Annotated in this window: 50 protein-coding genes (2 of these 50 only partly in view); 19 read left to right on the top strand and 31 right to left on the bottom strand. The window is 32.8% G+C overall.

Features of this window, described 5'->3' with window-relative positions; all coding sequences use genetic code 11:
- A protein-coding gene (locus DFQ10_RS09680) for an aminotransferase class V-fold PLP-dependent enzyme (RefSeq protein ID WP_115817210.1) crosses the window boundary here: on the bottom strand, positions 1-310 show its start. The gene continues 905 nt to the left of window position 1, outside the view; the window shows 310 of its 1,215 coding nt (coding positions 1-310); it begins with the start codon at positions 308-310; its stop codon lies off the left edge, out of view.
- 123 nt (positions 311-433) lie between these two features.
- On the opposite strand from DFQ10_RS09680, the gene DFQ10_RS09675 reads away from it, so the two are divergent.
- From DFQ10_RS09675 to DFQ10_RS09660, 4 genes are read left to right on the top strand one after another with little or no spacing between them, the layout of a single operon-like run.
- On the top strand, positions 434-766 hold the full coding sequence (locus tag DFQ10_RS09675; protein WP_115817209.1) for a PadR family transcriptional regulator: 333 nt from the start codon (positions 434-436) through the stop codon (positions 764-766).
- 2 nt (positions 767-768) lie between these two features.
- Positions 769-1,197, top strand: a complete 429-nt coding sequence (locus tag DFQ10_RS09670; protein WP_115817208.1) for a hypothetical protein — start codon at positions 769-771, stop codon at positions 1,195-1,197.
- A gap of 11 nt (positions 1,198-1,208) precedes the next feature.
- Positions 1,209-1,388 (top strand): hypothetical protein, encoded by a 180-nt coding sequence (locus tag DFQ10_RS09665; protein WP_115817207.1) that lies wholly within the window; start codon positions 1,209-1,211, stop codon positions 1,386-1,388.
- Positions 1,376-3,031: a serine hydrolase domain-containing protein gene (locus DFQ10_RS09660; protein WP_115817206.1), complete on the top strand. Its 1,656-nt coding sequence runs from the start codon at positions 1,376-1,378 to the stop codon at positions 3,029-3,031. The genes DFQ10_RS09665 and DFQ10_RS09660 overlap by 13 nt, the downstream gene beginning before the upstream one ends.
- 40 nt (positions 3,032-3,071) lie before the next feature.
- Here the strand turns inward: DFQ10_RS09660 and sufD are convergent, their stop codons facing one another.
- The 6 genes from sufD to DFQ10_RS09630 form a co-directional block, all read right to left on the bottom strand.
- A complete protein-coding gene (gene sufD / locus DFQ10_RS09655) occupies positions 3,072-4,385 on the bottom strand; it encodes a Fe-S cluster assembly protein SufD (protein ID WP_115817205.1) in 1,314 nt (437 codons plus the stop codon).
- 152 nt (positions 4,386-4,537) lie between these two features.
- Positions 4,538-5,290, bottom strand: coding sequence for a Fe-S cluster assembly ATPase SufC (sufC, locus tag DFQ10_RS09650; protein WP_115817204.1), 753 nt, complete (start codon positions 5,288-5,290; stop codon positions 4,538-4,540).
- A 4-nt stretch (positions 5,291-5,294) separates the two neighbouring features.
- Positions 5,295-5,705 carry a hypothetical protein gene (locus DFQ10_RS09645; RefSeq protein WP_115817203.1) on the bottom strand — a complete coding sequence of 137 codons (411 nt, stop codon included), beginning with the start codon at positions 5,703-5,705 and terminating at the stop codon, positions 5,295-5,297.
- A gap of 22 nt (positions 5,706-5,727) precedes the next feature.
- Complete coding sequence (sufB, locus tag DFQ10_RS09640) at positions 5,728-7,176, bottom strand: Fe-S cluster assembly protein SufB (RefSeq protein ID WP_115817202.1); 1,449 nt, start codon at positions 7,174-7,176, stop codon at positions 5,728-5,730.
- A 15-nt stretch (positions 7,177-7,191) separates the two neighbouring features.
- A complete protein-coding gene (locus DFQ10_RS09635) occupies positions 7,192-7,521 on the bottom strand; it encodes a HesB/IscA family protein (protein WP_115817201.1) in 330 nt (109 codons plus the stop codon).
- 151 nt (positions 7,522-7,672) lie between these two features.
- Complete coding sequence (locus DFQ10_RS09630) at positions 7,673-7,897, bottom strand: hypothetical protein (protein WP_115817200.1); 225 nt, start codon at positions 7,895-7,897, stop codon at positions 7,673-7,675.
- Positions 7,898-8,208: 311 nt separating this feature from the next.
- On the opposite strand from DFQ10_RS09630, the gene thiL reads away from it, so the two are divergent.
- Positions 8,209-9,261 (top strand): thiamine-phosphate kinase, encoded by a 1,053-nt coding sequence (gene thiL / locus DFQ10_RS09625; RefSeq protein ID WP_115817199.1) that lies wholly within the window; start codon positions 8,209-8,211, stop codon positions 9,259-9,261.
- A 295-nt stretch (positions 9,262-9,556) separates the two neighbouring features.
- On the opposite strand, the gene DFQ10_RS09615 is transcribed toward thiL, so the two are convergent.
- Together DFQ10_RS09615 and DFQ10_RS09610 are read right to left on the bottom strand one after the other, a co-directional pair.
- Positions 9,557-9,799: a hypothetical protein gene (locus DFQ10_RS09615; RefSeq protein WP_115817233.1), complete on the bottom strand. Its 243-nt coding sequence runs from the start codon at positions 9,797-9,799 to the stop codon at positions 9,557-9,559.
- A 78-nt stretch (positions 9,800-9,877) separates the two neighbouring features.
- On the bottom strand, positions 9,878-10,654 hold the full coding sequence (locus tag DFQ10_RS09610) for an alpha/beta fold hydrolase (protein WP_115817197.1): 777 nt from the start codon (positions 10,652-10,654) through the stop codon (positions 9,878-9,880).
- 94 nt (positions 10,655-10,748) lie between these two features.
- On the opposite strand from DFQ10_RS09610, the gene DFQ10_RS09605 reads away from it, so the two are divergent.
- From DFQ10_RS09605 to DFQ10_RS09595, 3 genes are read left to right on the top strand one after another with little or no spacing between them, the layout of a single operon-like run.
- Positions 10,749-12,302: a serine hydrolase gene (locus DFQ10_RS09605; RefSeq protein WP_115817196.1), complete on the top strand. Its 1,554-nt coding sequence runs from the start codon at positions 10,749-10,751 to the stop codon at positions 12,300-12,302.
- Positions 12,303-13,610, top strand: coding sequence for a branched-chain amino acid transport system II carrier protein (gene brnQ, locus DFQ10_RS09600; RefSeq protein WP_115817195.1), 1,308 nt, complete (start codon positions 12,303-12,305; stop codon positions 13,608-13,610).
- The gene (locus DFQ10_RS09595) at positions 13,607-14,311 is read left to right on the top strand and encodes a DNA adenine methylase (RefSeq protein WP_115817194.1); all 705 of its coding nucleotides are present in this window, start codon (positions 13,607-13,609) and stop codon (positions 14,309-14,311) included. Before brnQ ends, DFQ10_RS09595 begins: the two co-directional genes overlap by 4 nt.
- 22 nt (positions 14,312-14,333) lie before the next feature.
- Here DFQ10_RS09595 and DFQ10_RS09590 read toward each other — a convergent pair whose 3' ends face one another.
- Positions 14,334-15,257 (bottom strand): EamA family transporter, encoded by a 924-nt coding sequence (locus DFQ10_RS09590; RefSeq protein ID WP_115817193.1) that lies wholly within the window; start codon positions 15,255-15,257, stop codon positions 14,334-14,336.
- A gap of 89 nt (positions 15,258-15,346) precedes the next feature.
- Positions 15,347-16,639, bottom strand: a complete 1,293-nt coding sequence (locus DFQ10_RS09585) for an aminopeptidase P family protein (protein ID WP_115817192.1) — start codon at positions 16,637-16,639, stop codon at positions 15,347-15,349.
- 211 nt (positions 16,640-16,850) lie between these two features.
- Between DFQ10_RS09585 and DFQ10_RS09580 the strand changes: the two genes are divergently transcribed.
- From DFQ10_RS09580 to DFQ10_RS09555, 6 genes are all read left to right on the top strand, one after another.
- Positions 16,851-19,694 (top strand): WD40/YVTN/BNR-like repeat-containing protein, encoded by a 2,844-nt coding sequence (locus DFQ10_RS09580; protein WP_115817191.1) that lies wholly within the window; start codon positions 16,851-16,853, stop codon positions 19,692-19,694.
- A 7-nt stretch (positions 19,695-19,701) separates the two neighbouring features.
- The gene (locus DFQ10_RS09575; RefSeq protein WP_115817190.1) at positions 19,702-20,574 is read left to right on the top strand and encodes a hypothetical protein; all 873 of its coding nucleotides are present in this window, start codon (positions 19,702-19,704) and stop codon (positions 20,572-20,574) included.
- 93 nt (positions 20,575-20,667) lie between these two features.
- Positions 20,668-21,339: a succinate dehydrogenase cytochrome b subunit gene (locus DFQ10_RS09570; protein WP_115817189.1), complete on the top strand. Its 672-nt coding sequence runs from the start codon at positions 20,668-20,670 to the stop codon at positions 21,337-21,339.
- A 12-nt stretch (positions 21,340-21,351) separates the two neighbouring features.
- Complete coding sequence (locus tag DFQ10_RS09565) at positions 21,352-23,364, top strand: fumarate reductase/succinate dehydrogenase flavoprotein subunit (protein WP_115817188.1); 2,013 nt, start codon at positions 21,352-21,354, stop codon at positions 23,362-23,364.
- A 10-nt stretch (positions 23,365-23,374) separates the two neighbouring features.
- Complete coding sequence (locus DFQ10_RS09560; RefSeq protein ID WP_115817187.1) at positions 23,375-24,121, top strand: succinate dehydrogenase/fumarate reductase iron-sulfur subunit; 747 nt, start codon at positions 23,375-23,377, stop codon at positions 24,119-24,121.
- A gap of 108 nt (positions 24,122-24,229) precedes the next feature.
- Positions 24,230-26,002 (top strand): MutS-related protein, encoded by a 1,773-nt coding sequence (locus DFQ10_RS09555; protein ID WP_115817186.1) that lies wholly within the window; start codon positions 24,230-24,232, stop codon positions 26,000-26,002.
- Here DFQ10_RS09555 and DFQ10_RS09550 read toward each other — a convergent pair.
- The 3 genes from DFQ10_RS09550 to rplU form a co-directional block, all read right to left on the bottom strand.
- Entirely contained in the window at positions 25,999-26,736 is a 738-nt protein-coding gene (locus DFQ10_RS09550) for a GldM family protein (protein ID WP_115817185.1), read from the bottom strand. The genes DFQ10_RS09555 and DFQ10_RS09550 overlap by 4 nt on opposite strands.
- 489 nt (positions 26,737-27,225) lie before the next feature.
- Positions 27,226-27,486 carry a 50S ribosomal protein L27 gene (rpmA, locus tag DFQ10_RS09545; protein ID WP_074936881.1) on the bottom strand — a complete coding sequence of 87 codons (261 nt, stop codon included), beginning with the start codon at positions 27,484-27,486 and terminating at the stop codon, positions 27,226-27,228.
- Positions 27,487-27,528: 42 nt separating this feature from the next.
- Entirely contained in the window at positions 27,529-28,182 is a 654-nt protein-coding gene (gene rplU / locus DFQ10_RS09540; protein ID WP_115817184.1) for a 50S ribosomal protein L21, read from the bottom strand.
- Positions 28,183-28,479: 297 nt separating this feature from the next.
- Between rplU and DFQ10_RS09535 the strand changes: the two genes are divergently transcribed.
- Both DFQ10_RS09535 and DFQ10_RS09530 read left to right on the top strand, forming a co-directional pair.
- The gene (locus DFQ10_RS09535; protein WP_115817183.1) at positions 28,480-29,799 is read left to right on the top strand and encodes a M16 family metallopeptidase; all 1,320 of its coding nucleotides are present in this window, start codon (positions 28,480-28,482) and stop codon (positions 29,797-29,799) included.
- A 19-nt stretch (positions 29,800-29,818) separates the two neighbouring features.
- The gene (locus DFQ10_RS09530; RefSeq protein ID WP_245940670.1) at positions 29,819-31,897 is read left to right on the top strand and encodes a M16 family metallopeptidase; all 2,079 of its coding nucleotides are present in this window, start codon (positions 29,819-29,821) and stop codon (positions 31,895-31,897) included.
- Positions 31,898-31,948: 51 nt separating this feature from the next.
- On the opposite strand, the gene DFQ10_RS09525 is transcribed toward DFQ10_RS09530, so the two are convergent.
- On the bottom strand, positions 31,949-32,827 hold the full coding sequence (locus tag DFQ10_RS09525) for a DMT family transporter (protein ID WP_115817181.1): 879 nt from the start codon (positions 32,825-32,827) through the stop codon (positions 31,949-31,951).
- 96 nt (positions 32,828-32,923) lie between these two features.
- Here DFQ10_RS09525 and DFQ10_RS09520 point away from each other — a divergent pair, with 96 nt between their 5' ends.
- On the top strand, positions 32,924-33,451 hold the full coding sequence (locus DFQ10_RS09520) for a cation transporter (protein ID WP_115817180.1): 528 nt from the start codon (positions 32,924-32,926) through the stop codon (positions 33,449-33,451).
- A gap of 55 nt (positions 33,452-33,506) precedes the next feature.
- Here the strand turns inward: DFQ10_RS09520 and DFQ10_RS09515 are convergent, their stop codons facing one another.
- The 3 genes from DFQ10_RS09515 to DFQ10_RS09505 all read right to left on the bottom strand — a co-directional run bounded on the left by DFQ10_RS09515 (position 33,507) and on the right by DFQ10_RS09505 (position 38,215).
- Positions 33,507-33,869, bottom strand: a complete 363-nt coding sequence (locus DFQ10_RS09515) for a hypothetical protein (protein WP_115817179.1) — start codon at positions 33,867-33,869, stop codon at positions 33,507-33,509.
- Positions 33,870-33,949: 80 nt separating this feature from the next.
- Positions 33,950-35,305, bottom strand: a complete 1,356-nt coding sequence (locus DFQ10_RS09510) for a DUF5689 domain-containing protein (RefSeq protein ID WP_181897616.1) — start codon at positions 35,303-35,305, stop codon at positions 33,950-33,952.
- An 84-nt stretch (positions 35,306-35,389) separates the two neighbouring features.
- Positions 35,390-38,215, bottom strand: a complete 2,826-nt coding sequence (locus DFQ10_RS09505; protein WP_115817177.1) for a carboxypeptidase regulatory-like domain-containing protein — start codon at positions 38,213-38,215, stop codon at positions 35,390-35,392.
- Positions 38,216-38,352: 137 nt separating this feature from the next.
- Here DFQ10_RS09505 and DFQ10_RS09500 point away from each other — a divergent pair, with 137 nt between their 5' ends.
- Entirely contained in the window at positions 38,353-39,408 is a 1,056-nt protein-coding gene (locus DFQ10_RS09500; RefSeq protein ID WP_115817176.1) for an endonuclease/exonuclease/phosphatase family protein, read from the top strand.
- 91 nt (positions 39,409-39,499) lie between these two features.
- Here DFQ10_RS09500 and DFQ10_RS09495 read toward each other — a convergent pair whose 3' ends face one another.
- A complete protein-coding gene (locus tag DFQ10_RS09495; protein WP_181897618.1) occupies positions 39,500-39,940 on the bottom strand; it encodes a hypothetical protein in 441 nt (146 codons plus the stop codon).
- Between the two features lie 50 nt (positions 39,941-39,990).
- Positions 39,991-42,342: a penicillin-binding protein 1C gene (gene pbpC / locus DFQ10_RS09490; protein WP_115817175.1), complete on the bottom strand. Its 2,352-nt coding sequence runs from the start codon at positions 42,340-42,342 to the stop codon at positions 39,991-39,993.
- A 78-nt stretch (positions 42,343-42,420) separates the two neighbouring features.
- Between pbpC and DFQ10_RS09485 the strand changes: the two genes are divergently transcribed.
- The gene (locus DFQ10_RS09485; RefSeq protein ID WP_147299202.1) at positions 42,421-44,724 is read left to right on the top strand and encodes a T9SS type B sorting domain-containing protein; all 2,304 of its coding nucleotides are present in this window, start codon (positions 42,421-42,423) and stop codon (positions 44,722-44,724) included.
- A gap of 6 nt (positions 44,725-44,730) precedes the next feature.
- On the opposite strand, the gene DFQ10_RS09480 is transcribed toward DFQ10_RS09485, so the two are convergent.
- From DFQ10_RS09480 to DFQ10_RS09430, 11 genes are all read right to left on the bottom strand, one after another.
- Positions 44,731-45,042, bottom strand: a complete 312-nt coding sequence (locus DFQ10_RS09480) for an antibiotic biosynthesis monooxygenase family protein (RefSeq protein WP_115817173.1) — start codon at positions 45,040-45,042, stop codon at positions 44,731-44,733.
- Positions 45,043-45,146: 104 nt separating this feature from the next.
- Complete coding sequence (locus DFQ10_RS09475; protein ID WP_115817172.1) at positions 45,147-45,998, bottom strand: SH3 domain-containing protein; 852 nt, start codon at positions 45,996-45,998, stop codon at positions 45,147-45,149.
- 185 nt (positions 45,999-46,183) lie between these two features.
- A complete protein-coding gene (locus tag DFQ10_RS09470) occupies positions 46,184-51,760 on the bottom strand; it encodes an alpha-2-macroglobulin family protein (RefSeq protein ID WP_115817171.1) in 5,577 nt (1,858 codons plus the stop codon).
- A 237-nt stretch (positions 51,761-51,997) separates the two neighbouring features.
- Positions 51,998-52,303, bottom strand: a complete 306-nt coding sequence (locus DFQ10_RS09465; protein WP_115817170.1) for a GIY-YIG nuclease family protein — start codon at positions 52,301-52,303, stop codon at positions 51,998-52,000.
- Between the two features lie 103 nt (positions 52,304-52,406).
- On the bottom strand, positions 52,407-53,168 hold the full coding sequence (locus DFQ10_RS09460) for a DUF6090 family protein (RefSeq protein WP_115817169.1): 762 nt from the start codon (positions 53,166-53,168) through the stop codon (positions 52,407-52,409).
- Between the two features lie 40 nt (positions 53,169-53,208).
- A complete protein-coding gene (locus DFQ10_RS09455; protein ID WP_115817168.1) occupies positions 53,209-53,955 on the bottom strand; it encodes a hypothetical protein in 747 nt (248 codons plus the stop codon).
- 70 nt (positions 53,956-54,025) lie between these two features.
- Positions 54,026-54,736 carry a DUF6090 family protein gene (locus DFQ10_RS09450; RefSeq protein ID WP_115817167.1) on the bottom strand — a complete coding sequence of 237 codons (711 nt, stop codon included), beginning with the start codon at positions 54,734-54,736 and terminating at the stop codon, positions 54,026-54,028.
- A 60-nt stretch (positions 54,737-54,796) separates the two neighbouring features.
- Positions 54,797-55,579 (bottom strand): DUF6090 family protein, encoded by a 783-nt coding sequence (locus tag DFQ10_RS09445; protein WP_115817166.1) that lies wholly within the window; start codon positions 55,577-55,579, stop codon positions 54,797-54,799.
- Entirely contained in the window at positions 55,576-56,331 is a 756-nt protein-coding gene (locus DFQ10_RS09440; protein ID WP_115817165.1) for a hypothetical protein, read from the bottom strand. The genes DFQ10_RS09445 and DFQ10_RS09440 overlap by 4 nt, the downstream gene beginning before the upstream one ends.
- 134 nt (positions 56,332-56,465) lie before the next feature.
- On the bottom strand, positions 56,466-57,254 hold the full coding sequence (locus DFQ10_RS09435) for a DUF6090 family protein (RefSeq protein WP_220352450.1): 789 nt from the start codon (positions 57,252-57,254) through the stop codon (positions 56,466-56,468).
- Positions 57,247-57,671: the 3' portion of a DUF6090 family protein gene (locus tag DFQ10_RS09430; RefSeq protein WP_115817163.1), read on the bottom strand. The gene runs 292 nt beyond the window's last position; the window shows 425 of its 717 coding nt (coding positions 293-717); its start codon lies off the right edge, out of view — the gene reads right to left on this strand; its stop codon occupies positions 57,247-57,249. Before DFQ10_RS09430 ends, DFQ10_RS09435 begins: the two co-directional genes overlap by 8 nt.

Genomic DNA, 57,671 nt, shown 5'->3' with positions numbered 1-57,671 from the left:
ATCCGTTAGCAACTAAGTTAATGCTATGTGTTGTACCAGATGTGAAAATTATTTCATGACTCTGTTTGGCATTAAAATGTTTCTGAATTTTAATACGTGCTTGCTCATAAGCATCCGTTGCTTCTTGGCTTAAACTATGCACGCCTCTGTGGATATTTGCATTGTAATTACTGTAATAATCTACAATAACATCAATGACTTGCTGAGGTGTTTGTGAAGTTGCAGCATTATCGAAATATATGAGTGGTTTCCCATTAACCGTTCTGTTGAGAATGGGGAAGTCTTTTCTTATTTTTTGTACGTCTAACATGGGCTTAATTCCTAGTTACAAAGATACAACGCATTGTTCTTAAAGAAAAACTTATAATTAGTCATTAAAATATTTAACACACATTTTATTAGGATACATTTATATAAAATGTATATTTGTGATATGTATAGTAAAGAATTAACAAAAGGAACATTGCAACCTATCATTTTAAAGCTTATAAATGAAAAGGGTAGAATGTATGGTTACGAGATTACACAAGAAGTGAAAACGATGACTTCAGGGAAGATAGATATTTCGGAAGGTGCATTATATCCCATTTTACATAAGCTTGAAGCGAAAAAGGTTTTAGAAACTGAAAAGGTTTTTATTGGTAAGCGTGTTCGGAAATATTATAAAGTCACTAAAGAAGGGAAGAAAATGGTTGAAACGGTTACTGAAGAAATCAATGATTTTATTGAGACCCTAAATTTAATTTTTAATCCAAAACCGATATAATCATGGAATTATCAGAAAAGCATATCACTTTTATTGAAAATAATTTAACCTTATATGGTGTTAAAAATAAAGATTTAAGAGAGGATTTAGTGGATCATATCTGTACGTATATAGAGCATCAAAATTCTGAGGATTTTAATGCATTATATCAACAAGCATTACAGAAATTTGGTGGTTATTCTAGTTTTCAGAATTTACAATTAGAAACCAATTATCAAAAGTTCGCCAAGCAAATCATTACATTCAATAAGTTGAAATTCTCTGCTGGCTTCATGGTTATTTTATTGTTGGTTGTTAGTTTGGTTTTTCAAATGATGCAATGGCCTTATGCTAATGCTTGGTTACTTGGCGCTATTGTCATTGCAGTATTAGTCATACTACCAGTTCATTTTTACGCGAGCTATAAAAAATCTATTCACAAATTTTCTTAAATCATTTTATCATGAAGAAATCATTTTACATCCTCGGATTTATTACTTTTTTTATTCTCGGTATTGGTGCTATGTTCGAGTTTTTAACTTGGCCATACAGAGGAATCATTGTTTTTATTGGCTTTCTCTTTCTTAATTTCGGACTTATTCCAACTTATTTCTATCAAAAATATAAGCAATGTTTAATTTAAGAAGCACGTGCTTATTGATTGGTGTATTTGTTTTTTTAAGTTCAAAAGCACAAACAAATACAAATCTAAAAATTGATGAATTGTTAGCAACATATGTTTCTAATGATGCGCCAGGATTGAGTGTAAAGGTGATTAATCAAGGGCAATCTATTTATTCTAAAGGTTTTGGACTTTCCAGTTTAGATTATAAAATTAAGAATTCTGATTCTACCGTTTTTAGTTTAGCATCCATTGCAAAACAATTTACAGCTTCGGCTATTTGGGCTTTGGCAAATGATGGTAAAATCAGTTTAGAGGATGATATTAGAATGTATTTGCCAGAATTTCCAGAGTACGAAGAAACCATTAGAATAAAACATTTACTGAACCACACGAGCGGTATTCGTAATTATATGACATTAATGTACTTGGCAGGTTTTGATTATGATACTCATTATTACGATAATAATACGGTTTTAGATTTAGCCATTAAACAGAAAAATTTAAACCATTTAGTTGGCGAAAAAGTGAGCTATTCTAATACCAATTATAATTTATTGGCTATTATTATTGAGCGTATTTCAGGGCAAAACCTGAATGAGTATTTGAAACAAAAAATTTTGAATCCTTTAAAAATGAATTCAACTTTTGTAAGAGTTGAACATGGAAAACCCATTAGTAATAAAGCGGTTGGTTATCAAAAACATCGAGATGGTTACAGGTTTTATACAAATGACCAATTGAGTTATGGAGCAGGAAGCATGGGATCTTCAGTAAATGATATGGCTATTTGGATGCAAATGCTGAATGACCAGATTTTAGAATTTAAACCTTTAGCGGAATTTTTAAAAACGACTGAAACACTAATTTCAGGCAAGAAAGCGAAATACGCACGTGGATTAATGTTAGATAATTATAAAGGTTATGAAACTATAAATCACAGCGGATTTGGTTTTGGTGGACGTTCACAATTAATTACAGTTCCAGAAAAGCAAATAGGCATCATAGTTCTAACAAATTCACAAGGGATAGATGCACCAAGAATAGCGTATCAAATTTTAGATATTTTGATGGAATATGACGAAAGGATTAAAAATGAAGAGGAAGAGGAAATGGTATTCAAAGCACAAAATTTTAAAGAATTTATTGGCGAATACAAAGAAGTCAATAGTGATATGACTATGAAAATATTTGTGGAAAATGACACGCTGAAATCAGTTGGCTCTATGGGAAGAACTGCTGCAGCTCTTGTGCAATATGACGAAAATAAATTTCATAGAACGCAAAGCCAGAATGTGAAATTCGATTTCACAACATCAGCAACTCACGATATGATTATTTCATTTGGTGGAACACCATTTTATTTTGAACAGGCTAACTTTATAGACGCTGAATCTGTTGAAGTCTCAGATTTTGTAGGTAATTTTTATTCTGAAGAATTGGATGTTGTTTATCGTTTTTTTGAAGAAGACGCAATGCTTAAATTAACTTATGCAGAAAAGGAAAACGTAAATTTACATCCTGTTCAGTTAAATCAATTTGGAAATAATGATAGAACGCTTTATCATTTTATAAAAGGTAAAAATGACTCCATTACAGGTATGCTTTTATCTTGTGATGGCACTGTAAAAGAGATTGTATTTAAAAAAGAAAAGGATCGCTAAATAGCAATCCTTTTTTTACATTATATTTTTTTGGTAAAACTTATAAGTCAAACCCAATATTTACACCTAATTTCTTGGCGATAATCTTAGTAATTCTGTTTTTAAGTTCAGGTATTTTAACGGAATCCATAACGTTGTTACTAAAAGCAAACATTAGCAATGCTCTTGCTTCTTTTTCCGGAATTCCTCTAGAACGTAAATAAAACATAGCACTTTCATCTAACTGACCAATTGTACAACCGTGAGAACATTTTACGTCATCTGCAAAAATCTCAAGTTGAGGTTTAGTGTTGATGGTAGCCTTGTCGCTCATTAAAATATTGTTGTTGGCTTGGAATGCATTTGTTTTCTGCGCTAACTTTTCAACAACAACTTTACCATTAAAAACACCAGTTGAGCTATCGTTAAAAATACCTTTGTAATCTTGGTGGCTTTCACAATTTGGCTCAATATGATGCACTAAAGTATTATGGTCTACATGTTGCTTATCTCCAATAATGGTAATTCCTTTCATGGTAGAATCAATACGTTCGCCATTTTGGTAGAAGTTAAGATTGTTTCTTATTAATTTACCACCAAAAGAAAACGTGTGCACTTTAGCTAAGCTTTCTTGTTTTTGATTTATGTAAGTGTTGTCAATTAATGACGCACTTTGTTTATCATTCTGAATTTTATAATAATCTACGATGGCACGTTTGTTAGTAAATATTTCAGTCACCGAATTGGTTAAAACAGGATTGTCTGTTAAACTCTGATGACGTTCAATAATCTGAACATGTGCATTTTCATTAACTACAATTAAGTTACGAGGTTGTAACATTACTGCAGCTTCGTTTCCTGTAGAAAAATGTATAATTTGAATAGGCTTTTCAACCACTTTATTCTTTGGAATATTAATGTATGCACCTTCATGAGAAAATGCAGTATTCAATGAAGATAAACCATCTTTTGCAGCAATTTTATTGAAATAATTATCAATAATTACCTTGTATTTAGGTTTGGTTAAAGCGGCAGACATTAAGCATACATCTAAACCATCATGTGTAGTTTGTGATAAATGTGAAGCATACTTACCGTCGATAAAAATGATTTTATACGCATCAATTTCGTGTATAAAATATTTCTTTACATCTTTAAATTCAATGTCATTTTCAATCGTAGGAAAAACGCTATAATCGTGTTTTAAAATTGAATTCAACGATGTGTATTTCCAATCTTCTAATCGCTTAGTAGGAAATCCTTCAGCTTCAAAAGTCTTTATGGCTTCAGTTCGAATATCATGTACTGAAGAATTCACATCTACTGTGTCTTCAAATGCCATAAACGACGATACTAATTTTTCTTTTAAACTCATGTTTTTAAGTCTTCAGTAATAAGTCTTTAGTCTTCAGCTTACTCAATGGTAAACTATATCTGTAGAATTAATACTTTATTTAATGTTTTTGCTATATGCGGTAACATCTTAGCAAGCAAATGCTTACTAAAAAACGGACCACTGCTTATTAATTAAGCGTCAACCTCTTCTTTAATCCAATCGTAGCCTTTAGCTTCTAGCTCGTGTGCTAATTCTTTTCCTCCTGATTTTACAATTTTTCCATTGTATAAAACATGAACAAAATCTGGTACAATGTGGTCTAATAAACGTTGGTAGTGTGTAATAACAATAACAGCGTTGTCTTTAGATTTTAACTTGTTTACACCATTAGCAACAATACGAAGTGCATCAATATCTAAACCAGAATCAGTTTCATCTAAGATGGCTAATTTTGGCTCTAACATTGCCATTTGAAAGATTTCGTTACGTTTCTTTTCTCCACCAGAAAATCCTTCGTTTAGAGAACGCGATAAGAACTTACGGTCAATTTCTAAAAGCTCAGATTTTTCACGAATCATCTTCAACATATCCTTAGCTGGCATGTCTTCTAAACCTTTTGCTTTACGTGTTTCGTTAATCGCTGTTTTCATAAAATTAGTAACACTAACTCCAGGAATTTCTACAGGATATTGAAACGATAAAAACACACCTTTGTGTGCACGTTCTTCAGCAGCTAATTCATCGATGTCTTCGCCTTCTAATAATATATTTCCTTCCGTAACTTCGTATTCTTCTTTACCAGCAATTACTGAAGCTAACGTACTTTTTCCTGAGCCATTTGGACCCATTATTGCGTGAACTTCTCCTGCTTTTACTTCGAGATTAATACCTTTTAATATGGCTTTGTCTTCTATACTTGCGTGCAAGTTGTTGATCTTTAACATAGTCTTATTTTGCTAATTTTATAACGTCTTTTGATTCTGGGTTTGGTGCTTCCACCTTTAATATTTCTTTTATTTCAACTCTAAAAGGCCAACCTTCTTCGCCTTCTGGTTTTTCAAACTTTCTAACACGTACAGTTACTGGAACCATATCGGTTGCTTCCTTTTTAAAAGCCTTTACTTGTTGTTCTAAAAGCTGCAGGTTGTCGTCTATTACTACACCATAAATTTCTTTAGGTGTTTGTAAAACGGCAGCATCTCCATAATACACAAATTCGCCTTTTAAAGTCACAAGTCCGTCATTTTGATCGTATGACTTTGCTCTATTCTCTTCTAAATTAACATCGCTAGTTTTTGTTTCGTTTTTACATGAAAACATAACTAATGCAATAATAACGATAAGGTTGATTTTTTTCATTTTGAAAAATTTTGCAATTATTTTATCCTACAGAACCTTCTAAACTAATTTCTAATAATTTTTGAGCTTCTACAGCAAATTCCATTGGTAACTTATTTAGTACATCTTTACTAAATCCGTTTACAATTAAAGCAATGGCTTTTTCTGTATCAATACCTCTTTGGTTACAATAGAAAATTTGATCTTCACCAATTTTACTAGTTGTAGCCTCGTGCTCTATCATGGCACTTTTATTTTTTGCTTCTATATAAGGAAAGGTGTGTGCACCACATTCATTTCCCATTAGTAAACTGTCACATTGCGAAAAGTTACGAGCGTTATCTGCACGAGAACCAATTTGTACTAAGCCACGATAGGAGTTTTGTGATTTACCAGCTGAAATTCCTTTAGATATGATTGTTGATTTTGTATTCTTACCTAAGTGAATCATTTTAGTACCAGTATCTGCTTGCTGATAATTATTAGTTACTGCAATAGAATAAAATTCTCCTACTGAATTATCACCTTTTAAGATACAAGACGGATATTTCCATGTTACCGCAGAACCGGTTTCAACTTGTGTCCATGATATTTTTGCATTTTTCTCACAAAGTCCTCTTTTCGTTACAAAATTGTAAACACCACCTTTTCCTTCTGCATTTCCTGGATACCAGTTTTGTACTGTAGAGTATTTTATTTCAGCATCATCCATAGCAATTAATTCTACAACGGCTGCGTGTAATTGGTTTTCATCTCTACTTGGTGCTGTACAGCCTTCTAAATAAGAGACGTAACTGCCTTCATCTGCAATAAGTAACGTTCTTTCAAATTGTCCTGTTCCTCCTTGGTTAATTCTAAAGTAAGTTGACAATTCCATAGGGCATTTAACGCCTTTTGGAATGTAACAGAACGATCCATCACTAAATACTGCCGAATTTAAAGCGGCATAAAAGTTGTCTTTTGTTGGCACGATGGTACCAATATATTTTCTCACAAGTTCTGGATGCTCTTTAATAGCCTCAGAAATACTCATGAATATAATTCCTTTTTCGGACAATGTTTTCTTAAAAGTTGTAGCAACAGAAACTGAATCTACTACGATATCCATAGCAACATTGTTCATTTTTTTCTGTTCATCAACTGAGATGCCTAATTTTTTATACATGGCTAAAAGATCAGGATCTACATCGTCTAATGTTTTATTAGGATCAACAGCTACTGGTGCAGAGTAATAGGCAATGGCTTGAAAATCTGGTTTTTTATAATGAACATTAGCCCATTCTGGCTCAGTCATTTCTTTCCAAACTTTAAAGGCATCTAATCGCCATTCTGTCATCCATTCTGGCTCTTCTTTCTTTTTTGAAATAGCACGAACGATATCTTCATTTAATCCAATAGGAAATGTTTCAGATTCAATATCAGTAAAAAAACCATATTCGTATTCTTTGGTTTTTAACTCTTCCCTTAAGTCGTCTTCTGTATATTTTGACATGTTTTTGTTTAAATTTTAAAGTGAAAATGATTCACCACAACCGCAAGTTCGGTTGGCATTAGGATTATTAAAAACGAAACCAGTTCCGTTTAATCCACCAGAATATTCTAAAGTTGTACCAATGAGATAGAGAAAACTCTTTTTATCTACGATGATTTTAATATTGTTGTCTTCAAATACTTTATCATCATCAGCCTGTTCTTTATCAAATTTTAAATCATAAGATAAACCAGAACAGCCACCACTTTTTACACCTACTCTAACGTAGTCTGTACTTGGGTTGTAGCCATCGTCAGTCATAAGTTCCATGACTTTCTTTTTTGCGTGATCAGAGACTTTAATCATATTTATTTAACTAGATTAATTCTAAATAGATTGCAAATATACAATATAACGAATGTTTAACCATAGCTACTAACATTATATTAGCATATGATTTCATAAGATTTGACTATAGAAGTTTCTGTCGACCGAAAGCGTAATTAAATAAGTGCTTCTATTTAGGGAAATGTCTTGTTAGGCGATATAATTGCTGTAAGGTATCAGCAATTTGGCTATTGACAACTGTATGGTTCTCAAAATTTCCATGAGAATCTGTAACTACAACGGCTTCGCAATGTCTACAAATAAGTTCAGATGTATGATCCATATAGGTTTTGGATCGTTCAAAATTGTGACCAAATATGGCACAAGGTAGGGCTTTAGGGTTAGTAGGTTTCATTTTGTAATAGTCTTAGGGTATGGCAATTTAAAAAATGAATCCTAAAACATGTTGAAATACGAGATTTTTCGATGAAATACATCCATTTTGTAGGGTATTTGAGAATCTGCTAGTAAAGTAATTCGTTTAAAGTAAGAGAAATAGTATATCTTAAATTGAAAAATGAGAGCTAAAATGGACTTTGTTTTGAGGTCATTAATTGTTTAATTTAGTCATTGTCTATTTTAACTAAAGTTCGTTGACTAAAATATTAGTATATAAATAATGCTATTCATACTAAATATTCGGAAAAAGCATAATATTTTTGCACCATGATTGAAGATAAAAACCCACAGCGTACTCCTTTGAGTGAATTAGGAGAGTTTAAACTTATTGAGCATTTAACGGATCATTTTAAAGTGTCTCAGAAATCGACAATAAAAGGCATTGGTGACGATGCTGCTGTGCTTAATTTTGGAAAAAAACAAATTGTTGTTTCTACGGATTTATTAATAGAAGGTGTTCATTTTGATTTAAGCTATGCGCCTTTAAAGCACTTAGGTTATAAAGCCATTGTTGTTAATCTTTCAGATATATATGCCATGAATGCTGTGGCAACACAGGTTACTGTCTCTATTGCAGTGTCTAATCGTTTTCCATTAGAGGCTCTTGAAGAATTATATGCGGGAATTACATTAGCGGCAAAATTTTATAATGTTGATGTGGTAGGAGGTGATACAACGTCTTCTACTTCTGGTTTAATTATTTCCGTTACAGCTATTGGAGAAGTTGAAAAAGGAAAGGTAGTATTAAGGTCTGGAGCTAAACCAAATGATTTAATTGTAGTAACAGGTGATGTTGGTGGAGCTTATATGGGATTACAAGTTTTGGAGCGCGAAAAAGAAGTCTTTAAGGTAAATCCAAATAATCAGCCAGATTTATCAATGTACACTTATATCATTGAACGTCAATTAAAGCCTGAAGCTCGTAAAGATGTTGTAGAGTTGTTAAAGGAATTGGATGTAAAACCAACGAGTATGATAGATGTTAGTGATGGCATTTCATCAGAAATTATTCATTTATGTAAGCAGAGTAAAGTAGGTGCAGATGTCTATGAAACTAAAATACCATTAGATCCTCAGGTTATTTCTACTTGTGAGGAGTTCAATATAGATAGTACAACGGTTGCATTAAATGGTGGAGAGGACTATGAGTTATTGATGACGATTTCTCAAGAGGATTTTCCTAAAATAAAAGGCAATCCAAATTTAACGGTTATTGGTTATATAACAGAAGAAGATATAGGTATGCATTTGGTGACGAGAGCGGATGAAAAAATTGCAATTATTGCTAAAGGCTGGAATGCTCTTACAAATCAAGAATAAAAAATCTTTGGCTTTTTTCTAAACGTTTTGTGTGTACACGATGCAAAACAGTATTAATTTCTTTAAACTTTGGCGTTAATGGGATAAATTTTCCATTACCGTCAATAGTCATTTCTGATTTGCAATTTTTACACTTGTATTCTTTTACATGGTAAGTCACTTCTTTGGAGACCTTGTAGTCATGTCCAAATAATGAGCAATAAACGTTTTTCATTAACCAGTTTTCTTAGTGAGGGATTATAGTCTTTCAAGGATTGAAATATAAGAAAAAAAGTTACTGAAAAGTTATTAACATTTAACAAATCGACGAACTGAGTGTTTTTCGCTTTAAACGCATCATTCTGTTGTTGTAAATACGTTCTAAGGCCGAGTTTATTTCTTGGTATTTAGGCGTTAGTTCTGTGAGTTGTCCATTGCTGTTGGTTGTCAATTGTTTTTTGCAACAATTGCAAGTGTACTCTTTTACGTGCTTGGTTACTTTTTTGGTCACTTTATAATTATGACCGAACAAATCACAATATAATTTTTTTGGTTTCATAATAGAGTTGTTTACAATTTCTTTTCTAATTTGAGGGGTAAACTTATAAAAAAAAGGCAAACAAAACGTTTAAAGGGATTATTTTTCGATAAAGTGTTTTAAATTGTAAGTTAAATCTGATTTATCTTCGATGTGACTCATGTGACCTTCAGAAAAATTTACATAATCAATTTCAGTATTTTTTATTTGGTTGATAAGAGACGCACCATCAATTAAACCATCTTTCTCGCCAATAATAATAAGCTTTTTAGCCTTTAAATTGTTGAAAACTTTAAAACGATTTGGTCTAAGTTTCATGCCTTCTGAAGCGGCAATGTAACCTTGAAGCGGTGTTTTAAGCGCAATTTGTAGAGCCTCATTAAATTCATTTTGAAACTTATGTTTACTTTCTGGAGCAAATAGATTTGTAAAAGATAAGCGAACCAAATTGTTGAAATTTGTTTTAGCCATTTCATTGGCTCGTGTTCGTAGTTGTTTCTTTTGTTCGTCATCAGCTTCAAACGTAGAATTCATTAAACACAAACCTTCAAACAGGTCAGGGCGTTTTTCAGCTAAAGCCAAAGCCACGTAGCCTCCCATGGAGTGACCAATAAAATGCGCTTTTTTAATTTTTAAATCTTCTAATGTAGCCAGTACGGCTTCTGCCATATCATCCATGGTGTGCACATAGCCAATGCAATCGGTCTGACCATGACCCAGTAAATCGATACTTATAACTTGATGTGATTTGGAAAATTCTGGAATTATATTTTTCCACATTTCTATGGTTTCAAGAAATCCATGAAGTAAAACTATCGCTTCTCCTTTACCTTCAGTAGTATAATGAATGTTGCTATTTTTGTAGTCTAATATCATAACCGCAAAGATAATTTAAGGAATTGTTTTCAGTCTTAAATCCATATAACATTTTACTATCTTTGAAAACACTCAAAACTAATTTCAGTATTCAATGTTTATAAAACGATTATTTACAGCACTCTTTTTTGTTTCGGCTTTTATTTTAAATGCTCAAATTGAAGAACAACAACTCGATAATCTCATAAATGAAACCCTAACCACTTTTGATGTGCCTGGCATTTCTGTTGGTATTTTTAAAGACGGTAAGGTGGTTTACTCTAAAGGGCATGGAGTACGTTCGTTAACCAATAAAAAAGTGATGACTGACGAAACGTTAGTTGGAGTTGCATCCAATAGTAAAGGATTTACGTGTTTTGCTTTGGCGATGATGGTTGATGCTGGTAAATTGAATTGGGATGATAAGGTGCGTAAGCATATTCCAGAATTTCAATTGCATGATGCTTGGGTGACTCAAGAATTTACAGTGAGAGATTTAGTAACACATCGCAGTGGTTTAGGATTAGGTGCAGGAGACCTAATGTTTTTTCCTGAAGGCAGTGATTTTGATGTAAGCGATGTTATAAATAATGTGAAATATTTAGAACCTGAAAGTTCATTTAGAAGTGAATTTAAGTACAATAATAATATGTTTATTATCGCAGGTGAAGTTTTAAAACGTGTAAGTGGTTTGTCTTGGGAAGAGTTTATTGAAACCAAGATTATGAAGTCCGTAGGGATGACGAGCAGTAAGGCTTCTTATAATCGTGTAACTGATAAATCGAATATTATTGATGCGCATACTATGGCAGAGGGTAAAGTGATTCAAATTCCGCACGACTGGAGTGAAACCGCTAATCCTGCTGGTGGAATTGTGAGTAATGTTACAGATATGTTGACTTGGGCTCAATTTTTAATGAATGATGCTGTTACTGAGAATGGTGAGCGTCTATTAAGCGCTAAACAATTTCATGAACTTTGGCAATTACAAACTCCTTTAAATGTATATCCTAATGATTCGTATAATTCTAACTTTAAAGGTTATGGATTAGGTTGGTTTGTCGCTGATGTTAAGGGAGGACATAAGCAGGTTTATCATACAGGAGGCTTATTAGGTACGGTTACACAATTTACTATGATTCCAGATTTGGATTTAGGTATTGTAGTACTAACAAACCAAATGAATGGTTCTGCTTTTAATACCATTACTAATACTATTAAGGATGCTTACTTGGGCTATGAAAATAGAAATTGGTTAGAAAAATATGGTCAACGCAATACGGATTACATTAAATATAATGATAGTATAAAAGCTGCGGTTTATAATAAAATTGAAAAGGCTAAAAAGCTAAAAACATTGCCAAAACCAGAACATATCATTGGTACATATACAGATGATTGGTTTGGGGATGTTATTATTTCTCATGATGCCAAAAAAGGTTATACTATAAAAAGTAAACGCTCTTCAAGATTGTATGGTGAATTACTACCCTTAAATGCTACAACATTTGTTGCAAAATGGAATGATAGAAGTTATGATGCAGATGTTTATGTGCAATTTACTTTTAATGAAAAAAGTGAAGCTGTTTCTGCAACTATGAAATACATTGCTCCTATTACAGATTTCAGTTTCGATTTTCACGATTTAGAACTTAAGAAAACCAACTAGGTGGATATAAAACGAAAAGAACTATTAATTACCAGTTTCGCATTGTTCTCATTATTTTTTGGAGCAGGTAATTTGTTGCTGCCACCTTTATTGGGTTATAACTCCGGAGACGATTGGGTTTGGGTTACTATTGGTTTTATGATAACCGCTGTGGTCATTCCAATACTTGGGATTCTTGCTCATGCTAGGCTTCAAGGGACATTATTCGATTTTGGAAAAAAAGTATCTCCAACATTCAGTTTAATATACTGTATCTTAATCTATGTTATTGCTGTTGCTATTCCATCACCAAGAACGGCTGCTGCAACACATGAAATTGCTGTTTTTCCTGCTTTTGGGACGAGTCCTTTAGTAACAAGTGCTATTTATTTTTCGCTGGTATTAGTTTTTGTGCTTAACCGTTCAAAAATATTAAGCCTCATCGGAAAATTTTTAACACCGTTTATTGTTATTATGCTTTTGGCTGTAATAAGTATTGGTTTGTTTTCTTCTGAATTTAATACAGGGATTTCGCAATTTGAAACGCCTATTGCCACAGGAATTCTAGAGGGCTACCAAACATTTGATGCTATTGGAGCAGTGGTTGTCGGAGCGGTAATCATTATTTCCTTGAATTTTAAAAATATGGCTGTTGAAGCCTACAGTTCTAAACGGACGCTGATTCGGAAGTCAGGGTTCATTGCTGGTTTAGGCTTATTTATTATTTATGCTGGATTAATTTCAGTTGGAGCCTATTTCGGTTCTGAACTTAGTATTAATGCCGAATTAAGTAGTGATATGCAGCGCGCTAATCTTTTGCGAGATATTAGCATTGCATCTTTGGGCGAATTTGGAAATACCGTTTTAAGCATATTAATTTCACTAGCTTGTTTTACAACAGCTATTGGTATTGTGGCTGGTACAGCAGATTATTTTAAAGGTTTACTTAATGATTCTCAAGTGGTTTACGTTATTACAGCAATTTTGGCGAGTGGTCTTGGAGTGCTTGTAGGTCAGTTAGATTTTAATTCTATTATTGTTGTAGCCATTCCTGTCTTATTGTTTATTTATCCTATAACCATTGTACTTATTTTGCTCAATGTACTACCAGAAAAATTTGCTACTCCTTTAGTTTTTAGAGCGGTTGTTATTATTACGTTTGTGTTTAGTATTCCAGATGTTGTAGGATTTATTAGTCCAACAGAAGATTTGAAGATATTCACTAATTATATTCCATTTTCAAATCAAAGTTTAGGTTGGGTGCTACCAGCTTTTGTGGCTTTTTTGATTTCGGTATTTGTACAATTTAAACTGAAACGAGCAGAATGAAATACATGGGAAGTAAGGCACGTTTTGCTAAAGATTTATTGCCAATAATTTTAAAAGATAGAAAAGAAAATCAAACCTATCTTGAGCCTTTTGCAGGTGGTATGAATATGATTGACAAAGTTGATGGTGTTAGAATTGCTAACGACCAACACCAAGAACTTATGGCTATGTGGCAAGCCTTAATTAATGATAATTGGGATCCACCACAATTGGTTACTGAGGAAGATTATAAACATATAAAATACAATCAGAAGGAATATCCAAAACATTTAGTGGGTTATGTTGGTTTTAACTCTTTTGGAGGTAAATGGTTTGCAGGTTATAGACGCGACAAAGAAGGTAAGCGTGATTATTGGGGAGAGCATTATCGCAATATTACTAAACAGGTACCCAAATTAGAAGGACTTATTTTATCTTGTAAATCGTATACAGATTTAGAAATTCCTAAACAGAGCATTATTTATTGCGATCCACCTTACGCATCTACAACTAAGTATAGAGATGGTTTTGACCATAATCAATTTTGGGAATGGTGTAGACAACAAAGTGAAGCAGGACACCAAGTCTTTATTAGTGAATACAATGCACCCGAAGATTTTGAATGTGTATGGGAAAAACCAGCAAAAACAACTTTTTCTTGGCATGCCGAAAATTTAGCACCTAAAGTTGCTTTAGAGCGGTTGTTTGTTTTTAGAGGTTAAGCTTAAGTGTTTTTTTTCTGATTTATGTGTCTTTGTCAAACCGTTTGAAAAGGGTGAGCATTTTTTTTGTATTAATAAAATAGACTCCAGTAAGTAAAAGGGCAGCTGCAATTATAGATTGTAAGGAAATAGTTTCGTTTAAAAAATACCAACCTAAAATTAAGGCGACTATTGGGTTTACATAAGTAGAGGTCGCTACTTTTTCAGGGGAAACCTTGCTGAGTAGGTAATTAAAAGCAGTAAAAGCAACAATACTTCCAAAAATGATAAGCATTAACATAGAGTTGATGACTTCAGTATTCCAACTAGATAATGGGAGTCGTTCTTCTCCAATTATAAAGCTAGCGATTAATAACATGCTACCTCCAAATAGCATTTGGTAACCTGTATTTACAAAAAAGTTTGAAGGTAAGTCAGCTTTCGCAACAAAAAGACTGCAATAAGCCCAACTTAGCATACAGATGAAAATCATAATCATACCCGTAATCATGCCTTCTTTTCCAATCATTTCGCGTTGGCTGACCAATAGGTAAATTCCGATACATCCAATTATAACACCTAAAATGGACATGGGTTGTATTCTCTTACCTTCGAAAAGTCGCAATAAAATGAGTACAACTAAAGGTTGTGCTGAAATTTCTAAAGCAGCAAAACCACTATCCACATACTTTAATGCCCAAACCACTAAGCCGTTTCCGATGGTTAAAAATAAAAAACCAGCAATTAAGGTATTTCGGATTTGAGGTTTTGTAATCTTTAAAGGGATTTTTAAAATTTTTGCAATAATAAAAATTAGAATACTTGCTGTTATAAAACGAATTGAAGCGGCATAAAATGGTGCAATTTGACTAACTAAAATTTTGTTAAGTAGGTACGTAGAACCCCAAATGACATAAATAGAAAAAAAGGATAATAACACATATAGACGTTCTTTGGTCAATTTCATGCCTTTGGAATTAGGAGTCAATATTAATCAAAAAAACTTGCAGGCTGCATTATGAGCTTGCAAGTTTTTCAATAGTTATGTTGTTGAAATTATGAATTCATTATATCCTCAATCTCTTCGACTTCAATAGGGATATTACGCATCAAATTAAAAGGTTCTCCAGTTTCTTGAATAACTACGTCGTCTTCTAAACGAATACCAAAACTTTCATCTGGAATGTAAATTCCTGGCTCTACAGTAAAGACCATGTTAGCCTGCATAGGTTCCGTTAAAATACCATAATCATGTGTATCTAATCCCATGTGGTGAGAGGTACCGTGCATAAAATATTTTTTGTACGCTGGCCAATCTGGGTTTTCATTTTGCACATCAGCTTTATCTAAAAGGCCTAAACCTAAAAGCTCAGAAGTCATAATTTTACCAACTTCAATGTGGTATTGTTCCCATATTGTGCCTGGAACTAGCATTTTAGTTGCTTCATTTTTAACTCTATTTACCGCGTTATAAACGGCTTTTTGTCTATCGTTAAATTTGCCAGATACAGGAATTGTACGCGTCATATCGCTAGAGTAATTTGCGTATTCTGCACCAGCATCAATTAATATTAAATCGCCAGCTTTACATTGTTGGTTGTTTTCAATATAGTGTAATACGTTTGCATTGTTTCCTGAGCCAATAATTGGAGTATATGAAAAGCCTTTAGAGCGGTTGTTTAGGAACTCGTGCATAAACTCAGCTTCTAAGTTGTATTCCCATACACCTGGTTTTGTAAATTTTAAAACACGTCTAAATCCTTTTTCGGTAATGTCGCAGGCTTTCTGTATTAAATCTAATTCTATCTGATCTTTTACAGAGCGTAAACGTTGTAAGATAGGGTTGCTTTTGGCAACACTATGAGCAGGATATTTATTCAATAACCATTTGGTAAAACGTGCTTCGCGGGTTTCAGTTTCTACATTTGCTCTGTAATGTTCGTTAGTATTGATATAGACTGTGTCACATTGTGTCATAATCTCAAACATTACTTTTTCCATGTCTTGTAACCAATACACGGTTTTGATTCCTGAGGTTTCAAATGCTTTTTCTTTAGTCAGTTTTTCACCTTCCCAAACAGCAATATGTTCATTGGTTTCTTTTAAGAATAAAATTTCACGATGCTTTTCTTTAGGGCAATCTGGAAATAATACTAAAACACTTTCTTCTTGGTCAACACCACTCAGATAAAAAATATCTCTGTGTTGCTCAAAAGGCAAAGTACTGTCTGCACTTATTGGGTAAATATCGTTAGAATTAAAAACAGCTAAACTATTTGGCTTCATTTGAGCCATAAAGTTTTTGCGGTTTTTTATAAAGAGCTTTGAGTCTATTAAATCATATTTCATGAGCGTAAATTTTATGTTTTATCACACTGAGTGCAGTAGAAATGATTTCTTTGTAAGAGTGTGAAATTTTGATATTTCAGTTCAATATCAAAAGTAGTGAAACTAAAATTGCAAGCAAAAGTCCAAGCTTAGAATCTGTTAAAATTTAAGAGACTTTTAAGACAGTTAATTCTGAAATGCGTAAATTCATAGCTTTAAAAATCCAACCACTATGTTTAAATCAAAATTCCTCACGTTTACCTTTCTTATAAGTGCCTTTTTAGGTTTTTCTCAGCAACCAGCAACTTCTGCAGAAGTCATTAAAGAAGCGTTGGTGAAAAAGCAGAAAATGAAGGAAACATCATTGGTGAAAAATGTGCCTTTTAAAAATATTGGACCAACAGTAATGAGCGGTCGTGTGGTAGATGTGGATGTAAATCCTGACAAGCCATCAGAGTTTTATGTTGGTTACGCATCAGGTGGTGTTTGGTATACCACAAATAATGGTACAACGTTTACACCGATTTTAGATAATTCAGATACTCAAAATGTTGGCGATATAGCTATCGATTGGAAAAACGGAACCATTTGGGTTGGTACAGGTGAAAATAATAGTTCACGATCAAGTTATGCTGGTATTGGTATTTTAAAATCTAGCGATAATGGTAAATCATGGGAACATGTTGGTTTGGAGGATTCTCATCATATTGGTCGTATTCTTATAAATCCTAAAAATCCAGATGAAGTTGTCATTGGAGCAACTGGTCATTTGTATTCACCAAACGAAGAACGTGGAATCTATAAAACCATAGATGGTGGAAAAACTTGGAATAAAACTTTGTTTGTAGATAATATGAGCGGAATTATTGATGTGCAGCATGCACCTGGTAATTTTAAAATCATGTTTGCGTCGTCTTGGACAAGAAATCGTAAGGCGTGGAATTTTACTGGCAACGGAAACAACTCTGCTATATATAAAAGTACAAATGGAGGTGATACTTGGGAAAAAGTATCTACTAAAAAAAGTGGATTTCCAACAGGAGAAGGTGTTGGTAGAATAGGTATTACTATTTATGATGAAAATACTATTTATGCTTTACATGATAGTCAGTTTCATAGAAAAGAAAAGTCTAAAAAGAGTGAATCTTCTGGCTTAACAAAAGCCAATTTTAAAACTATGAGTGTTGACGCTTTTATGAAGCTTGAAGACAAAAAGCTTAACGCATATCTTAAAACTAATGGATTTCAAGAAAAATATAGAGCATCTAATGTGAAGCAACTCGTAAGTAGTGGAAGCGTAAAACCAATTGATTTGGCTCATTATTTAGAAGATGCTAATGCGTTGTTGTTTGATACACCTGTAATTGGTGCTGAGGTGTATAAAAGTACTGATGGTGGTAAAACATGGAAGAAAACACACGACGATTATATTGATGGATTATATTACAGTTACGGATATTATTTTGGGGAAATAAGAGTAGACCCACAAGATAAAAACGGCATTTATATTATGGGAGTTCCTATTTTAAAATCTAAAGATGCCGGAACAACGTTTACTTCAATCAGTCGTGAAAATGTACATGCAGATCATCAAGCGCTTTGGGTAAATCCGAGAAAACAAGGTCATTTAATCAATGGTAATGATGGTGGGCTAAATATGAGTTATGATGATGGTGAAAGTTGGATAAAACTAAATTCGCCAAGTGTTGGTCAGTTTTATGCCATTAATATAGATAACGAAAAACCATATAATGTATATGGAGGATTGCAAGATAATGGTGTATGGGTTGGTGCAAATAACGCTAGAGAAGATAAAAGCTGGCATCAACAAGGGCAATACCCTTGGGAAACAATAATGGGTGGCGATGGCATGCAAATTCAAATTGATAGTAGAGATGCAAATATTGTTTACACAGGTTTTCAATTTGGGAATTATTTTAGAATTAATCGTGAAACAGGAGACCGAAAATATATTCAACCAAAACATACTTTAGGTGAAACACCTTATCGATTCAATTGGCAAACGCCAATATTATTGTCGCCTCACAATCAAGATATTTTATACTTAGGAGGCAACAAGTTGATGCGTTCTATGAATAAAGGCGATGATTTTGAAGCTATAAGTGATGATTTAACCAATGGAGGAAAAAAAGGAAACGTAGCATACGGAACTTTAACGTCTATTAGCGAAAGTCCATTTAAATTTGGATTAATTTACACAGGTAGTGATGATGGTGTAATCAACGTAACAAAAAATGCAGGAGGAAGCTGGACGACAATTTCAAATACATTGCCAAAAGATTTATGGGTAAGCAGAGTTATCGCTTCACAACATAAAAAAGAGCGTGTTTACGTAACTTTAAATGGTTACCGATGGGACAATTTTAAGGTATATGTTTATATGAGTAATGACTATGGGCAAACGTGGAAGGATATTAGTAGCAATATTCCTTCTTCACCAGTTAACGTCATTAAAGAAGACCCATTAAAAGAAAATCTATTGTATCTCGGAACCGATAATGGTGCATATGTGACTTTTAATATGGGCGAATCTTGGGAAGCATTTTCTAATGGATTACCAAATGTTGCGGTACATGATATGGTTATTCAGCCAGAAGCTAAAGATTTATTAATAGGAACTCATGGTCGAAGTATTTATAAAACAAATATTGAAGCACTTCAAACTATAGATGTTGAAAAGGTTACAGATGATATCACATTTTTAGATGTAGAATCAGTTAAACATTCAAGAAGTTGGGGAAGTGCTTGGAGTCCTTGGTTTGATGCTTTTGAGCCAGAAACTACGATTAAATTCTATAGTAAATCTTCAGGAAATAAGACTTTAAAGGTTTTATCTGAAAAAGGAGCAGAATTGTATAGTATCTCTGCAAAGGTGGAAAAAGGCTTTAACTACGTAGATTACAAATTAGAGGTTACTGAAAAAGGAAAAAAAGCCCTAATGAAAGAAGATTCTTCAGTCCATTTTAAAGAAACAGGCAATAAGAAATATTATTTACCAAAAGGCGTTTATACTATAAGTATAGATAATTCAAAAACTACTTTTGAAGTTAAATAATAATAAAATGAAAAATTTCACATCAGTATTGGTATTGTTAATCTTTGGCATGACTTTCTCTTGTGGAGAGGATATGGACGACTCGCTACAACCAACAGAAGCAAACCTCATTATTAAGTTGAATTTCGATGCCAGCCAGCCTCGCTTAGATAATTTAGGGCAACCAGCTATAATTCCAGATGGAAATGCGGCTCAAACTCCAACAATTCAAAAAATGAGTGCCAATTATATTGAGTTTGCTCCAATGGCTACAACTCAATTAGGACAAGGAGAGGTGGTTTTTGTAGGGGAAGAAACTAATGCTGGTAATGCTACAGCAATTGATTTTAAGCAGTCCATTTTCGCGGGTGATGATGAAGTGTTTTTGAGTATTCCGTTGAGTGAAGTAGCTTCAGGTTCTTATGAATGGGTTAGGGTGTCATTAGCATATCAGGAAGGAGATATTAAGGTTTTAAATAACGGTTCTGAAATTACAGGAACACTAGCAAGCTTTGTTGGTTACAACAATTACATCACGTCATTTGATTTAAATGGAAGTACAATAACAGTTAATGATGATGTGTTACAAGGTTTTTGGGCTTTTGAAGCTTTGGGCTTTACATCTCAAGGACAAGCGCCAGCTGGAGCCACTACGGTTCCAAATCCTTTGTTTGAAACCTCTCCAGTGCCTCAAGGGTCTTGTATAGTGACTGGGCAATTTTCTAATGCGTTTATAATTACAGGAAACGAAACAGAAGATGTTACAGTTACGTTGTCCTTCTCAGTTAATAATAGTTTTGAGTGGATAGAAGTTAATGCAGATGGTAAATACGAACCTTCTATTGGGGAACAAGTTGTTGATATGGGACTTAGAGGATTGATTCCTGTGGCTTCTAATTAAAACCATTCTAAATAAATTAATTATCAATGATCGCAGTTGGCTGAAAGCCATTTGCACTGTATCTTTGTTAGACTAAAATAAACTAGATTTACAATGAGCGGAATTCTAAATTCGTCGATTGGAAGAAAGTTTGCCATGGCACTTTCGGCACTCTTCCTTATGATTTTTGTACTACAACATTTTGTTATCAACCTTTTTTCAGTTTTAAGTCCAGACACTTTTAATGAAATATCTCATTTTATGGGAACATTTTGGGTTGTTCAATATGTAATTCAACCTATTTTAATTATTGGTGTAATTTTTCACTTTGTAATGGGTTTTGTATTAGAAATCAAAAACAAAAAAGCAAACGGTGTTAAGTATGCTAAAAATAATGGTGCTGCAAATTCTACATGGATGAGCAGAAACATGATTTGGAGTGGAGGCTTTATCCTTGCATTTTTAATTATTCACTTTATTGATTTCTGGATTCCAGAAATTAACACAAAGTATATTATTGGTGATATGTCTGGAATGCACAATGGTGAGTTCAGATATTTTCACGAATTACAAGAGAAATTTGTTCCTATTTGGAGAGTTGCACTTTACATTGTAGGTTTTGTGTTTTTAGCACTTCACTTATTACATGGCTTTGATTCTGCATTTCAATCTACAGGTGCAAATAACAAATACACAAAAGGATTACAGGGATTCGGAAAAGCTTATGCGATTTTAGTTCCATTAGGATTTATTTTCATCGCGTTATTCCATCACTTTACTCACTAAAAAATATCTAATATGGCTTTAGATTCAAAAGTACCAAAGGGTCCAATTAAAGATAAATGGACTGATTATAAAAATAAAATTGATTTAGTAAATCCTGCCAACAAGCGTCATATCGATGTTATTGTTGTTGGTACAGGTCTTGCTGGAGGTTCTGCTGCTGCAACTTTAGCAGAACTAGGTTATAATGTAAAAGCATTTGCTTATCAAGATTCACCACGTAGAGCGCACTCCATTGCAGCTCAAGGTGGTATTAACGCAGCAAAAAATTACCAAGGTGATGGTGATTCTACATACAGATTATTTTATGATACTGTAAAAGGTGGTGATTACCGTTCTCGTGAAGCAAACGTTTATCGTTTGGCTGAGGTGTCTTCTAATATTATTGACCAATGTGTGGCGCAAGGTGTTCCTTTTGCACGTGATTATGGTGGATTATTAGACAACCGTTCATTTGGTGGTGTTTTAGTCTCTAGAACATTCTATGCTAAAGGTCAGACAGGACAACAATTATTATTAGGAGCTTATTCTGCAATGAATAGACAAATTGCTCGTGGTAAGATTGAAATGTTTAACCGTCACGAAATGCTAGACGTCGTTATTGTAGACGGAAAAGCAAGAGGTATTATCGCTCGTAATTTAATTACTGGTGAAATAGAAAGACATTCAGCACATGCTGTTGTAGTTGGTTCTGGTGGATACGGAAATGTATATTTCTTATCAACAAACGCTATGGGTTCTAACGCAACTGCAGCATGGAAAATACATAAAAAAGGAGCGTATTTCGCAAATCCTTGTTACACACAAATTCACCCAACATGTATTCCACGTTCGGGAGATTACCAATCGAAATTGACTTTAATGTCAGAATCATTAAGAAATGATGGTCGTATTTGGGTTCCTAAAAACATGGAAGATGTATTGGCAATTAGAGAAGGTCGTAAAAAGCCAACCGAATTGTCAGAAGATGAACGCGATTATTACTTAGAAAGACGTTATCCTGCATTTGGTAATTTAGTACCACGTGATGTTGCATCAAGAGCAGCAAAAGAACGTTGTGATGCTGGTTATGGAGTAAATGCTACAGGTGAAGCGGTTTATTTAGATTTTGCTTCTGCTTTTGAACGCTACGGTAAAGAGCAAGCTAAGATTCATAACATTGAAAATCCTAGTCCTGCAAAAATTAAAGAACTTGGACAGGCTATTGTAGAAGCTAAATATGGGAACTTGTTCCAAATGTATGAGAAGATTATAGATCAAAATCCATACGAGACACCAATGATGATTTATCCAGCAGTACACTACACAATGGGTGGTGTTTGGGTTGATTATAACCTTATGACTACAATTCCTGGTTGTTACTGTATTGGTGAAGCTAATTTCTCTGATCATGGTGCAAACAGACTTGGTGCTTCTGCATTAATGCAAGGTTTAGCAGATGGTTATTTTGTGTTGCCATATACCATTGGAGATTATTTGTCTGATGATATCCGTACCGGAAAAATTCCAACGGATTCCAAAGAATTTGATGAAGCTGAAAAAGAAGTTACAAAGAGAATTAATTTCTTTGTAAATAATAAGGGTACAAAATCTGTTGATTATTTCCATAAGAAATTAGGGAAAGTAATGTGGGACAAGGCAGGTATGTCTAGAAACGCACAAGGCTTAACAGAAGCAATGGCAGAAATTAAAGCTATTAGAGAAGAATTTTGGAAAGAGGTTTATGTACCAGGAACAGCTGACGAAATGAATCCAGAGCTTGAAAAGGCTGGTCGTGTTGCAGATTTCTTAGAGTTAGGAGAATTGTTTGCTAAAGATGCTTTAATGAGAAACGAATCTTGTGGTGGACACTTTAGAGAAGAATCTGCTGAGTTAGATGGTCCTCAAAAAGGTGAAGCTAAGCGTAACGATAAAGACTTTGCATTTGTTGCGGCTTGGGAATATAAAGGAGAACCTGCAGATGCAGTTTTACATAAAGAAGAATTAGAATTTAAAGATATTGAACTAAAACAACGTTCATACAAATAAGAAAGACGATATGAATTTAACACTTAAAATTTGGAGACAAAAAGACTCAAAAGCTAAGGGTCAAATGGTCGATTACAAAGTAACTGAGATTTCAGAACATATGTCTTTCTTAGAAATGATGGATGTTTTAAATGAGCAGTTAGTAAATTCAGGCGAAGAACCTGTAGCATTTGATCACGATTGTCGTGAAGGCATATGTGGAATGTGTTCTATGTACATCAATGGTGAAGCACATGGACCAGATAGAGGCATTACTACATGTCAGTTGCACATGCGTATGTTTAATGATGGTGATACAATTACTATTGAGCCATTTAGAGCAGCAGCATTTCCTGTAATAAAAGATTTAGTAGTAGATAGAATGGCTTTTGAGCGTATTCAGCAAGCAGGAGGTTATATTTCTGTAAACACTTCTGGTAATACGCAAGATGCTAATAATATTCCAATCTCTAAACATGCAGCTGATGAAGCTATGGATGCAGCAACTTGTATTGGTTGTGGTGCTTGTGTAGCAACTTGTAAAAACTCTTCAGCTATGTTATTTGTTGGTGCAAAAGTGTCTCAATATGCATTATTACCACAAGGACAAGTAGAAGCAGCGGATCGTGTAAAAAACATGGTAGCACAAATGGACTTAGAAGGTTTTGGTAACTGTACTAATACAGGAGCTTGTGAAGTAGAATGTCCCAAAGGCATTTCTTTAGAGAATATTGCACGTATGAATCGTGAGTATTTATCTGCGACTCTAAAAGGTTAATACAATACTACATTCCTTAACGTAATACGTTAAATGATATATAAATCCCAAGCATAATTATGACTTGGGATTTTTACTTTTCTTATATTTCGATTCTAATAAAGCATCATGCAGAACCCAAATACATTTTATAAAGAGCAATTAGAAGTCAACCAAGCGGAATCTAAACGTATTTTTAAACAACTCAGTTTGTTTAGTATACTTAGGCTTTCGATTTTTATTTTAACGGTAATAGGTGTCTATTTTACATATCAAAACTGGCAGGTAGCCGCAGGTATTGGTGTATTGGGTATGGCAAGTTTTCTTTTTTTGTTATCAAGGTATACAGATTTAAAATCTAAAAGAAATCTTCATAAACGATTGATAGCAATAAATGAAGAAGAATTAAAAATAGCCAAAGGCGACTTTTATGGTCGGTTAGATGGTGAAGAGTTTCAAAACCCAAAACATTTTTTTAGTCTAGATATTGATTTATTTGGAAAGGGGTCTTTCTTTCAATTTATAAACAGAACGGCCATTAAAGAAGGTACTAAAAAACTTACTGAAAACCTGCTTTCTAACGATATAACAAATATTGAAACGCGTCAACAAGCCATACAAGAATTAGCTACATTACCAAAATGGAGGCAGAATTATTCAGCTATTGCAGAAGGTGTAGAAATAGAACATTCTGCAAATTCAATAATAACGTGGTTAAAAGAGTATCAACCATTTTTAGGTAAACTACAGTATGCTCTAACCATTGCTTTTAGTATAGCGTCTTTAGTACTTTTAGGTTTGGGAATTGCTGAAATTATTCCGATTTCTATTGCTGGTTATTGGTTGTTATTGGGATTAGGAATTATAGGTGTTTATTTGAAGAAAATTAATATCCTTGCTCAACATACGGAAAGGGCAAAAGATACCTTCAGACAATATGCTTTACTGCTTAATGCTATTCAAACAACAGAGTTCACGTCTGAATTATTGAAATCGAAACAAAAATTAATAGAATCAGATGGTTTGAAGGCTTCAGAAATATTTTCGAAATTTTCAAAAACGTTAGATGCCTTAGATAATAGAAATAATCTTATCTCTGCAATTTTCGGAAATGGTTATTTTTTAATAGATATTAGAAGCAGTTATAATGTAGAACAATGGATTACGCAATACGCAGATAAAGTTGAAGATTGGTTTGAGGTTGTTACGTTTTTTGATGCGTTTAACAGTTTTGGAAATTATGCGTTTAACCATCAAGATTTTACATATCCAGTTCTTACTGATGAACCTATAACGATTTTAGCAAAAAGCTTAGGGCATCCATTATTAAACCCTGAAAAGCGAGTTGATAGTGATTTGAAATTGGAAGAAGAACAATTCTTCATCGTTACAGGTGCAAACATGGCAGGGAAAAGTACGTTTTTAAGAACCGTTGCGCTTCATATTGTTATGGCCAATGTTGGATTGCCTATTTGTGCAAAACAAAGCAAATACAAGCCGATTAAGCTAATTACGAGTATGCGAACTACAGATTCGTTAACGGATGATAGTTCATACTTCTTTAGTGAGCTTACGCGATTAAAGTTTGTAGTAGATACTATTGAAAATGATAAAAACTATTTCGTTATCCTAGATGAAATTTTAAAAGGAACCAACAGTACGGATAAAGCTATTGGATCTAGAAAGTTTGTTGAGAAACTCGTAAAACAACATGCCACAGGAATTATAGCTACACACGATTTAAGTCTTACTGAAATTGAAACCGAAATAGAAGCCATAAAAAACTACTACTTTGATGCCGAAATCATCAACGACGAACTCTTTTTCGATTATAAACTAAAGCAAGGGGTTTGTCAGAATATGAATGCTAGTTTTCTTTTGAAGAAGATGGAGATTGTTTAGGGTTGTTCAATTATTCTTATTTGAATTAATGGGGTTTTACATATCCTAAGCGAGTAGAAATTTGAATTGTTTATTTTTAGTTTGATATCAAAAATGTAAACTATATCATTTGGCTTTAGTTGCTCAATTTGATTATTCATTTTTATTGGAATGTTATTTCCTTCAACTTCAATTACATCACTATCAGGCAATTTTAACTTAAAACCTTTTACACTTAAATCTAGATTAAATACAAAATTATCACCACCTAAACCTACGATACTATTTTTTAGCTCTTCAACAGTTAATAGTAGCTGACATTTAGAATTACAACTATTACCATTTATTAATCCAATTATTCGGCCAATATCCTTTATTTTTAAAATCTTATTTTCAATTAAAGAGTCACCATTTTTTAGTTTAGACTTAATTTTAATATCGACGGTTTTACCAGTTCTAGGTGACAGAACATAATTCCCAAAACTATCTATTTTTTTTAATCCAGGAGCACTTGCTTCAAATGATAGCACATTTTGTTTTGAAATATAAATAGGATTAGAAACACCTCTGTAAACTACATTCATATTTTTGAGCTCTAAAGCGGCTTTTGTATACATACTATCATAGGATTCAAGTGTTTTAATCCGCTCTTTTAAGGCTTTATTTTCAGCAACAAGTTGTGTTTTGCTTTGAGAAGATTTACAACTTAAAACTAGATTAAGAAATAGTATGGTACAGACAATTGCTCTTTTCATTTTTAAATTGATAGGTGCTAAATTGAATAAACCAAAAGATAAAGAAATTATTGTAATGAGCTGATCGAGAATATTTAATTCTTACTATTAAAAAAGCATATATATAAACTTTTCTTTTGTACAAATATGTTTGAGAAGAACTCCAAAATGCTATTAGGAACATTTTTACATTCGTTTAGAACTTTATTCGCTTTTTTCACCCGTCTTCAACATATATTAGTTTGGTGATTTTTTTTGTACTTCTTATTAAGGGGTTAGATTTATAGTAGGAGGACTGTCTATAAAAGTTGAGTTATTTTTTTTTATCACTTTCATTACACAAAGTGAAAAGTTTAAAGATACAAATGTTAGGGTTTAGGAATTTTAAACTTAAAAGATTTACTCACTTGGTAGGCAGTCTTTTATTTTATATACAAGGTTACTATGTTATACTAAAAAACCCTCTCTATAAATAGAAAGGGTTTTTAAATTTTATAAGAAATTTATTTCTTAAGCTTCAAAAGCTTCAATAGAAACATAAGACTTATTGTCTTTTTTCTTAGTAAATTTTACTAGACCGTCAACTTTAGCGTGTAAAGTGTGATCTTTTCCTTGGTAAACATTTTCACCTGGATGGTGTGTGTTACCACGTTGTCTTATGATAATGTTTCCAGCAATAGCAGCTTGTCCACCAAAAATCTTAACGCCTAAACGTTTCGATTCTGATTCTCTACCATTCTTCGAACTACCAACTCCTTTTTTATGAGCCATGATCTTAAGGTTTTATATTGTTATACTTAAGTGATTTAGCAATTATGCTTTACCACCATCTAATTCGTCTTGCCATTTTTTAAGCTCGTCCCACTTACCATCAGCAGCTAATTGTGCTTGTGCTGGCCAAGTATCAGTAACATGGTTACCACGAACATCTGCAATGATTTCAGAAATTGCTTCTGGTGTAGCCTTAGCTAAATCAGAAAAAGTAGCGATACCAGCTTCTACTAAAGTAGATGCAATTTTAGGACCAATACCTTCAACTTTCTTTAAATCATCAGCATCACCTGTAGCTTTTTTAGCTTTAGGAGCAGCAGCTTTCGCTTCTACTTTTGGTTCGGCTTTTTTAGTTTCTTTCTTCGGTGCAACTTTCTTTGCTCCAGAAGTTGTAATACCTTCAATTAAGATTTCAGTTAAAGATTGTCTGTGTCCATTTTTTACACGGTAACCTTTACGTCTTTTCTTTTTAAAGACTATTACTTTATCACCTTTAAGGTGACTTAAGACTTTTGCACTTACTTGTGCTCCATCTATAGCTGGGGCGCCTACAGTAATATTGTTACCATCTCCAATTAAAAGAACGTTGTCGAAATCTACTTTCTTACCTTCTTCTGTTGCTAAACGGTGAACAAAAACTCTTTGGTCTTTTGCAACTTTAAATTGCTGCCCTGCTATCTCTACAATTGCGTACATAGCGTAACGTTTTTATTAATTTGTTTATAAAATAAATTGCTCTCTTCTCAGAAAGCGGATGCAAATATACTCCTAATTTCTTAATGCACAAACGTTTTAAGGGTTTTCGGGCGGTTTTACTTAAAAAATTATGAATTTAATTTTTAGAGCTAAATTCACAAATCATATTCTTGAGAGTTTTTACATTTTATTATGTTAAAAAGATAAATCATTGTTTATTTTTGTGAGACTTCATGTAACAAATTGCATTTAGTACAGACAAACCTTTAAAACATTTTAATTTTAAACAAAACTACAATGAAAAACTATTTACTGGCTTTGGCTTCTTTGTTGTTTATAAGCCATCAGGCTATAGCACAAAAAGTTGAATTTGAAGAATTTGATTTAGATAACGGATTGCACGTTATTATGCACCAAGATAATACAGCTCCAGTTGTTATTACATCTGTTATGTATGATGTAGGTGGAAAAGATGGTGATAGACAACGTACTGGTTTCGCACACTTTTTTGAGCATTTGTTATTTGAAGGTTCAGAGAATATTGGTCGTGGAGAATTTATGAAAATTATCCCTGCAAATGGTGGTACTTTTAATGCTAACACATCACAAGATAGAACTTATTATTACGAAATTTTCCCTTCTAACAAATTAGAATTAGGTTTATGGTTAGAGTCTGAGCGTATGTTACATCCTGTTATTGATCAAGTTGGTGTAGATACACAAAATGAGGTTGTAAAAGAGGAAAAACGTCAGAGTATGGATAATAGCCCTTATGGAGGATTATTAAAGGCTATTGGAGAAAACTTATTTGATGTACACCCTTATAAAGATCAAAATATTGGTTTAATGGAGCATTTAGATGCTGCTACTTTGGCAGAATTTAATGCGTTTTTCGATAAATATTATGTACCAAACAATGCGGTATTAGTAATTGCGGGAGATATAGATTACGCTAAAACGAAGTCATTAGTAAAGGATTACTTCAGTGCTGTTAAAAAAGGACCAGAAGTAGTTCGTGATTTTCCAAAGGAAACTCCAATTACAGAAACTAAGAAAGCAATTGCTTACGACAAGAATATTCAAATACCTGCAATTATAGCAGCTTACAGACTACCTGGTCAAACAACAAGAGAGGCATACGTACTAGATATGATTTCTACTTACTTAAGTGGAGGAAAAAGCTCTGTACTTTATAAAAAATTAATTGACGAGAAAAAAGAAGCTTTAACTGTGCAAGCGGTTAATCTAGGTCAAGTAGATTATAACATTTTTGCATTATTTGCTTTACCATTGGGTGATGTGAGTTTAGATGTTTTACTAGCGGATATGGATGAAGAAATTGCTAAAATGCAAAATGAATTAATAAGTGAGCGTGATTACCAAAAACTTTTAAATCAGTTTGAGAATAACTTTGTAAGCTCTAATTCTAGTGTAGCAGGTATTGCAAGTTCTTTAGCAACGTATTACTTATTATATGGTGATGTAAATATCATTAACAATCAGTTAGAAACATACAGGTCTATTACAAGAGAAGAAATTCAGGCAGTGGCTAAGAAATATTTAAGCCCTAACCAACGTGTAGAAGTACAATATCTACCAAAAAAAGAAGATCAATAATATGAAAACAGTATTTAATATGAACACTAAAATAGTAGCGTTTTTCGCATTATTTATAATGACTATTGGTGCAAGTGCACAAATAGATAGATCTAAACAACCTGCAGCAGGTCCGGAACCAGAAATTTCAATTGACAAACCTCAAGAGTTTGAGTTGAAAAATGGTTTAAAAGTGCTTGTGGTTGAAAATCATAAGTTACCAAGAGTTTCTTATTCTTTAAGAATAGATAACAAACCAATCTCTACAGGAAAAAAGGCTGGTGTTGAAAGTTTATTAGGAAGTATGTTGGGAAATGGAACAACAACAATTTCTAAAGATGAATTTAACGAAGAAGTAGATTTCTTAGGAGCTAACTTAAATTTTGGTTTTAGTGGAGGTTTTGCAAGTTCTCTTACAAAGTATTCTGATAGAATATTACAATTATTAGCTGATGCAGCTATTAATCCTTTATTAACAGAGGAAGAGTTTGAAAAAGAGAAAACTAAGCTTATTGAAGGTTTAAAAGCAGATGAGAAAAATGCAGATGCTATTGCTGGTAGAGTTGGTTCTGCATTATCTTATGGAACAAAACATCCTTATGGAGAGTTTGTAACAGAAGAAACTATTAATAATGTATCTTTTGGAGATGCAGTTGCATTTTACGAGACATATTTCAACCCAAATAATGCTTATTTAGTTGTTATTGGAGATGTCAATGTTAAGGATGTTAAAAAACAAGTTAAAAAATATTTTAACGATTGGACGAAGTCAGTGGATGTTAATTCTGCAGTGCCTCAGCCAAATGCTAATGTTCAATACACGCAAATTAACTTTGTAGATGTACCAGATGCAACACAGTCTAATCTTTCTATTACAAATAATGTTAAATTAAAGATGAATGATCCAGACTATCATGCAGCTTTAATTACTAACAACATCTTAGGTGGTGGTGGTGAAGGATATTTATTTAAGAATCTTAGAGAAGACAAAGGATATACTTATGGTGCATATTCTAGTTTAGGAGCAAATAGATATGGAGCATCTCGTTTTAATGCTACTGCTAAAGTTAGAAATGCGGTTACAGATAGTGCTGTTGTTGAAGCTTTAAAAGAAATCAATAGAATTAGAACAGAACCAGTAGATGCACAACTTTTAAAAGATGCTAAAGCTAAATATGTTGGTAATTTTGTAATGGCATTAGAGCGTCCACAAACTATAGCTAATTATGCATTAAACATTAAGTTGAATGATTTACCTGAAGATTTTTATACAACGTATTTACAGAAAATAAATGATGTATCTGTTGAAGATATTCAGAGAGTGGCAAACAAATATTTTCAAGCCGATAACTTAAGAATCATCGTTGTTGGTAATGGAGTAGATGTTATAGAGAATTTAGAAAAAACAGGAATTCCTATTAAGTACTATGATAAGTTTGCTAACGCTGTTGAGAAGCCAGTATTTTCTAAGCCATTACCTGCAGGTTTAACTGGTGATGCTGTAGTTAAAAATTATATCACTGCAATTGGAGGAGAAGTAAACTTGAACAAAGTAAATACAATATTAGTTAATTCTGATGTTACTATTCAAGGAGCACCATTTAAGCCTAAAGCAACTGTTAAGCAAATGGCACCTAACAAGTCTTTTATGGAGATTGTTGTTGAAGGTATGGGAACTGTTATGAAGCAAAATTTTAATGGAGAAAGTGGTTTTATAGAGCAACAAGGTCAAAAAGCACCAATGGATGCAAAAACTTTAGAGACAAAGAAATCTGAAAAAGGATTGTTTCCTGAATTATACATGGATGCGTCTAGCTTAGCTTTAGAAAGTTTAATGACTATTGATGGTGCTGATGTTTACAAGGTAAAAGTTACTAAAGGAGAGACTGTATCTTATAGATTTTATGATGTTAAAACAGGATATTTACTAAGAACAGAAGAAACGGCTGAAATGCAAGGAATGTCAATGACAACGGTTATTGATTATTCTAACTATAAAGAAGCTAATGGTATTATGTTACCTAATACTATGAAGGTTGCTACTGGACCTCAAGTTTTATCTTTTGAAACTACAGAAGTTAAAATTAACGAAGGTGTTACTGATGCAGATTTTAACTAATCATAGTTAATTATAGCATAAAAAAAACCGAAGTGAAAGCTTCGGTTTTTTTTATGCTATATGTTTATGTGAAAGGTATACACCTACCAAAACAAGTAATGCTGCCAAACCCTGTATAAAGCTAAAAGTTTCACCATCCAATATTCCCCAGCCTAATGCAACAATGGGCATAATATATGTTACAGAAGACGCAAAGACAGGTGTAGATAGTTGTACCAGTTTAAAAAAGAGAACCTTCGCTATTGCAGTGCCAAAAACGGCTAGAATAGTGATATACATAAATGCTTTTGGTAAAGCAGGATTATTATATGTTTCTAGTGTGAAGAAATTGCTAAATATTAAAATTATAAATGCAGGAATAATTATAAATGCATAGCTACCGGCAGCTATAGCTAGTGGTTTTACATCTTGTAAATGACGTTTTATTATATTGACATTAGCAGCATACATTACCGTAGAAGCAATTATAAAACTAGCGTATAAGTAGTTTTGATTTGGGTTTAATTCAGCGCCTTTTAGTATTAAAATGACTGTACCTGTAAATCCAATGATAACACCTAATACTTGGCGTTTGGTTGATGCAATTTTAAATATAGCAAAACCTAATAAGATAGTATTTAAAGGCACAAGTGAGTTTAAAATAGAGGTAACAGCGCTATCAATTTCAGTTTCTGCAATAGCAAAAAAAAATGCAGGTATAAAAGAGCCTAAAAGTCCAGAAAGTAAAAGCCATTTCCATTTTGATTTCGGAATTGCCTTGAGCTTATTAATACCAAAAACTAATAAGATGATACCAGTAATAATAGTTCTTAAAGCACCCAGCTGATAAGGAGTAAGCCCTAAAAGTGATTTTTTAATTAAAATAAATGAACTTCCCCAAATGAGAGAGAGAATTAAAAGATAAATCCACTTAATGTTTAGATTTTTCATTCGAGATAGCTATAAATAAATCACAAAATTCGTTAATTGTCTCGCAAGAAACGGCAATATTTATTAGATTTATGCAAAATTTAATAGTTTAAATCTATGAAGACATTAAAGGTAGTAAGTTTAATAGCGATTATGGCACTGGTTTTTACATCTTGTAAAAACGAAAAACAACCAGAAGTTAAAACTGTAGATGTAGAAGTAACAAAGAAAGATGTTGCTCAAACTTTAGACCCAAATGCCACTTACGCTAAAGTAGAATTTGGTATTGATGGTATGACTTGCGCTATGGGTTGCGCTAAAACCATTGAAAAGAAAATGGCTAAAATGGAAGGTGTAAAATCTGCAAAAGTAGATTTTGATAAGCGTTTAGCTATGGTAGAATATGATGAAGCTAAAGTAACCCCTAAATCTTTAGAAGAAGCTGTTGGTAAAGTATCAGATACTTATAAAGTTAAAGATATGCATGCTGTAGATACTTTTGGTGCGGATGCTAAAACATGTAAAGCAGATTGTAAAAAGGCATGTTGTGCTAATAAAACTGATGCTGAAAAGAAAGCATGTAAGGCTGACTGTAAAAAAGCGTGTTGTGCAGACAAAGCTAAAGAAGAAAAGAAAGCTGAGTAAATTCGGTTGAAATAAATAAATTTAAAAGTAACGCTATCCGAAAGGGTAACGTTTTTTATTGTACCTGAAGAAGAATAAAAGCCATTGTTAAGCATCCTATTGGTATAAGCCATAATAATGAGATAGAAGTATCAATGCGCTTAGATTTAGCATTAAGGATTGTTCTTTTCTTGCCATTATAGCGCATCCAGTTTTTAGATATGATGAAGAGTGCAATTAATGTAAATAACACCCAAAATTTTGATGAAGACATTACTGATATTTTCATCTGACTAGCAAAAGCCATAAAAAATGCACCTAAAGCAAGCGCAATAGAAATCTCTAAAGCATTAATGTATAGCAATGCAATTGTAATGCTTTTTTTGCCAAAGACTTTTTTGTAATGGTTGAATATGGTGATGTAATAATTGTCTAACATTTATTGGCTAAGTATTAATAAAAACAAAAACCTGCAATAAGCAGGTTTCTGTTTTAACAAAGGATAAAACCTTAATTATATTATTGAGCAATAACTTTTACATTATCAATTTCGTATGTAGCAGATGTTGAACTTGTACATGTGTATTTAAATCCAATAAATAGATTACCACCAGCTGCTGCAGAGACATCAATTTCTCCAGAATCTGTCCAGTTCCAACTACCTGTAGATAATGTTGCAGATAATTGTGTCCAAGTTCCGTCAGTGTTTGGGTCTCCTCCAGAATAATCAGTAGACATATATACTTCCATTACATTACCTGAGTAATTCATTGCTGTTTGAAAAGTTAAAACTCCACCACTAACATTTGACATATCTATAGCAGGTGTAATTAACCAATCTTCGTTTGCAGTTGTAGAACCACTAGCAAATCCAGACATTGCCGCACATTTTCCTGGATTACCATAAGTATTAGGTGACCATACTTGAGCTCCTGTTACGCTGTAATTTGTCCATGTTAAAAAATCAGTTTCAAATGCCTCAACAAATAATGGATCGCAACGTACACCATCCATAACAACATCGTCAGTTGTATTTAGTTGTAAAACTAAATCGTATCCATCGTAAGTTTTGTTTATGATTCCAGAAATAGAACCTTTACCATCAGTTGGAAGTGTAATATCTTTAAAATTTGCAAATGTACTAGACTCCATAACAAAAGTTGAAGATTCACCACAGCTTTCTATTGGTCTAGAAGAATCATAGTCGTCAGTTGGATCTACATAAGGTAAACCAGCTAAACCTATAGGAAACTGAACGTCAATAAGTTTAACGTACATACCAAGATGTGATTCAGTAATTTCAGATAAATTTAATTCTACAGGAGTTAATGTTTCAGTAACAGATGATCTAAAAAGGTGATCAGGTATTTGATTAGCTGTCATAGCAAGAACATCATTGTCAAAATCATCAATCTTTCCTCCAATTGTAATAACATCATCACCAGTATTAGTTTCACCTATAACTAAACTAGGTAAATAGATGTATACTTCTCTACCTTGGTTAAATTGATTATAAGTATCAGCTTGGTTTAATACAACTTTTAAAGTTGCAGTTGGGTTAGTTGGATCATCTTGAATAAAGAATTCTTTATAAAAATTACCTGTTTCATCACTAGATGACACATACCCTTTTACCATAATTTCAGATTCTATAGTAATTGCTTCATATTGTACTGCTAATGCTCTTACTTCTGTAATGGTTTTTAGTTGAATTTCATCAGCTAATCCGTTATCTACTCTGCTTAAAAGTTCATTTAACTTTTCATTTTCTTCATTTCCTAGACTATTAGGAACAGTATAATCATCATCTTGTACACAAGATGTAATGGTAACTGATACCATTAAAATCATTAATAATTTAATTGTTCTTTTCATAATTTTTTTATTTGTAATTATTGAATTCATGAAAGTTGCACTTTTCATAATTGTAATATAATATATTAATTTTTCTTTTCTTTTTTAAAATCTAACATAAACATTTAGAAAGTAGTTAACTCCACGGCCATACCAATATTTAGAGCCAAATACTCTTTTAGTGTTACTAACATCGTCTCTTAAAGCTCTGTAATCTGCTCTTCTACCTTGCTCATAACCACCTGTTTTGTATTCTTTATCTAAAAGGTTACCAACACTTGCAAAGAAACCAACATATTTATCACCTATTCTCCAAGATTTACCACCAACTAAATTTACCACCATGTAGCTGTCAAATTTTTCTTGCTTTAATAACCCTTCCGCAACGTCTGGGTCATAATCGTTATATGGTAAGCCATCAGCATCTGTATAAAACTCTTCAGATCTTGATAACGGACTTACGTCAATATAAGCATTATCAAAGAAGTTAGCTGTTGCACCAAACCACCAGTAATTAGGATCTCTGTATTCAAAACCAATAGAATATGCTGTTTGAGGACCTCCAGCAACTTTATAATTCTCTAAGTTTGAAGTACTAACTACTCCAGAGGTGTTTACAGTTGTCGTTAAACCGCTATTTGCGTCAGTTTCAGTAGTTGTAAAATCGTCTGATGTTGAAGTAACGTATAAATCTGGGTTATTGCTATATGTATATTGACCAACAGACGCGGCACCTTTTAATTTAATTGTTGGTGTAACTTGTGCTTCTATACCTAATTCTCCTCCAAAATGCTCTTTATCTACACCAGATAAAACTTCTTGTATAAAACCTGTAGTGCTTCCTTGTGTGAAAAAGAAAGAAATCTCGTTTGCATCTTCAATTGTAGTGTAGAAACCTGTTAATTTTGCACTCACTATTGGTGATCTAAAAATATAGCTAGCGTCAAAAGATGTTATTGTTTCTTCAGTTATATTGATGTCAGGGTTATTTACTCCGTTAATTTTACCAACATAATCATGACTTTCTCTTGAGTTTGTATATGTGTTTCTAATTGATGGTGCTTTAGTAATATAACCACCATTAAAATTCAATAAATGTTTTCCTGTTATTTTATAAGTTAAACCTGCTTTAGCTCCTACACCTGTAAATTCTAACTTATCTCCTTTACCATATGAGTTATCTATTTCTACACCATTATCATATAAAATCTGATTCTCATTTTTGTACAAACCTTCTCTTTGGTAGTCTGTTTTAGTAACACTACCAGCAACATGGAAATCTATTTTGTTATATTTAAATTGTGCTTGGGCGAAACCTGATAATTCGTTAGCATATAAATTATAGTTATATCTAAACTTATCTCCTTCAAAAGCAACACGATCTGGATTATTTAAATCAAATTGATTTTGGTTAAATGAATCAATATTTGAAGCTCCTGTTGTGCTTCCTAATAAGTCAATTATTTCTGCGAAGTTTTCAGAATCTAATTTTTTATAATTAATTCCTCCGTTTAAAATGATATTATCATTAAGCTCTGTATTAAAAACAGTGTTTAAAGTAAGTTGTTTGTCATCATTTCTATCTTCATACAACACATAAGCAGCATTTGCTCCAGAAATATTGTTTGTTAAGTTGGCATCAATAATTCTATTCCAATTAACTTGACCATCGTTGATAAATTCTTGTTCAGCTTCATAAGCTCCTTCTAAGTCACCATCTTCTAAGAAATAACTTGGTAAATTTTGGTAATAAGCAGGACTTGGGTTTGTTCCACCAGCATAATCTAATCTACTGTTTCCTATTTTACCAAATTGGTATCCAATACTAGTATTTAAGCTTGTTTTAGAAGAAATATCCCAATAATGATTTAACATAAAAATAGGTTCTTCAACTTCTTTAATACGAGAATTACGTTGTTCTCCGTCTAAATCACCCCAAAATTCATTATATTTAATCCCTTTAAGATCATATACTTCTTGAGTGTTAGCAGAAGATTTTCCTCTTCTGTTTGGAGTATATACTGAAGTAAAGTTAAGGCTGTGCTTTTCGTTTATTTTCTTTTCTATAGTAGCAAAGAATGAATTAGAATCGTATAATGTAGCATCTTGATAACCTTCATCACCCCATCTTCTTCCAATCATAAAGGCATAAGACCAACCTCCGTCTAATAAACCAGAAGCATAACTACCCATAGCACGGTTAGTGTAACTACGATTTGAAGATGAATAAGTTATACGACCACCTTTTCTGTAACTAGAAGCTCTTGTAATAATATTAGAGGTTCCTAAAATACCACCAAAATTGTAATCAGAAGCACCTAATCCATTTGATAGTACTTGGTTGCGCATCATGTCATTTAAGCCTCCCCAATTACTCCACTGTGGTCTACCGTTATACATTTTGTTCATCTCAATACCGTTCATTAATACAGAACCATTATCTGAGTCTAAACCTCTCACTCTAAAGAATGAAGAACTAAATTCGAATGCTGCTGTTCTTTGAAAAATATCTAAAGATGAAGATAATAATCCAGAAATATTATCTGAACCACTTGTATCGTCACTAAGCTCATCATCAGAAAGTGTAATGGTAAACAAATCTTCAGCTCCTGTTATATCGATATCTAAAGTCATGTCTGTAATATTTACAGTTTGTCCTTCATTTACAATAATTGGGTAACGTTTAGTTTCGTAACCAGTTTTTGATATTCTCAATACCTGTTCTCCTAATGGTACATTACTAGAAAAGATAAATTCTCCTAAACCATTAGTTAGAGTTGATTGCTGTGTTTCTTCGATGGTTATGGTAACGTCAGGAATTGGTTCTGAAGATGCAGCATCTTTTACACTACCTTTAACAATAGTGCTTTGAGCCATCATTGTAAAGGAAGAAAAAACTCCAAATAATAAAATAATTAAACTTTTTTTCATACTTAATTTTAAAGTTAATAATCTTTGTAGATTAAATAATAGTTATTTAAGGCTTGCAAATTTACATTATTTATAATAAATATATACTTTTGGCTCAAGATTTGTAAAGTAAATAATGTTAACATAACATATACTAAATGAAAAATTTAAAACTCACTTTAACAGTAATGCTTCTTTGCGCATTTGTAACGATAAATGCACAAGAAAAGAAAAAGTATAAAATACATACTGTTGCCTTCTATAATTTAGAAAATTTATTTGATACTATTAATGACACGACTAAGTTTGATGAGGCAAGTCCTATAATGGAGTTGAATCAAGCATTGAGAGCAAAGGCTTATGTTAAAAAGATTCAAAATATGGCAAAGGTGGTTGCTGATATTGGTCATGAAGACACAAAAAACACACCAGCCATTATTGGAGTTTCTGAGGTTGAAAACAGACAGGTCTTAGTTGATTTAGTTAATGATCCTCAATTATTGGACAAAGATTATGGCATCATTCATTTTGATTCTCCAGATAAAAGAGGAATTGATGTTGCTTTATTGTATCAAAAATCACTTTTTAGACCTATAGAAACAAGCTCTCATGAATTGCTTATTTATGATGATTCAACTAGAGAACGCGTATATACAAGAGACCAGTTATTGGTTAGTGGAGAATTAGAAGGAGATTTAATACATATAATTGTTAATCACTGGCCGTCTAGAAGTGGTGGTGAAGCAAGAAGTAGATTTAAGCGTGTTGCTGCTGGTGAGTTAAATAAACGTATTATAGATTCATTACAATCTATAGATCCATATGCTAAAATTCTTACTATGGGTGATTTTAATGATAACCCTACAAATGATAGTATGAAAAAGGCCATCAAGGCAGAGGGGAATAAAGAAAAAGTTAAGTTGAAGGGTATTTATAATCCTTATGAAGACTTATTTAAGAAAAAAGGTTTGGGAACAACAGGTTATAGAGATGCTTGGAGTTTATTTGATATGATTTTAATAAGCCAACCATTTTTAGAAAAGGATTATTCTTCATTTCGCTTTTATAAAGCTGGTATTTTTAATAAATCGTATTTAACTAATAAAGAAGGGCGTTATAAAGGTTATCCTTTAAGAATGGTTAACGCTGGTCTTTCTGGTGGTTATAGCGATCACTTTCCTGCTTATATTTATTTAATAAGAGAAATAAAATAAGAGACAGACCAATAATAAATTTCTGTTTTTAAATATAAAAAAAGCGTTTAGAATTTTTCTGAACGCTTTTTTATGCAATAGAGTGTTATGTTTAAAACCAAAGATTCCAAGGAATTTTAGCTAAAACTAAAACTAGGGCCAATGTGTAAAAAATAGCTAAAAGCTTAAATTTTGGCTTAGACGTTAATTTCTTTTTATGTTTAGAATATCCAATAGTTACTAAGGCAACAGCAATTATCATCGTCAGTGGATGCTCTACAACAAGATTTCTTAAAGCTTTATTTGCCATAAGTTCTCCCATTCCTCCGATTTGTTCAATCGTTGAGAAATAATCTTTCATAAAGAATAATACAATACCAATTAATAATTGAATATGCATTGTTATCAATGCAAATAAAGAGATTCTGAAATCTTTAGCATCAAACTCTTTGTCTCCAAAAAATTTAATAAGCGCATTAAAAGTGGCAAGAACTAGGACTAATAAAACAAGATAGGCCCATTTTGAATGTATAAACTGAACAATTTCCATAATTAATAAGTTGATTTATTTCTGCAAACATAGCGATTTGCACTTGAATGGTATTAATCTGAAATCGTAATTTTATGTTTCAGTTCGTTTCCAAGTTCATCCATAACCGTAATAATATGGTCTCCAGATGTTGGCAAAACAGCCATATCATGTATGTCTTTTGTGCTACCAATATATTCACTATCAATATACCAATGAATCTCTAATTCGGGTTTAGAGTGTGCTACTTTAAGTATTAAATCGTTGGTATTACCATCAAAATCTTTGGGTAAGAAAATAGTGGTTTGTTGATTAGGGTAGATAAATTCCATTGAGATGCCAGTAGATTCCAGGCAATCATTTCTATATGGAGGTAATGGTTTGTAAAACGGATTTTTCGTTTTAAAGTAATAGGCTTGTAAGGGCGGCAGTATAAACCATGATTTGTTTTTAATGTTTGAAACGGCTTCGCAAGATGAGTTTACTTGATACATTTCTGAAACATCCAAATGAACCAATTTATGAAACGGACAAGGCTCAGTTTTTTGGCCACTGGTTTGTATGTATCGCATTTCTGTATCATCACAAATTGAAGAAGCTCTGTAGCCACTTTTTTTGCAAATAGTCACCTCTAACATTTCATCATAAGGTTGAGCGAACCAATCATTTTTTGGTAATACATCAAAAACATCAAATAAAATAGGTGCAGCCGTTTGCACACCAACTAAACCTGGTCGTCCTTCTCCATCTGCATTACCAACCCAAACGCCAACAACATAATCTTTGGTTGTGCCGATTGCCCAAGCATCTCTAAAGCCAAAACTAGTTCCTGTTTTCCAAGCTATTTCTTGCGAAGAATCGTAATATTCCCAGCTTTCATCACTTTCTGGTCGGTTGACTTGCTTCATGCTTTCAAAAGTGAGAAAGATTGAAGCCGCATCAAAAACTTCTTTTTCATTAGATAAAGTTCCGAAGTCAATGGTTTGTTGCGAATTGTAAATAGGTTGACAAAATTCATTCGAGAAATACTGACTAGAATTGGCATTAAAATGATTTAAAGTTGAAGACATAGCTGCATAACTTTTACATAAGTCCCAAAGATTACTTTCTGCACCTCCAAGCACTAATGATAAACCGTAATGATTCGCATTATATTTTAAATCTTTAAGCTGTAATTGTTTCAAATAATGGTAAAAACGATCTAGCCCAAATTCTTGAAGCATCCTAACAGTTGGTACATTTAAAGAACGCGATAAAGCTTCATTTGCAAATACTGCTCCATCGTATGTTTGGTTATAATTTTCAGGTTGATAACTTCCAAATTGTGTTGGTACATCTGCTACTAATGTATTGGGTAATAAATCGCCAGCATCTAACATGGCGGCATATAAAAATGGTTTTAAAATACTACCTGTACTTCTGGGTTTATCAATAATATCTACGCTTTTTTGATGCGCATTATCTGTTGGTGAATTGCCTACATACGTTAAAACTTCTCTAGTATTAACATCTAAAACTAAAACAGAAATATTGTAAATTTCATTTTGTTTCAATCTATTGTAATGTTGTTTTACAATACTATTAGTCTGTTGTTGTAGCGAAGATTTAACTGTTGTTTTTATGCGCTGCCCTTTATGTTTTAGCGCAACTTTTTGGAGTAAATGCGGAGCGATTTGTGGTAATGGATAGGGTTTTTGTGGTAAGCCTTCGGTAATTGAAAGCTCATAAGTCAGTTGGTCAATAGTACCATTATTATATAATTTTTTTAATAAACGATTCCGCTTATCTAACAATCTTTTTTGATTTTTTCCAGGATAAATTAAACTAGGAGCATTTGGTAAAACGGCTAAAGTGGCACTTTCTGCCCAAGATAGATCAAAAGCATTTCTATTGTAATACCTCCATGACGCAGCATCAATCCCGACAACATTTCCTCCGAAAGGAGCATAACTAGTATACAAATTAAGGATCTCATCTTTGGATAGTCTAAACTCTAAGCGTGTTGCTAAAACCAGTTCTTTTATTTTTTCTAAATAACTACGGGATTGTCCTTTTCGAGATAAACGAATCACTTGTTGTGTAATGGTACTACCTCCTCGTTTTACAGAACCAGAACTTATATTGCCTTTTAAGGCTTTAAAGATGGAAACCGGATTAAATCCAGGATGCTTGTAGTAATATTCATCTTCAAATTGAAGAATACAAGTTTTAAATTTATCTGGCACACTATCGCTTACAGGAAACCTCCATTGGCCATCATCTGCAATAAGAGCTCCTAGTAGTTCATTAGAATTACTAGTGATGACTGTAGCGGTTGGATCCTTAAATAATTGCTTAGGCAAACAGAAATAATAAGCGATAACTAAGATAAAAATCACTAAAGATTTTATCTTATGTCGTTTTAAATATTTAATTAACCTATACATAGACTATACAAAGGATGTTATTTGTTCTTTTTATGGAAAAGTAAGTTTTATTACACAAAGTTATCTATATATTTAAACGTGCGAAACTCTATCTTAGATCTTAAAGTACTCATAATTTTCTGTATTTCTTTTCTTTCGAAAGAGATGCATGCGCAATTAGGTTTTTGTCAAGGAAATTCAGGAGATCCCATTTTTACAGAAACTTTTGGTGTTGGTACACAAAACACCTCATTACCTGCTGGTACAACAACTTATACTTACGCAAATAATCAAGATCCTAACGACGGATTTTATACGGTTTCTAGTACTTCTAATTATTTTGATTGGTTTAGTATAAACGATCATACACCGAGTGATACAAATGGTAGAATGCTTATTGTAAATTCTAATTTTGCTGCTGGTGAGTTTTATAAAACGACTATTAATGGACTTTGTGAAAACACCACTTATGAGTTTTCTTCATGGCTCATCAATTTAACTCCTCCAAATGGATTTTGTGGCGCAGGAGCCATTCCGGTAAATGTAAGTTTCGAAATATGGGATAATACAGACACAACGCTTTTAGCGTCCGGTACAACGGGAAATATTTTTGGAACAACAGCATCAGACTGGAATCAGTATGCGCTAGTGTTTCAATCTACGGTTGGCCAAACATCCATTATTCTGAAAATGATAAACAATGCATCTGGTGGTTGTGGAAATGATTTAGCCATAGACGATATTGTATTTAAAAGTTGTGGTGATTCTATTGATATCAATGATGGTACTAGTAATAGTTCTATAACTTTATGTAGCACACAAACACCATATTCTGAAACTATTACTGCAATGCCAGATAATACAGTATTTAACAATCATTTTTACCAATGGCAAACAAGTACAGATAATGTGACTTGGACAGATTTATCTGGAGAAACAAATGCGTCTATCGGAATTTCTGGGATTATATCAACCACATATTTTAGAGCTAAGGTTGCTGAATATGCAGCAAATTTGAATAATGCAGATTGCATCACATTTTCAGATGTTTACGAAATTATTGTAAATCAAGCTCCACCAGCTCCAACAACTGCATGTTGGGAAACTGCAACCTTTAATGATAGTTCTTGTAGTTGGTCTGTTACTGGCACACAACCAGAAGAGCCTACAGGTTTAGAATGCTGGGAAGTAACGGTATTTAATAACGCAACTTGTTCTTGGGACATTAGCGGAACTCAACCAACGGCTCCTTCAAATTTAGAATGTTGGGAAACGGTAACTTTCGATAGTGCAACATGTGCTTGGGTAATCTCAGGAAATCAACCAACGCAACCAACAGTTGAATGTTGGGAAATAGCCATATTTAACAATCTAACCTGTACTTGGGAGGTTAGTGGTACACAGCCTCTAATGCCAACTGGATTAGCGTGTTGGGAAACCGCAACTTTTGATGATAGTTCTTGCAGTTGGTCAGTTACTGGTACACAACCAGTAGAGCCAACAGACTTAGAATGTTGGCAAACAGCGTTATTTAATACTGCAACTTGCTCTTGGGATATAAATGGAACGCAACCAACAGTACCTTCAAATTTAGAATGTTGGCAAATAGCATCTTTTAATGATACGGATTGTGATTGGGAGGTTACAGGTTCTCAACCAATAGAGCCAATAAACCTAGAATGTTGGCAAACCACATTTTTTAATGAAGATCTCTGTCAGTGGGAAGTATTAGGAACTCAACCAATAGAATATAGAGAAGAATTTCTGTTTTTGTGCGAAGATCAATTTTTAGATTTAGAAGCGACAACAACTATAAATAATCCAAACTACAATTGGGTTTCAGGCGAAATGACCGCATCTTTAACTATCGATACAGCTGGAGACTATGAGGTTGAAATTACAGGTGATTGTTTAACAGAAATTATAACTTTTAATGTGGAGTTAATAGAGTCACCTGAAATAGAAAGCATAGAAACTAATGGAAGTTCAATTGTTATTAATGTTTTTAATGAAGATGATCATCAATATTCATTAGACGGCTTAAATTATCAGTACAGTAATTTATTTGTGAATAAACAGAGTGGTTTGTATACCATTTATATTAAATCTATTAGTTGTGGAACTGTTATAGAGCAAGACTATTTTCATTTTTACATTCAGAAATTTATAACACCGAATGGAGATGGGAAGAATGATTTCTTTTTATTGAATGTCACTCAATATTTTACAAATTCCGAATTATATATTTATGATCGTTATGGGAAAATACTATTCTCAGCGATTAATCGTGATGCCTCTTGGGATGCGACTTTTAATGGGGAAAAGCTACCAACTTCAGACTATTGGTATCATATTATTTTAGATGGAATGGAGTATAGAGGTCATTTTACGGTGAAATACTAGCCGTATTTAATCAAGTTTAAATTCATACTCGCGTTCTACCTTACAAATCTTTACGTTATACCAATTGTACCATTGTTCACGTCCTTTTTGTTGGGCTAATAAATGTTCTGTATTGGCTTTCCAGTTTTTTATAGCTTCTAAACTTTCCCAATAACTTACGGTAATACCAACATCATCTCTAGCAGAATCTATTCCAATAAAACCCGTTTGTTGTTTGGCTAGATTTTCCATTTTTTCAGCCATTTCTGAGTAGCCATCTATATCTTGACTTTGTGTTGAGGTAAAAATTACAGCGTAGTATGGTTTGAAGTTTTTCATGTTAATTTAATAAATATGTCTTGTTGAGCGCAGTCGAAACCTTTTTGGTTAAGATCTTTCAACTGCGCTCAAGGAGACATTAAGTTTCAATTTTAATCTATTTTTTAACAACCATTCGGTATATCAAATTCTATTATCTTTTCAGTAATGTTGTTTTCAAAATCCGTGAGTATTATTTTTAAAAATACACGTTTTGTTGAAACTCCAACAGGATGGTCTTTTAGGTTTTCAATTTTCTTAAAGTAATCTAACCAGTCTTCACCACATTGATCAATGACTTCTGTTTTTAAATCTTCTGTAGCTGTTTTGATGAATTTTTTCCAATCATTTTCTGTGTAAGCTAAAGTTTCAAATGCATTAGATCTTACTTTTTTTAATGGTTTCCATTCAGAATCAAAATGTTTCCAATTTTTTGAATCACATTGTGCATTTTCCGACATAAAAGATATGCTGTTTTCGTAACGTTGAAAAATACTGACATGCTTATAATCATTATCAACCAGTACAATTTGTTTTCTTTCAGGTGATGCACCTAAATCTACATTGATTTTTGCTGAATCTTGTTGTTTTAAGTTATGAAGCCTTTTGTAATCACTAGTGGCTAAATTCTTTATTTCAACATTCAATTTATCTAAATCTAATCGGATGGTTTTAGAAATTTTTGTTGATGACAAGTAGCCATTAAAAACATAACCAATATGGTTTCTGGTTTCAACTTTTACCCATTCTCCACTTACTTTTTCTCCAGCGTCAAGAATTACTAGTTTTTTATCCGTTTTTTCTAATACTCCAATGGCTTCGCCATAAGCTAATTTACTCAGCATTTTACCACTGACATCTGGTTGATCTCTAAGTGATAATCCACTTTCTGCAGCTACATAAGCTTGTTCTTGTGCGCTAATTGTAGTTACACCTAATAATAATCCTACTGCTAAAATTTGTTTTAAAAAGTTCATAATCTTTAAATTTTTGGGTTAAACATTTTTAGCGGTTTATGTTTAGGATGCTTGTCTGTCGACCGACAAGTTTTAGTTTGTTTAGTGTTTTTATATCGTCATTGCGAAGCTGACTTTTTTGTTAGTTGTGGCAATCTGTTTGTTATTCGTTCCATATTCCTTGCAATGACGTTCGTGTTTATTTATTATTTTTCAACAGTGACCCATTGGCCTTTGTTTCTTACCAAGTAATCATCATTATCGTACATAGCTTCAGCTTGCGTTCCTGGTAAATAGTATGTTCCTAAATACGATGCGTTTAACATTACAGAGAATGTTTTTGTACCATACTTGCCACTGCCGTTCATATCGAAATAGAAATTAACTCTGTCATCTCTAATGTCAGTATACCTTGCATTGCTCACTGTGGTATCTCCAAAATCTGTAAAACGTGTATTTACAATATCCCAACCCGATGGAAAAATTTGAGTTAAGGCCACATCATTCACATAATCTCTAGTTAAGTTGGATATGCTAACTGTTGCTACAAAATCTTGACCTTGTTGCAAATTGGTAACATTAATTTTGTTGCCTTGTAAATCTTTATAAACGGTTGAAATTGAGAAGCCACGTTGTTCTGCTATTTCTTCACCTAATTTTAATTTACCAGAATTTAAGACTCGTACATAAACTAAGTTGTCTTTTCCGTTGGTGATGGTCATTTGGTTTGAGCCTTCGTTAATAGGAATGCTACGTTGCGAAATACCGTTTTGTGTATCAATAGTTTCCGTTTTTCCGTTGATAGTATAGGTTAGTTTTAATTCTTTACCACCATTCTGAGTAATCATTTTGCCTATAGCTAATAAGTTATATGCTGTGGTTTGTGTACTCATCCATTGATCGCTTGATAGAGATTTTGCAATAGATTTAGCTAAATCATGTTTTTTAGGATGATTGGTAATAAGCATTGTCTCTAATGCCATGGCTCTGTTTCTGTATAATGAACCATAGGTGTATGAATCGTTTTCTGGTGATTCAAATTCAATATTTGCCATTTTAGAAATCGCTTCACTAGCTTCTTTTTGTCCGGCTAAGGCATAAGCTGCAGCTAATCTCCATTTAGCATCGTTAGAAATTTCTTCAAACTCTCTTAATCGGTTCATGCTTGCTAAGTCAGGAGCTCCAGCTAATGCTAAGGTGTATAAACGATACGCTTGTGCAAAATCACTATGATAATGCTTATAACTTGGTCTCCAATTACGAGCGGCTTGTCTTTGGTAAGCAATCCAATTGCTTTTAAAAGTTAGCGGTAAAATGAATCCTTTCTTTTCTGCTTCTATCATAAAATGACCAGCATAACTTGTTCCCCAATCATTGGCTGTGTTTTCTCCCATCCAATAACCTAATCCACCACTAGCATTTTGAAAACGTCCTAAACGTTGAATTCCATTTTCGATATTACGTTGTACTTGCTTTTTCTTTTGAGGTGTTAAATCAAATATATCTGCTAAGAATAATTGTGGAAATACGCCAGAAGTGGTTTGCTCAACACAGCCATGAGGATAACGAATTAAGTATTCCATGCGTTTAGTGAAATCCATTGGAGGTAAGGTTGAGAATTCTACAGTTGCAGAATTAGTTCCTGGGACTCCAAAAGTTGTAATCTCAACTGTTTGTTTTGCGCTAGCTTGTATTTCACTATCAATAACACGAGACGTGAACGGATTTGGATTTTCCACATCAATCTCAACTTTGTAAGTTGATTTTTCTCCATTTCCTGTGGCTACAACTTCAACAGTGTTAATGCCTTTTGCTTTGGTAACATCCAATTCAAAATATACCATTTTTTCGTCTGGTTTGCTAAATTGAAGTGATTGCGATTTGTTACCTTTTACAGTAATACCATCACTTACATTTACTGAAAGGGTTACGTTTTTCACTTTGTTTTCCATAGCAAACACAGTAACTGGTAACGTTACTTTTTCACCTGGACTTAATTTTCTTGGTAAGGTTGCTAAAACCATTAACGGCTTCTTCACTTGTACTGATTTCTCAACACTACCATAAGCTTCGGTGTTATTATTACCAGCAACAACCATTGCACGCACTGCGCCAACATAATTTGGCATTTTTAATTGGTGCGTTTTTGTTTTTCCTGCATCTAATAAGAAAGGTCCTAGATAAGTTACCACAGGTTTAAAGCGATTTGCTTTTTTGTTTTTTCCACCAGCTGCGCTGCCATCTCCACCAATAGCGAAGACTTGATCTATGCTTCCAGAATACGCTCCGATAACATCATCGAAAATATCCCAAGTTTTTACTCCTAAAGCTTCACGAGCATAGAAACTATCCCAAGCGTTTGGCGTTTTAAAACGTGTTAAATCTAATAGCCCTTCTTCTACAACAGCAATGGTATACGTCATGGCTTTGTTGTTCTTTTCAGACACTTTTATCTCGTAAGATTGCTCTGGTTGAATTGCATCTGGCATGTTTAAAACAGGCTCTAATTTTGTTGCAGGATTTTCTACCATCATCGGAATCACTCCATACAAACGTATTGGTAAATCATTAGATGTGATGGCATGTGGCTGTAATAACGAAATATTAATAAATACATTCGGTGCCATTTCTGCAGTCACAGGAATATCAATAGTTGTTTCACCTGGCTTAGTTTTTACCCACTGATGTTGTAATACTTCCGTTCCATTTTCAATACTTACTAAAGCTCTGCCTTCGCTACCTGATGGAAAGGTGAGTTTTGCTGTATCACCAACATTATAGTTGTCTTTATCTGTTGAGAAGACTAACATTTTTGCCGCTTCTTTATCACCTGAAGCTGAATTAGACCACCAATTTTTATAGAAGTACGCTGTGCGACCTGTGGCATGACCACTTATAGGATCTACAACTCTAATTAAATAGCGACCACGATCACTTTCTGGAATATTGAGTTTAAAACTTGCTTTTCCATTAGCATCTGTATCTATTTCATATTGTTGCACAGGTCTGTGGTAATTGCTCGATACGTAGTTTGATAGGTTGTCGTAAGAGGAATTCCACCACCAGCGCCATTCAATTTTATAAACTTTGACTTCTAATTTGTTACGTTGAATGGGTTTGCCGTCAGCCGTTACTGTAGCAATATCAAAGGTTTGATTTTCGTCTGTAAAAAATGAGCCATAATTGTTCCCTTTAGGCGATTGTAAACCCACAAAACTTTCATAAGGTGCGTAAGGCATTGTAAAGGCATCTAGTGAAAAATCACCACCATTTTCAAAAGCTCTTACTAAGAACTGAGCCGTTAACATACCAGGAGCATTCTTACCAATATTGAGTTTAGAATCTACTGTTGCTTTTCCGTCTGCATCCAAATAGCCTTCAAAAACATTAGTTTCTTCTGAGTTAAAGGTTTTTGTTGGGTCACTGAACGTATAGTTTTTGTAACCTTTAAATCCGGTATAAGATGTTGTGAATTTTACTTTAATTTCTGCTTTTAAATTTTTTGCAGGTGCACCATGTAGCCAAGCTACATTTAAGTCTCCTTGAAGCGGTTTGTTATTCGTTAAAACATCATCCTCAAAATCAATTTTTATTTTTAATCGGTTAGGTTTAACCGTTTCAATTTTTAAGCTTTTAGTGAAATTTGCTCCACCAACAGAAACTTTAGCATTGTAATTTCCTGTTTTGTAATCTGATGAGGTTGGTACAGTAAAATCAAAGAAATTATTAATGTTATCTATGGACACTTTTCTATACACTAACTTACCAACAGGATCTGTGATTTCTAATTTTACAGGATGTCTTTTCGGTAACTCATTAGCCTTGTCATTTAAAACAAAAGTTAAGAATAAACTGTCTCCTGGTCTCCAAACGCCACGTTCTCCGTATATGTAGCCTTTTAGTCCTCGTTGCAATCTATTACCAGACACATCAAATTTACTTAGCGATAAAGAATTACCATCATAAAGCTTTACATAGCTCACACTCTTGCCTTTTGTAACAATGGCAAATGCTGCTCGTTTTTTAGCATCAATTTCTATGATACCATCTGTATTAGTTGAGCCAGTTGCCAATTCTTGCTGTTGATGATTATATAGTGTCACTTTGGTACCACTTTCCGGATTTGTTGTTAATATATTAGTGACCGCAAAGAAGTAATTATTGTCGTTGCCTTGCTTTGCAATTACACCAAGATCTGAACTTATAAGATTAAGTGATACTGTTCTATTTCCGTAGTTGAAATATGAATCTGTACAAGGGTTATTTCTATCTCTGTATCTATAATTGGTGTTTCTGTAATTGTAGCTTAAATTATCCCAATAACGTTCTTCACGAAGATTTTCTTCCTCTTCTGTAAGCTCTTCAGTTTGGTAAAAATCTTCTTCGTAATACTCATCATAATAATCGTCTTCTTCAACATTTGTTGTTTCGGAATTGGATGTACAATCGTAGAGTGAGTAGTCTTTTTTAAACCCTACTTCTACACGATAGATGGCTCCAGGATCTGCTTGTAAATATTTTGATAAATCGATGCTGTAAGCTTTCCACTTGCCTGTGTTCTGAGCTTTATCTTGAAGAAGTGTGATGGTTTCTTTTGCAATACGACGACCTACTTGTTTTATAGAGTGTTCGTAATTACTATCCATATTGTTTTCTTGAAGAAATTGAAGAACATTATCTTCAAATATCTTGATAATTCTTACATCTACTTTACTAAGGTTTACAGCTTCGAAATTGAATTTTAAGTCTTTAGAATTTGGTAATATAGAGCCATTGCTAATTAGTCTTACTTGTGGTTTTAATTCTTCAAAAGTTAAGGTTTGTGAGTAGGCATTTTTAAGTTTAAAACCATCTGTATTTTTAATGCCTGTAAATACATCTACTTTAATGTCACCAACTAATTTAGTATCTGGATACACTTTTAGTACGTTGCCATCTACGATGTATTTTGGATTTTTTACATTCTGAATAGTCACTAAGCCTGCAAAGTTTTGCTGCTTTTTTATAGGATCAGAGAAGTTAATGGATAAGTACTGCTCTGGATTTTGAATGACTTGTGTTTCTATAATACTAAAGTTATTCTTACCAGGAATATTAATGAAATTATCACCTTTATTTTCGGCTTTAATAGCTTTGCCATCCCAAGCAATATCAATTTTACTATCTTCAATTTCGCGTTTAATACTATCGATTTTAAATTCGAAATATTTTGACGGTTCAGAGACTTCTAGCCAAACTAAATTTAAGTCTTTTTTATTCTGCTTTGCTGTTACTAATTGTTTTGCATCCTCTAAAGAAATAACATCAGAAGATCGTAATTGGCCTAATACATATTGCCATTCTTTACTATAAGACTGTAGGTTGTTGGTGTTGATACTAAAACTTGGTGTGATGGTTTTAAACTGAAAGGTGTAGTTTTTAAATTCTGCAGGAATTGTTTTATAAATGTTACCCAATTTTACGGTAACACCATATTCTGTAGCTGGTTCTAAAGCTTCGTCTGGCGTAAAAAGTAAAGTGTGTTTGTTAACAGCTATGAGTTTACCTTGAATATATGGTTGTGTTTTAATTAAATCTGCATCTAATTCTTGTTCTATTTCCCAACCTTCTACAGCTTCAGCTAAATTAATTTTAATCGGATCTGATACAGATACTAATCCAGAGGTTGTATAACTGATGTAATCTCTATACTTGAAAATATTATCGGTTTCTACTGGCTTTTTTTTACAAGAAAATACCAAATTAAGAATAAGAAGTAGGAGGAGGTGTTTTTTGATGTTCATGGTGTTGATGGTATTAAGAGTAAAACTTTGATTAAAAAGAAGGGTAGGTACATTCTTGTTAAATAGTTACGCCAATTTTTAAGGGTTTAGACTTTTGTCTATTGTTAAATTGTTCTTAAAGTTAAGAATTGTTATCAGATGAGTTAATGAAATTGGGATTGTTTTTGTATAATTTTTTGACGAATTTTGTCATTCCTGCGAAAGCAGGAATCCACTGTATTGGTCATTTTTTACTATCTAGAGACTTGGCCAGTCTTTAGATAAGTCTCTCCAATTAGGATTTTCTTTTTCTATAAGATCTATTTTCCATTGACGTTTCCATTTTTTCATATTTTTCTCTCTTTTTATGGCGTCATTGACGTATTGAAACGTTTCAAAGTAGATTAATCGATTAAGACTATATTTTTTGGTGAATCCATCAATAAGTTTGTTTTTGTGTTCAAACATTCTCCGTTCTAAATCGTTTGTAATTCCAATATATAATGTTCCGTTGTACTTATTTGAAAGTATGTATAAGTAGTATTGATGAACATTTTTATGCATTTCATTCGATTATTACATGTGGATTAGCTGCGCTGAACCTAAAGGTTTGTCTGCCTTCGCAGGAATGACAATAAGGTTTAGGTTTTAATAAATGCTAAAAATACTATGGACTCTCGGTGACTTTATTAATCTCAGTTATGGCATCTTTGCTAAGCTGAATTAAAGCATCGTATTGAGGAATAATAGTTTTGTCTCTAATAGATGCTTTTGTTATAGCATTTCTATAAAGCACAGAATTATGAACTTCTTTTACAAATGCATCAACATCTGTAATAGTGATATTAGCGTCTTGCTGCTCTTTAGCACTCATAAAAATGGTGTATCCCATTTTCATATCAAACGTGTGTTCTAACTGCGTTTCTAAATTATCTACTCCTGTATTAGTTTCATTTTCTGTTATATATAGATATTCTATGGCAGATTTGCGCACTAGTAATAACTTATGCAGGTTACTGCCATTTATTAATGCCAGATAAGGCGATTGCTCTAATGTATTGAAACCACTTTGGTTTGCTTTAAAATTAAATACATCAAAAACATATATGGCATTCATAGAAGTTTCCAAATCGTAGGTATTGTTGAAAAAAGTGAGTTGTTCCTTTTTATAAAGTGGTATTAATTTTTCTCGTTTTGATTTTAAAGAATCAAGCATTAAAATATCATCTTCAATATTATTTTTTATGATTGAAAGGGTTTTCATTAAGGCTTCTTTCTCTTTTTGCTGAGCATTCCAATTATTAATTTGAAGCGCAATAAGAATACCAATAACTACGAGGATAATTTCTCCAATGGCATAAAGTAAATATTTACTAAACTTATTTTCTGAGAGTAATTGTTGTCGTATGCGTCTAAAAAATTTTATCATTGAATAGCGATTTTTAATAATAAAGTATGTTGTGTTTTCGTTATTTTTTCAATTCCTTATTAATAAGAATTTCAATTTCTTCAATATCAGATAGAATTTTCTTAAATCTTTTAAGACTTCCTTCTTCCGAATCTACTTTGTTATTTTGACTGGACTCCAATGCTATAAGAACCTCTATTTGACGATTTTTTTCAAATACCCATTCTAATAGTTTAGGTTGGTTTTTAATATTTTTAAATATAAAATCTACACTGCCATATATTTGACTTGCATTAAATTCTGCATTTGATGCTCTATCATTATTGTATTTAGAAACATTTTCTGTTTCTTCTTGGTATTTTCTTAAACTGATTAATTGTTCTCTAATAAAATGTGGTATTAGTTTAATATCTCCTGTATTTTCTAATGTTGTAATAGTGTTAGATTTGAATTGAACATTTTTAAAGAACCAATTTAAATTACTAATATTATTAATTATTTGAATTGTAGGAAGGTTTGGTTGATTAAAAGTTTCTTTATAGGCTTTATATTTCACCATATTAGAATCAATTGATAATGAAGCCTCTTTTATATATTTTTTGTCTTTTTCAAAATCCCTTAGTAATTGTTTATAATAAACTTGTCTTAAATTTTCAGTTTTCCGTTCATCATTGAGATTATTTAGTTGTAAGGCAATTAAAATTCCAAGCACAACTAACACAATTTCTCCGACTGCATATTTAAAATACTTTCCAGTTTTACCTTCTGAAAGTAAGTTTTGGCGAATTTTTCTAAAGAATTTTATCATTTAATAGCGATTTTTAATAATAAAGTATTTTGAGTTTTAGTAATTAATTATGCATTTTGATGTGCTTTCGTTATTTTTTCAATTCCTTATTAATAAGAATTTCAATTTCTTCCATATCAGATAGAATTTTCTTAAATCTTTTAAGACTTCCTTTTTCCGATTCAGCCTTCATATAATGGCACCTTTCTAATGTAATAAGAAGCTCAATTAAGTTTTTTTCTTCAAATACCCGTTCCCGTAGTTTGGGTTGATTTTGTATGTTTTTATAGGCAAATTCTGGACTCCCATATCTATTAGCTGCCATTGAACCCGCTTTGCCAGCTTCACCATTATTGTATTCAGAAGCCTCTTCTGTTTCTTCTTTATATTTATCTAAACGGATTAATTGTTCTCTAATGGTTGGTGGTATTAATTTGATGTCACCAGTATTCTGTAACGTATTTACCGTATTAGATTTGAATTGAACAGTATAAAGTTGCCAATCTAAATTTCCAGTTGCAGAAACTATTTCAATTATTGGTAAGTTTGGTTGATTATAGATTTCTTTAAAGGCTCTAATTTTTACCATATTTGAATCTATGGCTAAAGATGTCTTCTCTATATATGCTTTGTCATTCTTAAAATCTTGTAATAATTGTTTATAATAAACTTGCCTTAAATTTTCGGTTTTTCTTTCATCATTAAGATTGTTTAATTGTAAGGCAATTAAAATACCTAGAACAACAAGTATAATTTCACCGATTGCATATTTAAGGTATTTGCCTATTTTGTTTTTTTCCATAAGGTCGTATCGTATTTTTCTAAAGAATTTTATCATGCTTAAACTTTAATTTTTATGATGTTATGTCTTCTTTTCTAAATAGTCATTTATGAGCTTAATTGTCGCTTTACCTTTTTCGTTATGAGTAACTCTAACCTTGTTAGAAAACAAAATGTTCTCTTTTAGTATTGTAAAATCTTTAAGTGCTTCTTTTTTTTGATCTTCATTTAGATTATTAAAAAAGTGAATGATATCTTCATAAGTTACCTCGTTAGTATTTGAATTCCATCTAGGTGCCATAGAAGCCTCCCTTAAAAAGGCATTATCCGTATAATCATTCAGTCTGTAATATGCACTTGTTTGTAAGGCAATGTAGGTATTTTCTTGTTTTATAACTTCTTCGACATGCTTATAGTAGTTTTGTATGCTCTCTCTTAATTCCTCTGAAGCTATTAGCGCTAGCTTACCAGAAAATTTCATTTCACTGAATACTACGTCATTTCCTTCAAACCAGTTGGCCCCCTGAACGCTGTTTAAAGCTCCTAAGAAAGCTTGTTGATTTGATGTAATTGAATTTGTTCTTATCATACGCATTATCTGAGTGAATGCATCTAGTTTTAGCGTGTCTTTATTTAAATGCATCTCAAGTTCTGTTTGGTCTTTGTGTAAATCCTTTAGAATTCTTTGCAGATAGTTTTGTTCGTATTGACTATTCTTTCTGTTTTCATTCCAATTATTAATTTGAAGTGCTATGAGAATCCCAATAACCACAAGTACAATTTCGCCAATGGCGTATTTAAAGTACTTGCTTGTTTTATCTTCTGAGATCAAGTTTTGTCTGATGTGTCTAAAGAATTTTATCATGGTTTTAAGTTTAGCTCTGAATTTAATAAGTTGGTTAGGCGCTCTGTCATGGCTTTAAAGACTTCTAAACTATTCTTTTGATAAATAAGCATTTCTAACTTAAGTGTTACAATATTCCATGCTTCCAAATTATTAAATAGCTTTTCAAAATCTGTTGCAGGTCCTCCAGATACGAGGCTGTTTTTATACCTGTTAAGAGCGATTTGTGAGTAATTAAGATGTTTGTTTATAAAAGGTTCTATAGTTAATGAATATTGATCACCTATGCCTTTATCAATAGTATTAAAATGGTTCAGTTGAATACTAAATGCTTGCAACTCGTCTTTAATTTTGGTGTTATTTACTTTAGCTAAATAGCCTTCATTCATAAACTCTTCAATTATTGGATAATTAAAATCATTGATCCAAGCTGTACCTAATGCACCTAAGGTTTTTTGCAGCGTTGGTATAGAATCTTTATTGTTAGAACTTAATATTTCGAGCGTTTTTCTATTTTGAATGACTAAACTATCAATGTCATAAATTAAATTGTCCAGATTATCACGACTACTTTCTAATTCTTCGTACATACGTTGAAAGTAGTTGGTTAAGGTAAGCTGTTGAAGACGTTTTTGATTCCAATTATTAATTTGAAGTGCAATGAGAATCCCAATAACTACTAGGAATATTTCTCCAATGGCGTATTTAAAGTATTTGCTAGTTTTATCTTTTGCGAGTAAATTTTTTCTAATTTTTCTAAAGAATTTTATCATAGTGTTTAGTTAGTTGTCATTTTGACCGATAGTGAGAAATCTCATAATGAGATACCTCGTCGCTTTGTTCTGTCGGAATGACCTATTGTTTTTTTATATTTCTAAAAAAATTAATCATTGACTGGTTATTTTTATTAGTCTTTAATTTCGGCGTCAATCAAATCTAATATTTCTTGTATTCTGTTGTGCAAAGCCTCTGATTGCAGATTCGCTGCTTTATTTAAAGTAATAGCGTTTCCAAGAAGACCTTCCAACTTTCTGCTGGTTAATATTTCATCTAAAGGAGCACTTAGTTTTGAGGTCCCAATTTCTATTTTGTAAGAATCTTCGTTTTTATCTAACAGCCAAAGATGTTTAGAATCGTTCATAAAACTATTTGAGACATCTCTACCTAAACCTAACTCTGCTAAAATGAAAGCAAATTCTTCATTTACAGTCTTAGACCAATTCACTTCAATTTCTATCACTCCAACTACATCTGACGACCAATTTGAGAGTAAACGTTTCAATCTTTTATTGCGAATTAAAATTAAATTACTTGAACTGGTTAAGTCATTTTGTATAGGGTCGTATGTTGGATCATGAAAAGCGTTAGCAAGATTTTTAACAAGACTGTCATGAGCAACTTCATTAGGTTGGTCAAAAGCTTTTAATAATTTAATAGCTGAGAAAATTATCTTGTCTCTAGTCGTCATTTTTTCTTCTAATTGTATAAGGTTTTCTTGATAATCTTCTTGCAATTGTTTGAGTACAACTTGTTCCTTTATTCGATCTTTTCTGTTTTCATTCCAATTATTAATTTGCAATGCAATAAGAATCCCGATAACCACAAGAATAATTTCGCCAAAAGCATACTTTATATACTTACCTGTTTTATTTTCCATAATGAGATTTTTGCGGATGTTTCTAAAAATCTTAATCATTTTTAGTTGTTTTAGAAAGCTTTTTTATTTCTGATATTTTTTCTAATGCCAGCTCTATATTAGTCACGTTACCAAGTCTATTATCTTTATAAAGTTTAAAAAATGTAAGGTTAGATGGAGTCTCAAAGAAGGCTTTTGAATCCGTAGGTTTACAATACTCGCGCCACTTAAAATCTGAAAATTCTTGTTTTATTACGGGATGCCAATCTGTTTTAAATGAGGTTTCTACATCGTTAAATGCTTGGTAAACATTGTATAATACTTCGTCGTAATATGAAATTAATGCTAATTGAAGTTCATTGTTAGAAATGGTTTCTATTCCTTTTGATTTTAAGACTTCAAAGGCACTAGATTGAGATTTAAACCTTTCAAAACATATGATTTTCCCCATCCAATAATTTAAGCTGTCACCATAAT

It is taken from the genome of Winogradskyella eximia, assembly GCF_003386165.1.
In the GTDB taxonomy this organism is placed as follows: Bacteria; Bacteroidota; Bacteroidia; order Flavobacteriales; family Flavobacteriaceae; genus Winogradskyella; species Winogradskyella eximia.
This window is presented reverse-complemented; position numbering and strand designations above follow the sequence as displayed.

What these genes read in the sequence shown, in the direction of transcription:
- DFQ10_RS09435 (WP_220352450.1), bottom strand. Translation starts at nt 57,254, where the DNA reads ATGATTAAGATTTTTAGAAACATCCGCAAAAATCTCATTATGGAAAAT.
- DFQ10_RS09630 (WP_115817200.1), bottom strand. Translation starts at nt 7,897, where the DNA reads ATGAAACCTACTAACCCTAAAGCCCTACCTTGTGCCATATTTGGTCAC.
- DFQ10_RS09505 (WP_115817177.1), bottom strand. Translation starts at nt 38,215, where the DNA reads ATGAAAAAAAGTTTAATTATTTTATTATTTGGAGTTTTTTCTTCCTTT.
- DFQ10_RS09500 (WP_115817176.1), top strand. Translation starts at nt 38,353, where the DNA reads ATGAAAAATTTAAAACTCACTTTAACAGTAATGCTTCTTTGCGCATTT.
- DFQ10_RS09590 (WP_115817193.1), bottom strand. Translation starts at nt 15,257, where the DNA reads ATGAAATTGACCAAAGAACGTCTATATGTGTTATTATCCTTTTTTTCT.
- DFQ10_RS09670 (WP_115817208.1), top strand. Translation starts at nt 769, where the DNA reads ATGGAATTATCAGAAAAGCATATCACTTTTATTGAAAATAATTTAACC.
- DFQ10_RS09605 (WP_115817196.1), top strand. Translation starts at nt 10,749, where the DNA reads ATGTTTATAAAACGATTATTTACAGCACTCTTTTTTGTTTCGGCTTTT.
- DFQ10_RS09645 (WP_115817203.1), bottom strand. Translation starts at nt 5,705, where the DNA reads ATGAAAAAAATCAACCTTATCGTTATTATTGCATTAGTTATGTTTTCA.
- DFQ10_RS09615 (WP_115817233.1), bottom strand. Translation starts at nt 9,799, where the DNA reads ATGAAACCAAAAAAATTATATTGTGATTTGTTCGGTCATAATTATAAA.
- DFQ10_RS09635 (WP_115817201.1), bottom strand. Translation starts at nt 7,521, where the DNA reads ATGATTAAAGTCTCTGATCACGCAAAAAAGAAAGTCATGGAACTTATG.
- DFQ10_RS09535 (WP_115817183.1), top strand. Translation starts at nt 28,480, where the DNA reads ATGAAAAACTATTTACTGGCTTTGGCTTCTTTGTTGTTTATAAGCCAT.
- DFQ10_RS09455 (WP_115817168.1), bottom strand. Translation starts at nt 53,955, where the DNA reads ATGATAAAATTCTTTAGAAAAATTCGCCAAAACTTACTTTCAGAAGGT.
- DFQ10_RS09585 (WP_115817192.1), bottom strand. Translation starts at nt 16,639, where the DNA reads ATGAAATATGATTTAATAGACTCAAAGCTCTTTATAAAAAACCGCAAA.
- sufD (WP_115817205.1), bottom strand. Translation starts at nt 4,385, where the DNA reads ATGAGTTTAAAAGAAAAATTAGTATCGTCGTTTATGGCATTTGAAGAC.
- DFQ10_RS09595 (WP_115817194.1), top strand. Translation starts at nt 13,607, where the DNA reads ATGAAATACATGGGAAGTAAGGCACGTTTTGCTAAAGATTTATTGCCA.
- DFQ10_RS09440 (WP_115817165.1), bottom strand. Translation starts at nt 56,331, where the DNA reads ATGATAAAATTCTTTAGAAAAATTAGAAAAAATTTACTCGCAAAAGAT.
- DFQ10_RS09475 (WP_115817172.1), bottom strand. Translation starts at nt 45,998, where the DNA reads ATGAACTTTTTAAAACAAATTTTAGCAGTAGGATTATTATTAGGTGTA.
- DFQ10_RS09555 (WP_115817186.1), top strand. Translation starts at nt 24,230, where the DNA reads ATGCAGAACCCAAATACATTTTATAAAGAGCAATTAGAAGTCAACCAA.
- DFQ10_RS09450 (WP_115817167.1), bottom strand. Translation starts at nt 54,736, where the DNA reads ATGGAAAAAAACAAAATAGGCAAATACCTTAAATATGCAATCGGTGAA.
- DFQ10_RS09550 (WP_115817185.1), bottom strand. Translation starts at nt 26,736, where the DNA reads ATGAAAAGAGCAATTGTCTGTACCATACTATTTCTTAATCTAGTTTTA.
- DFQ10_RS09675 (WP_115817209.1), top strand. Translation starts at nt 434, where the DNA reads ATGTATAGTAAAGAATTAACAAAAGGAACATTGCAACCTATCATTTTA.
- DFQ10_RS09565 (WP_115817188.1), top strand. Translation starts at nt 21,352, where the DNA reads ATGGCTTTAGATTCAAAAGTACCAAAGGGTCCAATTAAAGATAAATGG.
- DFQ10_RS09665 (WP_115817207.1), top strand. Translation starts at nt 1,209, where the DNA reads ATGAAGAAATCATTTTACATCCTCGGATTTATTACTTTTTTTATTCTC.
- thiL (WP_115817199.1), top strand. Translation starts at nt 8,209, where the DNA reads ATGATTGAAGATAAAAACCCACAGCGTACTCCTTTGAGTGAATTAGGA.
- rpmA (WP_074936881.1), bottom strand. Translation starts at nt 27,486, where the DNA reads ATGGCTCATAAAAAAGGAGTTGGTAGTTCGAAGAATGGTAGAGAATCA.
- DFQ10_RS09525 (WP_115817181.1), bottom strand. Translation starts at nt 32,827, where the DNA reads ATGAAAAATCTAAACATTAAGTGGATTTATCTTTTAATTCTCTCTCTC.
- DFQ10_RS09560 (WP_115817187.1), top strand. Translation starts at nt 23,375, where the DNA reads ATGAATTTAACACTTAAAATTTGGAGACAAAAAGACTCAAAAGCTAAG.
- DFQ10_RS09520 (WP_115817180.1), top strand. Translation starts at nt 32,924, where the DNA reads ATGAAGACATTAAAGGTAGTAAGTTTAATAGCGATTATGGCACTGGTT.
- DFQ10_RS09515 (WP_115817179.1), bottom strand. Translation starts at nt 33,869, where the DNA reads ATGTTAGACAATTATTACATCACCATATTCAACCATTACAAAAAAGTC.
- rplU (WP_115817184.1), bottom strand. Translation starts at nt 28,182, where the DNA reads ATGTACGCAATTGTAGAGATAGCAGGGCAGCAATTTAAAGTTGCAAAA.
- DFQ10_RS09610 (WP_115817197.1), bottom strand. Translation starts at nt 10,654, where the DNA reads ATGATATTAGACTACAAAAATAGCAACATTCATTATACTACTGAAGGT.
- pbpC (WP_115817175.1), bottom strand. Translation starts at nt 42,342, where the DNA reads ATGTATAGGTTAATTAAATATTTAAAACGACATAAGATAAAATCTTTA.
- DFQ10_RS09445 (WP_115817166.1), bottom strand. Translation starts at nt 55,579, where the DNA reads ATGATAAAATTCTTTAGACACATCAGACAAAACTTGATCTCAGAAGAT.
- DFQ10_RS09460 (WP_115817169.1), bottom strand. Translation starts at nt 53,168, where the DNA reads ATGATAAAATTTTTTAGACGCATACGACAACAATTACTCTCAGAAAAT.
- DFQ10_RS09465 (WP_115817170.1), bottom strand. Translation starts at nt 52,303, where the DNA reads ATGCATAAAAATGTTCATCAATACTACTTATACATACTTTCAAATAAG.
- DFQ10_RS09530 (WP_245940670.1), top strand. Translation starts at nt 29,819, where the DNA reads ATGAACACTAAAATAGTAGCGTTTTTCGCATTATTTATAATGACTATT.
- DFQ10_RS09580 (WP_115817191.1), top strand. Translation starts at nt 16,851, where the DNA reads ATGTTTAAATCAAAATTCCTCACGTTTACCTTTCTTATAAGTGCCTTT.
- DFQ10_RS09660 (WP_115817206.1), top strand. Translation starts at nt 1,376, where the DNA reads ATGTTTAATTTAAGAAGCACGTGCTTATTGATTGGTGTATTTGTTTTT.
- DFQ10_RS09510 (WP_181897616.1), bottom strand. Translation starts at nt 35,305, where the DNA reads ATGAAAAGAACAATTAAATTATTAATGATTTTAATGGTATCAGTTACC.
- sufC (WP_115817204.1), bottom strand. Translation starts at nt 5,290, where the DNA reads ATGTTAAAGATCAACAACTTGCACGCAAGTATAGAAGACAAAGCCATA.
- DFQ10_RS09480 (WP_115817173.1), bottom strand. Translation starts at nt 45,042, where the DNA reads ATGAAAAACTTCAAACCATACTACGCTGTAATTTTTACCTCAACACAA.
- DFQ10_RS09575 (WP_115817190.1), top strand. Translation starts at nt 19,702, where the DNA reads ATGAAAAATTTCACATCAGTATTGGTATTGTTAATCTTTGGCATGACT.
- sufB (WP_115817202.1), bottom strand. Translation starts at nt 7,176, where the DNA reads ATGTCAAAATATACAGAAGACGACTTAAGGGAAGAGTTAAAAACCAAA.
- DFQ10_RS09470 (WP_115817171.1), bottom strand. Translation starts at nt 51,760, where the DNA reads ATGAACATCAAAAAACACCTCCTCCTACTTCTTATTCTTAATTTGGTA.
- DFQ10_RS09570 (WP_115817189.1), top strand. Translation starts at nt 20,668, where the DNA reads ATGAGCGGAATTCTAAATTCGTCGATTGGAAGAAAGTTTGCCATGGCA.